The organism is Myxococcaceae bacterium JPH2, assembly GCA_016458225.1.
Taxonomy (GTDB): Bacteria; Myxococcota; Myxococcia; order Myxococcales; family Myxococcaceae; genus Citreicoccus.
The window spans coordinates 56,274-111,562 of the sequence record JAEMGR010000034.1 but is presented as its reverse complement, the minus strand read 5'-3'; the positions used below and the strand labels follow the sequence as shown (position 1 = coordinate 111,562).

Below are 55,289 nucleotides of genomic sequence, written 5' to 3'. Positions count from 1 at the left end.
TCGCAGGCGCAGCGGCTGCGTTTCCCGGCTCACCGCGACCAGGAGGTCACGGTGATGATGCCGTTCTCCTGGCGGGTGACGCAGTAGGCGCCCGCTCTCGGTCGAGAGCGGGCACGTGCCTCAGAGGTCGCGTCTGGCGGAGAGCGCCTTGGCCAGGGTGGCCTGGTCCGCGAACTCCAGGTCGCCGCCCATGGGCAGGCCCTGGGCGATGCGGGTGAGGCGCAGACCCATCGGCTTGAGCAAGCGCGTCAGGTAGAGCGCGGTGGCTTCACCTTCCACGTCCGGATTGGTGGCGAGGATGATCTCCTCCACCCGGCTGTCGTTGAGGCGCTCGAGCAGTTCCTTGATGCGAAGCTGCTCGGGGCCCACGCCTTCCAGTGGGGACAGCACGCCGTGCAGGACGTGGTAGCGCCCCTTGAACTCACGGGTGCGCTCCAGCGCCATCAAGTCGGCGAAGGTCTCCACCACGCACAGCGAGCGCTCCTCGCGGCGCGAGTCACGGCAGAAGCCGCACAGCTCCGAGTCGGTGAGGGAGAAGCAGCGCGTGCACAGGTGCACCTTCTCCTTCACCTCGCGGATGGCCTGCGACAGGTCGACGGCGTACTCGCCGGGCGCGCGCAGGATGTGGAACGCGAGGCGCTGGGCCGTCTTCTCGCCGATGCCCGGGAGCTTCGCGAGCTGCGCGACGAGTCGATTGAGCGGATCGGGCGTCATCCGGCCTTAGTTAATGCCGGGGATCTTGACGCCGCCGGAGATTTTGGCCAGCTCGCTCTGCATGTGCTGGCGGCTGCTTGCCAGGGCGGCGTTCACGGCGGCGGTGATGAGGTCCTCGAGCATCGACGGGTCGTTCGGGTCGATGGCGGACTTGTCGATCTTGATGCTGCGGATCTCCTGCACGCAGTTGGCGACCACCGTGACGCGGCCCTCGCCGGCCTTGGCCTCGACGGTCTCGTCCGCCAGCTGCTTCTTCCGCTCTTCGATCTTCTCCGTCAGCTTGTTCGCCTGCCGGATGAAGTAGTTCAAATCGATGCCAGGCATGTGCTTCCTCGGTCCGCGGACGTGGGAGCGGGCGCCGGCATGGCCCCGCTCGGACATGGGACTGTGACGCGCACCCTACCGTTGCGCGCGGGGGTTGTCAGGGGCTCTCCTCCGGAGTGTCGCTCAACGGGGTGGCTGCAGGGCGCGCGGCTTCCAGGACCTGGATGTGTTCGATTTCGCCCCCCAGCAGCCGGAGCACGGCGCGCACCGAGGGGTGATTCCGCACCTTGCCCTCCGTGCTCTTCTCATGGGCCGCTCGGCTCTGGGCATCCTGCTCGGCGATGCTCAGCGAGCCCCCGTTCGGCTCGGCGGCGATGTCCTGGATGGTGAGCTTGACCGGCCGGCCGAAGTGGTCGGCCAGGGCCGCGTCGACGGTGCTCTTTCCCGAGGGAGACGTGACGGCGTTCTTGTGGAACCCGGCCTGAGGCGCGAAGCCCAGGATGATCTCCCCGGCGCGCATGGACTGCATGCGGCCGTTGGCGAGCGCCGCGCCGTGGCGAGGCGACGCGGATTTCACGCTCTCCACCGCGGCGCGCCACCGCTCGGGCAGCGAGAGGTTGGGGTTGTCGCGCCCGTTCCCGACGCGAGGCGCAGGGGCAACGGGGTCGGGTTCCGGCTCGGGGGCTTCCGGCTCGGGAGCGGGGAGGCACTCACCCGAGGCACACCCCTCGGCCGAGCCTTCCTCCGCGAACAGTCGGGCGTCGTCTTCCGTGGGGAACGGAGGCTCGGGAGGCCCCGAGGGCTCCGGACGCCGCACGTTGGTCACGCGCACGGTGGGCGCGGACTCTGCCGGACGCGTGAGCGGAGTGTTGCCTGCGGTCGGGCTTGTGACGGGCCCAGGAGCGCGAGCGAGCGGCGAAGCCCCCACGGGAGCGGTGGGGGAGGGGCGAGTGTCCGCGCCAGGAGCGGTGGGCGGAGTGCCCGCAGCGCCATTGCGCAGGAAGGAGAGCGGACGCGAGCCCGGAGGAGGAGGGTCCGCCATCTCCGGTGCCGAAGCTGGAGGGCGAGGCTCGGGTGCGCCAGGAGCGGTGGGCGGAGTGCCCGCAGCGCCATTGCGCAGGAAGGAGAGCGGACGCGAGCCCGGAGGAGGAGGGTCCGCCATCTCCGGTGCCGAAGCTGGAGGGCGAGGCTCGGGTGCGCCAGGAGCGGTGGGCGGAGTGCCCGCAGCGCCATTGCGCAGGAAGGAGAGCGGGCGCGAGCCGGGATGAGGGTCCGCCATCTCCGGTGGCGACGCTGGAGGCCGGCTCTCGGGTGCGCCAGGCGTGGCTGCACCGTTGCCGAGGAAGGGCAGCGGGCGCGCGGCCGACGCAGGCAGATCGTCCATCGCGGGGCCGGGTGGGCGCGGCTGTGGAACTCCTGCGGGGATGTTCGACGTCGCCGAGGGCGGGGTGCCCGCCCCGCCATTCTTCAGGAATGACAGAGGACGCGCGGCCGACGGCGGCAAGTCCTCCATGACCGAGTCTGGGCGCGGCGCGCTACGCGGATCCGCGAACGAGGGCGCGTGGGGCTCGGTGCTGCTCGGCGAGGACTGAGGGGCGGGGGGGGCTCTTTCGGCCGACGGCGCGGAGGCGTGCCGAGCTTCGCTCTGGCCCGAAGGCGGCGGTGTTGCCGCTCGCAAGTCACCGCCCGCGAACGAAGGCGCAGGTTGGCCGGAATGCTGAGCGGTGTGCGCGTCACCGCTTGCGAACGAAGGCGCGGGGGGACGTGCGTCGCCGTCTCCCGAAGGTCGCGGGCCACGCGGAGCATCTCCCGTGTCGGAAACGCCAAGGGGCTGTGCCGTGCCGCTGCTCGTCGGCGATGGCATGGCCGCGGGCTCGCGCGCACTCCCCGCGCTGTGCGACGGGGATGCGGGCGCAATTCCGCTACGGGCCTGTGGCCCAGGCGGCGTGCTGCTCTCGTGATGGGGCGGAGCGGAGCGGGATTCCGAGGGGCGCTCAGGCGCGAAAGTTCGCGGGGCCGGAGCGACCTCCGGACGCTCCGGAATCGGCCTTGGCGGCGAGTCGGTCCACGCGGGCGAGCAGCTCCGGGATGGAGCCGGCCGGCGACAGCTGGATGGCCTTGAGCAGCGCCATCTCCAGCGCGAGCCTCGGCTGGGCCGCGCGAGACACGTCCCAGATGCAGCCGTGCACCACATCGAACAACCGCGACAGCTGCGCGGTGTCCGCTTCCTTGGCGAGCGCCAGCAGGGACTTCTGCTCGGACTCGGACAACTCCGCGGGGGCTTCGCCCAGGGCCTTGGTGACGAAGAGGTGGCGCAGCTGAAGCGCCAACTCCTCCGCGAGCCGCTTGAGGTCGAGCCCGCGATTGAAGACCTCCTCCACGCGCTCCAGCACGCGCTTGGCGTCCTTGCGGACCATCGCCTCGGCGAAGTCCTGCACCACCGTGCGGTCGATGGCGCCCATGGCCTCGGCCACGGCCTCGTCGGTCGGGTTGGGGCCGCACGAGGCGAGGATCTGATCCAACAAGCTGAGGGCGTCACGCATGCCGCCCTCGGACTGGCGCACCACCATGGACAGCGACGCATCCGAGATGCCCGCGCCCTCGGCCTGGCAGATCTCCTTGAGTCGCTGGAGCATCCGCGCCGCCGAGATGCGGCGGAAGTTGTGGCGCTGGCAGCGCGAGAGGATGGTGTCCGGGAGCTTGTGCGCCTCGGTGGTGGCGAAGATGAACTTCACGTGCCCGGGCGGCTCCTCCAGCGTCTTCAGGAGCGCGTTGAACGCCGCCCCGGAGAGCATGTGGACCTCGTCGATGATGTAGATCTTGTGGCGGTCTCGCTGCGGCAGGTACTTGGCGTTCTCGCGAATCTCACGGACGTTCTCGACGCCGTTGTTCGAGGCCCCGTCGATCTCCGCCACATCCACGCTGGTGCCCGCGGCGATCTCCGTGCACGCGCGGCAGGTGCCACACGGCGTGGCCGTGGGCCCCTGCTCGCAGTTGAGCGCCTTGGCGAGCAGCCGGGCCGCCGTCGTCTTCCCCACGCCGCGAGGTCCGCAGAACAGGTACGCGTGCGCGACCCGGTCCATCTTGATGGCGTTCCCGATGGTCCGGACCACGTGCTCCTGGCCGGTCATGTCATCGAACTTCTGCGGGCGCCATTTGCGCGCGAGGACGAGGTAGCTCATGGGGGCGGGCATCTAAACATGCTGGCGGAAATGATCCATGTGCATGCCGGGCCCGCCCCGTTCACTCACCGTCCGAGCGCCTGCAGGACGACGTTGGCGGCGTTGTGGCCCGCGGCGCCGATGACGCTTCCGGCCGGATGGCAGCCCGCGCTGCAGAAGTACAGGCCCTGCACCGGCGTCTCGTAGGGCAGGCGGTCGTTGAAGCCCCGCTTGTTGTCCACATGGTGGATGTGGCCGTGGGTGATGCCGAAGTGCTGCTCAATCTTCGGCGGCGTGAGCGCGAAGTACTCCTGCACGAGGTCGCTCGTCCCCGGGGCGAACTGGTCGCAGATGGACAACAGGTGCTGGACGTAGCGCGCCTCCTCCTTCTCCCACGTGGTGCCCGCGAGCGTGTGCGGCACCCACTCCACAAACAGCGCGGAGTTGTGGTGCCCCTCCTCGTCGCGCAGGGACGGGTCCACCGTGGTGTGCACATACCACTCGATGGAGGGGAACTCGGAGAGCCGGCCCGCCTTCGTCTCGGCGTAGCCTCGCGCCAGGGCGCCCAGCACGTCGTCCTCCTGCGGGAGCAGGTGGATGGTGGGACCGAACTGGCCCCGGTCCTCGGGCAGGCAGGTGAAGCGCGGCAGGCCCTTGAGGCACAGGTTCACCTTGAACGTGGTGCCGGGCGCGGCCATCGCTTCCACCTGGGCGCGGTAGTCGGAAGGCACCGCGGTGGAGGAGAGCAGTCGCAGGGTGCGGAACGGGTCGCCGTTGGACACGACGACCTTCGCGGACAGCTCCTCGCCGTTCTCCAGCACCACGCCCTTGGCCACGCCGTTGTCCACGCGCACCGAGGCCACCTTCGCGCCCGTGCGCAGCTCGGCGCCGTACTTGCGCGCCACCCGAGCGATCTGCTGGGTGACGGTGCCCATGCCGCCGCCGACAATCATCCACGTGCCACCGCTGCCCGGCAGCCGGCACATGTTGTGGACCAGCAGGTTCATGCCCGTGCCCGGCGTGTCGTAGCCGCCGTCCAGGCCGGAGAACGCGTCGGTCACCGCGTACATCGCCTTGACGAAGTCCGACTTGAAGCCGAAGCGGTCCAGGTACTCGCGCGCCGAGCCCCGACACAGCCGCACGAACGCGTGCCGCAGGGCAGGGCGGATGTACCGCTCGGCCGTCTCCTCGATGGAGAGCGGCGGAAGGAGCCACGCCGGGGCCACATCCTCGCGCAGGGCCGCCAGCTCCGCGTTCATCGCCTGGTTGGCGAGCCAGTCCGCCTCGGAGAAGAACTCACGGAACTGCCGCTCCAGCTCCCGCTCGTCCGAGCCGAAGAGCAGATAGCGCCGGTCCATGGTGGGCAGGAAGTAGTGCGGGTCGCGGCGCTTGAGCGGCAGGTCCAGCTCCAACTCGCTCAGCAGCTCCGGTGGCATCAGCCCGAGCAGATAGGCCCCGGTGGACACCCCCAGCTTGGGCGCGCTGCGGAACGGGTACTCCGTCTTGCACGCGCCACCCACGGTGTCCTTCTCCTCCAGGACCGTGACGGACAGGCCCCGTTTCGCCAGCATCGCCGCGGTGACAAGTCCGTTGTGTCCTGCGCCCACCACGATGACGTCTGGCATATGCTTTCTCCGGGTTTTCCTCCTGTTCCTACATGACTGGAGGGCGGACGGACAAACACGGTGCGGCTTGCACCCGGACGGAGGGGCGGAGAGAGTCACCGCCGCCCGTGAACGCCACCGCACCCGAGTCCGTCTCCGCCGAGCCGCGCGCCCTGCCTCCTGCTGCCTCGGAGGTGCGTGAGGCGCCATCGGCGCTGTCCGAGCTTCAGGGGTGGCTGCTCGCCGCGGTGGCCTTGGTCCCCGCGCTGCTGGCGGTGGCCCAGTTGGGGCGCATCCATCCGGACGAGGTGTACCAGGTGCTCGAGCCGGGCTGGTGGCGCGTGCACGGGTACGGCGTCATGGCGTGGGAGTGGCAACAGGGCTTGCGCAACTGGGCCGCGCCCCTCGTGGTGGCCGGCTGCCTGCGCCTCGCGGACTTGCTGGGGCTCACGCACCCGGTGGCATATCGCGCGCTGGTGGCGGTGCCTCAGTGGGCGCTTCATGCCTGGAGCTTGTCGGCCGTGTACCGCTTCGCGGAGAGTCGCGCGGGAGCGACGGGGGGCTGGCTCGCGACCCTGATGCTCGGCCTCTATGGCCCGGTGCTCGTCTTCGCGGGTCGCACCATGGCCGAGTCGCTGTCGGCGTCCTTCCTGCTCGTGGCCATGGAGGCGCTCGACCGCCGAGACTCGCGGCCTGCCCGCGCAGGACTCGTGGGGGGACTGGCGCTGGGGTTGGCGGTGGTGGCGCGCTACCCCTCGGGCGTCTTCGTGGTGGCGGCGCTGCTGTGGCTGGTGGTGGCGCGGCGTTGGCGGGTGCTTGCCTTTGCCTGCCTGGGCGGCGCGGGTGTCGCCGTCGCACTGGGAGCGCTCGACGCGGCCACGTGGGGCTCGCCCTTCCACTCGTTCTTGGCGTACGCGCGCTTCAACGTCCTGTCAGACGGAGCTGCGGCGAACTTCGGGGCGGCCCCGCCCGACTACTATTTGAAGCCCATCCTCAACTCCGTGCCGGTGTGGGGCTGGGCCGCGGTGCCGCTGGGGTTGCTCGCGTTGCGTCGCTCGCGAGCCGTCTCGCTCCCCCTGGCTTGCGCGCTCGCCTATGTCGCCATCCTGCTGTCCACGCCGCACAAGGAGGTGCGCTTCCTCTATCCCGCGCTGGTGCTGGTGTTGCTGGCCGCCGCCCCGCGAGTGGCGGACTTCATCGTCACGCGTCAGCGACAGTCCCTGCGGTGGGGACTCGGCGTGCTGGCCGTCGTCTTGGGCATGGCCAACGCGGAGGGCTTTCCTCCGGATGACCTGCGCGCGGACCAGTTCCGGGCCATCGTCGCGGCGACGCGAGACGGCGCTCGGGGGCTGCTCATCGTCAATGAGGGCCTGTGGGGCGCGGGCGGGTTCTTCTACATCGGGAAGAACATCCCCTGGCGCACGTGCGACTGGCCTCAGGACGCGGCCTTCCAGGCCTCCATCCGCGACCCCGCCTTCAACCGCGCCGTGACGTTCGAGAAGCGTGCGCTGCCGGAGCTCCAGGCCGCGGGCTTCCATGTGGTTCGAGAGGTGGGGCGGGAGACGGTGCTGGCGCGCGATTGAGCGCTGCGCGGCACCGCGCTGCCGTAGCCCGCAAAAGCAGAAGGGCCGATTCCCGAGGTGGGAATCGGCCCTTCCAGACAAGAACGGCCGGGACACACGCGAAGGTACGCTACCGTTGCTTCCTTCCGGACCTGGCGGGGTTCGCGCCCCCACGTTGTCCCGACCACAAAGCTTTCATTCGACAACAACAGAAACGGAGAGGGTGGGATTCGAACCCACGATACCCTTTCAGATATACACGCGTTCCAGGCGTGCGCCTTCAACCGCTCGGCCACCTCTCCAACACAGCTGCAGCGGAGAGCGTAGGATTCGAACCTACGGTACCGTTGCCGGTACGCCTGATTTCGAGTCAGGTGCCTTCGACCACTCGGCCAGCTCTCCAGTATTCAGTTGTCACGTCGCTTCGCGCGCAAGCGCTCGAAGAACGTCTTGAGAAGCAGGCGGCTCTCGTCCGCCAGGATCCCGCTTGTCACGAGGAGCCGGTGATTGTGTCGGGGCTCCTCGGCCAGATTGTACAGCGAACCTACGGCACCGGCCTTGGGGTCCTGCGTTCCAAAAACAAGCCGGGTGACTCGGGATTGAACCAACGCGCCGGCGCACATGGCACACGGCTCCAGAGTCACATACAACGTAATGCCCGTCAGCCGCCAGGCATTCACAGCCTTGGCGGCAGCCTCGAGAGCCAACATTTCCGCGTGTGCAAAAGGATTGCGGTCCATCTCGCGGCGGTTGAAGCCAGTGCCTACGACGTTTCCATCGAGCACTGCGACTGCGCCGACTGGGACCTCTCCGAGTGACGAGGCTTCTTGCGCGAGCAAAAGAGCCTGCTGCATGAACTTCACATCGTCACTCATGAGACACGCGCCGAGGAAAACAGCGCTCCCTGGAGGATTCGAACCTCCGGCCTTCGGATTCGTAGTCCGACGCTCTATCCAGCTGAGCTAAGGGAGCAATCTTTCTGGCGCTTCAACGACAAGTGGCGGAGAGAGAGGGATTCGAACCCTCGATACCCTTTCGAGTATGCAGGTTTAGCAAACCTGTGCCTTCAGCCTCTCGGCCATCTCTCCATCTTTCTCTGTCAAAGAACCACCAAACTCAAGAACAAAATCTCGGAGGCGGTAGGATTCGAACCTACGGAGAGCTTGCACCCTCTGCGGTTTTCAAGACCGCTGCCTTCAGCCGCTCGGCCACGCCTCCACACCAACTGCGCCGGCGGTGCCCCGCGAACCGACGGCGTTCGTGGGGCCGCCCTTCTACCTCATTTCTTGCCCGTTGCAAGCAAGATGGATGATCGGACTTTCGTTAGTGGGGACGCAGCTCCGTGAGCCCACCCATGTACGGCACCAGGACCTCCGGGATGGCGACGGTGCCGTCTTCCCGCTGGTAGTTCTCCAGGATGGCGATGCTGGTGCGGCCCACGGCGAGTCCGCTGCCGTTGAGGGTGTGGACCAGCTGCGGCTTGTCGCCCTTCTGGGCGCGGAAGCGGATTTTCGCGCGGCGCGCCTGGAAGTCGCCGCAGTCCGAGCAGGAGGAGATCTCTCGGTAGGCGCCCTGTCCGGGCAGCCAGACCTCGATGTCGTAGGTCTTCCGCGCGGAGAAGCCCATGTCTCCGGTGCACAGGAGCATGACGCGGTGATGGAGGCCCAGGCGACGGAGGATGTCGCAGGCGTCGTCCGTCATGGCGTCCAGCTCGTCCAGGCTCTTCTCTGGCGGGGAGAACTTCACGAGCTCCACCTTGTGGAACTGGTGCTGGCGGATGAGGCCGCGCGTGTCCCTGCCCGCCGCGCCCGCCTCCGCGCGGAAGCAGGGGCTGAAGGCGCAGTAGCGCAAGGGCAGGTGCTCGCCGTCGAGGATCTCGTCGGCGTGGTAGTTGGTGACGGGCACCTCGGCGGTGGGGATGAGGAAGCGCTCCGGCTCGCCCACCGTCTTGAACGCGTCGTCCTCGAACTTGGGCAGCTGGCCGGTGCCCATCATCGTCTCGCGCAGCACCAGATAGGGCGGCAGCAGCTCCGTGTAGCCCTTCTGCGTGTGCACATCGATCATGAAGGTCACGAGCGCGCGCTCGAGCCGGGCCAGCGCGCCCTTGTAGAAGGTGAACCGGCTGCCGGACACCTTCGCGGCGCGCTCGAAGTCGAGCATGCCGAGCTTCTCGCCCAGCTCGAAGTGCTGGCGGGGCGTGAACAGGAGGTTGGGCTTCTCGCCCCAGGCGCGCACCTGGACGTTGTCCTCGGCACCGGCGCCCACGGGGACCGTCTCATGGGGCACGTTGGGGATGAGGAGCAGGATGCGGTGCAGCTCCTCCTCCACCTCCTTGAGGCGCGCCTCCTTCTCCTTGATCTCCTGCGACACGGCCCGCAGGTCGCCGCGCAGCGCGTCCAGCGCGCCGGGGTCTTCCTTGGCCTTGCGCTTCATCTCTTCGTTGGCCGTGTTGCGGCGCGCCGACAACGTCTCCATGGAGACGTAGAGGTCGCGCCGCTCGGTGAAGAGGCGCTGGAAGGGGCCGAGGTCCAGGTTGCCGCTCCGCGTCTTCAGCCGGGCGACGACCGCATCGAAGTTCTGCGCAACGTACCGAAGGTCCAGCATAGGGGGTCGCCTTGTAGTCACCCCGGGTGGGGGCCGGCAAGGCTCCCCATGTCCGGGCTGCTCAAGGCCGGACTCCCCGGGGGCGAGATTTCCGACGCCGTCCGTGCGCCAGGCGACGGACGGCGGCTCCCCGAGCGTCAGTGCTCGAGGTCGTAGATTTCGTCCTCGATGTCCTTGCGGTCCGTCGCGTCCGGCTTGCGCGACAGGTACTCCTTGAAGGCCCCGATGGCGTCCCGGCGCTTGTTCTTCTCCTTATAGGCGAAGCCCAAGTAGTAGTACGGCATTGGGTTCTGGGGCTCGGCGGCGGTGGCCTTGCGGTACCAGTCGATGGCCTTGGCGTGCTGGGCCTGCTCGGTGAAGGCGCGGGCAATCTTGTAATAGACGTACGTGAGCTGCGGGTCCGCCTTGAGCGCGGCCTGGTAGCGCTTGATGGCGTCGTCCCAGCGCGCGGCGCTGAAGAGGGCGTCGCCGATGGCGCCCATCACGCGGGTGCGCTGCGCGTCTGCCTTCAGACTCGACTCGAACGACTCGATGGCCGAGTCGAACTCGCCGCGCTCCAGGTAGGCGTGGCCGAGCGCCTCGTGGGCGTCCGCGTTGTGGGCGTCCAGGTCCACGGCGATCTTCCACTGCTCGATGGCGTCCGGCAGGTTCTTCGCGTCGCGCAGGATGACGCCGTAGGCGTAGCGGTAGTCCGGGCGCTTGGGCGCGCGCTCCACGGCGCTCTTCATGTTGTCGAGCGCCTGGGTGAACTCGCTGCGCTTGGCCTTCACGAGGCCCTGGTAATAGAGCGCCTCGTGGTTGGAGGGCTCGTTGCGCAGGGCGAGGCCCAAGTTGCTCTCCGCGCTGGCCAGGTCGCCCTTCTCCAAGAGCACCGCGCCCAGGGTGATGGGGATGTTGGTGGAGCGCGGGTCCTCGGCCTTGGCCTTCTCCAACTCGGCGATGGCCTCGTCCAGCTTGTGCAGCCGCCAGAGGACCAGGCCGCGCTGCAGCCGGCCGTCCTTGAGCAGGTGCGGATCCAGCTCCAAGGCGCGGTTGGCCTCGGACTCGGCGCGGGGCAGGTCACCGTTCAGCATGGCCACGCGCGACAGGCCCAGGTGGGCATCCGCGAGGTTGGGGTCGAGCTGGACGGCCCGGTCGAACTCCTGCCGGGCCAGCAGCGCGTTGTTCTCCGCGAGGGCCAGCTCGCCGAGGCCCGCGTGCACGCCCGCGTGGTCCGCGGCCTGCGCGGCGGCGGCCTCCAGCAGGGTGCGCGCGTCCGCGTTGCGGTGCTGCCGCAGGTAGAGGCGGCCCAGGTAGAGGCTCGCGTCCACCAGCTTCGCGTCCGCGGCGGTGGCGCGCTTGAAGTGGCCCTCCGCCTCTGCGGGCTTGTCGAGCGCGTCCTCGATGCGGCCGTAGAGGTACGCGATGCGCGCCTCGTTGGGGAAGTTCTTGCTGGCCGCCTCCACCGCCGTGAGCGCGTCCTGCATCTTTCCGGTCATCACGAGCGAGGTGATGTGGCCGTCCACGTACTCCAGGCTGCCAGACTCGTCGCCGGCGAGGTCCTGGTACAGCGGGAGCGCGCTGTCGTAGTCGCGCTGGGCGCGCAGCACTCGCGCGAGCTGCGCCTTGATGAAGTCCGACGTCGGGTTCTCCTGGAGGGCGGCCTTCAGCTCGGTCTCGGCCTCCTTGGGCTTGAACTGCTGGAAGAGGGCCACTCCCTTGAGGCCACGGGCCCGCGCGCGCTCGGCCGGACCCAGCTCGGCCTGGAGCGCCAGCGCGCTGTCCACGGCCTTGGCGCCCTTCTCCACGTCCGTCTTGCGCACCATCAGCTCCACCGCCGCCAGCTCCACGGCGGAGGCGGCGTGCTTGGTGTCCGCCGCGAGCGCCGCGTCGTAGGCCTTGGCCGCCTCGTCCGCGTCACCCGAGGCCTGGTACAGGTTGCCGAGGGCGTGCAGGGCCTTGGCGGACTTCGGATCCTTCTCCAGCACCTTCTTCAGCGTCTCGATGGCGCTCTTGGCGTCCTTCTTCGTGGCGTGGGCTTCGGCCAGCAGGAAGGACAACTCCAGGTCCGCTTGGTTGCCTTCACGGCTGTAGGCGTCCCGAAGGCGCGGCAGCACGGCGTCCGCTTGGCGTGCGGTGAGCGCCATGCCCGCCGTCATCTTGATGAACTCGAGGTTCTTCTCCCCGAGCAGCTCGACGTGCTCCACCGCCTGCTGGCAGCGCTGCAACTCGGCGGGGTCTCCGGCGGCGTAGCGGCGCTGCAGGTAGTTGACGGCCTGGCACCACAAGGCCCGGACCTCCGGGTACTCCTTCGAGGCCAGCACCTTGGCGCTCTGGTCGTGCGCGAGCTTGTAGCTGGCGAAGGTGTCCTGGAGCAGGGCGGCGTGGGACTCGTCGACGAGCTTCGCCTCGGCCGAGCCCTTCGAGACGCGCGTGGGCAGCAGCTTGTTGCGGCCGAAGGCGCCGTAGCGGGTGAACTCGAAGCCGAGGCCCGTGCCGAGGACGAGCACGGCCACGCCAGCGCCCACCATCAAGGGGATGCGCTTCTTCCACTGCTCCGTGGATGCGCTGCGGTCCACCACGGACACGGCAGCCATGCGGCCCTCATAGAGCTGCCGCAGTCGATCCATGCTGGCCTGCGAGCTCGAGGTCTCGCCCTGTGGCGCGTCCACGGTCGTCGAGGCCGGCCCCACCGAGGGCACCGCGGCCTTGGACGGGCCCGACATCAGCCGCTCGATGGCGCCACCAAAGGTCGGGTTGGTGCCAATGGCGGACCAGGTCTCGGAGTCGAGCGAGACGTCCTCGTTGCCCAGGAGCTGCCCGTCCTCGAGCATCTTGACGATGACGCCCTCGTCGAAGGGGCCGAACACCTTACCCGAGCGGCGGCGGACGTGGAAGCGCGTCACCTTGGCGGCCGAGGCGCCCGCGTTCCGGGGGGCCGCGTCGTCGATGAAGCTGAGCATCTCCAGGCCGTCCGTGGGGCCCGCGGCGGGCGGCGGCGGCAGGGGCGCGGAGAGGTCCGCTTCGAGATCATCCAGCGGCGCCGCGGCGGTGGGATCGAACTCCAGCGAGTCCGACGCGCCCGCGGCCGGGGGCGGCTCGCCGAAGTCCACGTCGCCAAAGTCCGTGGCCGGGTTGACCGACGCGGGCGGCGGCGCCGAGAAGTCCATCGCGAAGGGATCCGCGGCGGGCGCGGGCGCGGCGGCGGGAGGCTCGGAGAAGTCGAGCTGGAAGTCCGGCGACGGAGCGCTGGAGGGGGGCTCGGCGAAGTCGAAGGAGACGGATGGGGGCGCCTCGACGGGCGACGGCAGGTCCGAGAAGTCCAGCGTGGACACGCTCGGAGCGGGCGCGACCGGCGACGGGAGATCGGAGAAGTCCAGGCCCTGCGCGGGCGGGGCATACCCACCGGGCTCCACGGGGGCCGGGAGGTCCGCGAAGTCGAAATCAGGGGACGCGGCCGGAGGTGGGGGGAGGGCGAACGGATCCTCCTCCATGGCCTGCGGGGCATAACCCTGCGGGGGCGGCGGAAGGGCGAACGGATCCTCCCCCATGGCCGGAGTGGCGTAGTCCTGGGGCGGCGGGGGGAGGGCGAACGGATCCTCCTCGGCACCCGCCGGCGCGGCATGGTCCTGCGGCGGCGGAGGGAGCGCGAAGGGATCATCCATGGACAAGGCCTCGGCGCTGGCGTCCGGGGCGCTCTCCAGGTCCAGGGCGAAGGGATCAGGCCGGTCCGGCTCGGGAGGCGGGGGAAGCTGGGCGTCGGAGAAGTCGAACTCCTGCGGGGCTTCGGGCTCGGCGACGGCCACGTCGGACATGGCGCTGTCGGAGAAGTCGAAGTCGCGCGCCGTTTCCTGCGAACCGGCCACGCCATAGGCGGCCGCGGGGTCGCGGTAGGCGTCCGTGGGCACCGGGATGGCTACGACGCGGGTGGAGTCCCGGTCCTGGTACCCGTCCAACGGGCCATCGTCGTAGGCGGCGTAGGGGTCCGCCGGGGCGGCGCTGCCAGGAAGCGGGATGGCGTCCGCGCTCCCCGTCGAGGGGTCGAACGCGAAGGGATCGTCCTGGGGCGGCGCGGCGGGCAGCGGGATCGCGGCCCGAGGCGCGGCGGTCCCCGGGAGCGGAATGGCCGAAGCGGCGGCGCCGGGCAGCGGGATGGCGGCGCCCGGGCCCGCGCCGAGCGAGATGGCCTGCGGAGCGGCGGCGCCAGGAAGAGGAATGGCCGCGCTGGCCTGGGGGGCCGCGCCAGGGAGCGGGATGGCGGCGCCCGGGCCCGCGCCGAGCGAGATGGCGGGGCTGGCCTGCGGAGCGGCGGCGCCAGGAAGAGGAATGGCCGCGCTGGCCTGGGGGGCCGCGCCAGGGAGCGGGATGGCGGCGCCCGGGCCCGCGCCGAGCGAGATGGCGGGGCTGGCCTGCGGAGCGGCGGCGCCAGGAAGAGGAATGGCCGCGCTGGCCTGGGGGGCCGCGCCAGGGAGCGGGATGGCGGCGCCCGGGCCCGCGCCGAGCGAGATGGCGGGGCTGGCCTGCGGAGCGGCGGCGCCAGGAAGAGGAATGGCCGCGCTGGCCTGGGGGGCCGCGCCAGGGAGCGGGATGGCGGCGCCCGGGCCCGCGCCGAGCGAGATGGCGGGGCTGGCCTGCGGAGCGGCGGCGCCAGGAAGAGGAATGGCCGCGCTGGCCTGGGGGGCCGCGCCAGGGAGCGGGATGGCGGCGCCCGGGCCCGCGCCGAGCGAGATGGCGGGGCTGGCCTGCGGAGCGGCGGCGCCAGGAAGAGGAATGGCCGCGCTGGCCTGGGGGGCCGCGCCAGGGAGCGGGATGGCGGCGCCCGGGCCCGCGCCGAGCGAGATGGCGGGGCTGGCCTGCGGAGCGGCGGCGCCAGGAAGAGGAATGGCCGCGCTGGCCTGGGGGGCCGCGCCGGGGCGCGGGATGGCGGCGCCCGGGCCCGCGCCGAGCGAGATGGCGGGGCTGGCCTGCGGAGCGGCGGCGCCAGGAAGAGGCCTGGCCGCGCTGGCCTGGGGGGCCGCGCCGGGGCGCGGGATGGCGGCGCCCGGGCCCGCGCCGAGCGAGATGGCCTGCGGAGCGGCGGCGCCCGGAAGCGGAATGGCGGCGCCGAGGGAGATGGCGGGGCTGGCCGGCTGCGGAGCGGCGGCGCCCGGGAGCGGAATGGCGGGCTCGTGGGAAGGGGCTTGCGGCATCGACTCCGCCGCGCTCACCGCCTCGAGCTTGATGGGAAACGTGGTCTGGCACCGAGCGCATTTGAGCTTCGCGCCACCCGGCGGGATCCGCCTGTCATCGATGTTGTAGTTCGTCTGGCACGACGGGCAGGAGACTTTCATGGGGTTCCTTCGACGGGACCGGCTGGCGCGCGCACGTGGGGCGGGCTCGGTACGTTCCCGCGGGGCGGTGCGCAGGCTACCAGAGGCGTTTCGAGCCCGGAAAGAACGCGCTCGGTCCCGATTCGAGCCCCCCGAGCGGCCAGGGGAGCGGGTTCACCCGCAGTCAGCCGTCGCGCGTTCGTCTCCCCCGCGAGAGGGGGGAGGTGGTAGACCCGCCCGAGCATGGACCCCATCGTCATCCTCGGCGCGGGCCTGGCGGGCCTGTCCACCGCCCACTTCCTTCAGCGCCCATGGCGCCTCATCGAGCGGTCCGACCGCGTGGGTGGCCTCATCAAGACCGAGGTCATCGATGGGTGTTACTTCGACCCCACCGGCCACTGGCTCCACCTGCGCGACCCCGAGGTGCAGGAGCTGGTGAACACGCTGTGGCTGCCCGGCGAGCTGGTCCGCATCCAGCGCAAGGCGGCCGTGTTCTCGCGCGGCGTCTTCACGCGCTTCCCCTACCAGGTGAATACGCACGGCCTCCCAGCTGAAGTCGTCGCCGAGAACCTCGTGGGCTACGTGGAGGCCATCTACGGCGAGAAGGGCCGTGAGCTGCGCGAGCGGGATCCGCGCAACTTCGAGGAGTTCATCCTCCGCTACATGGGCGAGGGCTTCGCCCGGAACTTCATGGTTCCGTACAACCAGAAGCTCTGGACCGTGCACCCGCGCGAGCTGTCCGCCGCGTGGGTGGGCCGCTTCGTCCCCAGGCCCACGCTCAAGGAGGTCGTGGACGGGGCGCTCGGCAGCGGCAGCGATGCGCTCGGCTACAACGCGTCGTTCCTGTATCCGCGCGAGGGCGGCATCGAGAGCCTGGCCCGCGCGATGCTCCGCCACCTGAAGGGCGGCGAGCTGAGTGTCCACACCGAGCCGGTCTCCATCGATTGGAAGGCGAAGACGGTGGCGCTGTCGGACGGGCGCTCGCTGGGCTACGCGAGCCTGGTGTCCTCCATCTCGCTGCCCGGGTTGGTGCAACTGCTGGCGAAGGGCGGCTCCGGAGTGCCGGAGTCAGTGCAGGCCGCGGCGAAGCAGCTGCGCGCCACCACCGTGACCTACGTCTGCGTCGCCGCGCGCGGGGCCAACCGGCAGCCGTGGCATTGGATCTACCTGCCCGAGTCGGAGTTCCACAGCTACCGCATCGGCTCGCCCTCCGCCGTGTTCGCGCCGCTGGCGCCGCCGGACACCGCGACGTTCTCCGTCGAGTACAGCCACCACGGGAGCCTGTCGCTGGCGGACGCCGAGGCGAAGGCGGTGGAGGACCTGCTGCGCTCGCAGATGATCCACTCCGCGGACGACATCCTGTTCGCCCGCGCGCGTGAGATTCCCAACGCCTACGTGCTCTACGACGACGCGTATGGCCCGGCGAAGAGTGAGGTGGTTCGCTTCCTCGACCAGGCGGGCATCCACACGGCGGGCCGCTACGGGCAGTGGGAGTATTCGTCCATGGAGGACGCCATCCTGGCCGGGCGCGCTGTCGCTCGGACGCTGAACCGCTGACGCCGGCGAACGCTCCTGGCGCGAGTCCTGTCGACGGGTGTCGCGGGCCGTGCTAGGTCCCGCCCCTTTCCGCCCGCCCCTGACACATGGCCCCGTACCTTTCCGTCGTCATCCCGGTCTACAACGAAGAGTCCATCATCACCCAGGCGGCGGAAGAGCTGCGCCAGGGCCTGGATGCGCGCGGGCTCGACTACGAAATCATCTTCGCGGAGAACGGCTCGCGCGACGCGACGCCGGCCATCCTCGAGGAGCTGTGCGCGAAGAACCCGCGGATGCGGTGGTTCCACTCGGAGCGGCCCAACTATGGCGTCGCGCTGAAGGCGGGCATCCTGCTGGCCCGTGGCACCTACGTCGTCTGCGATGAGATCGACCTGTGCGACCTCTCGTTCTACGACTCGGCGCTGCCTCGCCTGGAGCGCGGTGAGGCGGACATGGTGGTGGGCTCGAAGGCGGCCAAGGGCGCCAGCGACCAGCGGCCCCTCATCCGTCGCGCGGCCACGCGGGTGCACAACAAGCTCTTGAAGGTGACGCTGGGCTTCCAGGGCACGGACACGCACGGCCTCAAGGCGTTTCGTCGCGAGGCGCTGCTGCCCGTCATCCAGAAGTGCGTCGTGGACATGGACGTTTTCGCCAGCGAGTTCGTCGTCCGCGCCTGGCGAGAGGGCCTGAACGTGGTGGAGATCCCCATCCAGCTCCACGAGAAGCGCCAGCCCTCCATCCACCTGTTCCGGCGCGTGCCCAACGTGCTCAAGAACGTGGGCAAGCTGGTCTACGTCATCCGCATCCGCGGGACCTGAGCGAGGGGCGGCGCATGGCGGAACGGCTGGCGTCCATCTCCGTCGACCTGGACTCGCTGCCGCACTACTGCCGCATCCATGGGTTGCCGGAGTCCCTGCTGGATGCGCGCGCCCGCTCGTTGGTGCACGCGGTGGCGGTGCCGCGCTTCCGCGAGCTGCTGGCCACGGTGGGCGCTCCCGGGACGTTCTTCGTCATCGGCGAGGACCTGGAGACGGACCTCGCCGCCGCCGAGGGCATGCGCCAAAGCCACGCGGGCGGCATCGAGGTGGCCAGCCACAGTTACTCGCATGACTATGCGCTGAGCCGTCGGGGCGCGGAGGCCATCCAGGCGGACCTTGCCCGAGCGGACGCGCTCATCACCCGCGCCACGGGTGAGCGCCCGTCGGGGTTTCGCGCGCCGGGGTACACGCTCAGCCCGGACCTGTACGCGGCCACCGTCGCGCAGGGGTACCGGTATGGCTCGTCGGCCTTTCCGGCCGCGCCGTACTACGCGGCCAAGGCGGCGGTGATGGGGGCGCTGGCCGTGCTGGGGCGTCCGTCCCGGTCCGTGCTGGACACGCCTCGGGTGCTCTTGGCGCCGCGCGTGCCGTACCGTCCGGACCCGGCGCGGCCCTACCAGCGAGGCTCGGGCGCGGTGCTGGAGCTGCCCATGGCGGTGACGCCGGGCGTTCGCTTTCCGTTCATCGGCACGTTCGCCGCCACGCTCCCGCGCCCCGTCCTGCGCTCGACCTACCGCGCCCTCCAGCGCGAGGCGTTCTTCAACTTCGAGCTGCACGGCGTGGACGTGCTGTCCGCGGCGGACGGCATCCCGCCCGAGCTGACCCGGCAGCAGAGGGACTTGCGCGTACCCGCGGCCCCGAAGCAGGAGCGGCTGCTCGAGGTGTTCCGCTGGCTCAAGGCGGACTTCGACGTCGTCACCTTGAAGGTCGTGGCGGAGCGGCTCGCGCCCACGCTCTAGAGCCCCAGGAAACGTGGCGTGCCCGACAGGGCCTCTCCCGGTGCGCGGGCGGGTGGTGTTAAACAGCCGCCATGCTGGAGCGCTTCAGCGACAAGGTGAAGAAGGGTCTGCGCGGCTGGACCGAGCGCATGGCCGGGACCGAGCAGCAGCAGCAGCTCCAGGCCCTGGCTCGCACGGAGAACGAGTACGGCGTGGACCCGTTCGGGTTCAACCTGGACTACAGCCTGGCCGCCATCGCTCCGTTCCTGTGGCTGTACCGCCACTACTTCCGCGTGGAGGCCTACGGGGCCGACCGGATTCCCAGCGGGCGCGTGCTACTCGTGTCCAACCACTCGGGGCAGTTGCCGATGGACGGCGCGATGATTGGCATCTCGCTCATGGTGGAGGCCCAGCCGCCCCGCGCCATCCGCAGCATGGTGGAGAAGTGGGTGCCGTCGCTCCCGTACGTCTCCACCTTCATGGCCCGCGTGGGCCAGATTGTCGGGACGCCGGAGAACTGCCGGCGGCTGTTGGAGGCCGGCGAGGCCATCCTCGTCTTCCCCGAGGGCGCGCGCGGCATCAACAAGCTGTGGCCCCAGCGCTACCAGCTCCAGGAGTTCGGTCTGGGGTTCATGCGGCTGGCGCTGGAGACGGACACGCCCATCGTCCCCATCGCCGTCGTCGGCGCCGAGGAGCAGGCCCCCGCGCTGATGGACCTCAAGCCCCTGGCCAAGCTCCTGGGGTTCCCCTCGTTCCCCATCACCCCGACGGGGCTGCCCATCCCGCTGCCCACCAAGTACCGCATCTACTTCGGGGACCCGCTGCGCTTCACCGGCCGGGCGGATGACGAGGACAGCGAGCTGGACAAGAAGGTCCGCACCGTGAAGGCCGCCATCCAGGCCATGCTCCACCAGGGCCTCAAGGAGCGCCGAGGCGTCTTCTGGTGAGCGCCCGGACCGGCGGTGATGTTAAGACGGCGGGCACATGAGACCCGCCGTCGTCGTCACGGGCATCAGCGGAAACCTCGGCCGCACCCTCGCGAAGCTCCTCCACAAGCAGGAGCGCATCATCGGCATCGACCGGCGTCCCTTCCTGGGGCGGCCGAAGGACGTCGAGATGTACCAGCTCGACCTTCGCAAGAAGAAGGCCGAGGACGTCTTTCGCAAGAACGACGTCCGCGCCGTCATCCACATGGGCATCATGCATGACCCCCGGATGAGCGAGGAGGAGCACCACTCGTTCAACGTGGTGGGCACCACGCGGCTGCTCGAGTACTGCGCCAAGTACGGGGTGAAGAAGGTCGTGGTGCTGTCCTCGGCCAACGTCTACGGCCCCAGTCCGGACAACTCCAACTTCCTCACCGAGGACGCGCCGCTGATGGCGGCCAGCCGGTTCTCCGGCGTGCGCGACCTCATCGAAGTGGACATGCTCGCGCATGGCTTCTTCTGGAAGCACCCGGACATCGAGACGGTGATTCTCAGGCCCGTCCACATCGTCGGGCCCACCATCAAGAACGCGCCGTCCAACTACCTGCGGCTGCGCCACCCGTGGACGCTCGCGGGCTTCGACCCCATGGTGCAGCTCATCCATGTGGAGGACGTGGCGCGCGCCATGGTCGCCGCCCTCCAGCCCGAGCTGCGCGGCGTCTACAACGTCGTGGGGCCGGGCGAGGTGCCCCTGTCCTCGGTGATGCGCGAGCTGGGCAATACCCCGCTGCCCGTGCCGCATCCCGTGGCGCGCCCGCTGCTGGGCCTGCTGTTCCGCTACCGGCTGGCCAGCTTCCCGCCGCCGGAGCTGGACCACATCCAGTTCCTGTGCGCCGTGGATGGCTCCCGGTGGGTGAAGGACATCCACTGGAAGCCGCGCCACTCGATGCGGGACACCATCCGCTCCGTCCTGGGCGAGTGACCCTGGGGCTTGAGAAGTCCGAGGGGGCCCTGACAGCCCTGTCAGTCCCGAGGGGATGACAGCGTTGGCGGGCTCTGACAGGCATGTCACGCGGGGCAGGGGGATGTCGGGGGGCTGACAGGCGCAAGTGCCCGATTTCCGGAAGCAGGCCCGAGGACGCGGACGCGCGCGGGCAGTTGGCACCTGCATTGCTCTAGGAGCCAGGCAAGAAGGCACGACGACGCGGGCTGGCAGCACAGCGTCGACGGGCCACCCTGGTAGAGGGTTCCATGGGGGAACCCTCGACGCCCACCGCCTCGGCCGGCCCCGAGACGGTGGGCGGTTTCTTTTCTAGGGGAGCTCGCCCTCGAACGGGCCGGACTCCTGTCGCTCCAGCAGCCACGCACCGTCGCGGAAGATGAACTCCGAGGTGACGGTGTCCGTGTGCGCGGAGGCCGAGGGCAGGCGCATCCACTGGATGGTGCTGCGCACGGTGGCGCGCTGGCCGTCCTCGGAGAGCTTCACGTCCTCGATTTCGTAGTCGGTGATGGTGAGGTCCCGGTCGTCCTGGTGTTCGCGGCGGGCGCGCTCGAAGGCGTCGCGGCGCTCGGGGACGAGGATTCGGGAGACGTTGCGGAAGTTCCTCCAGCGGATGTTCTCGTGGAAGGCCTCCACGGTGGGCTTGAGGGTCTCCGGGTTGGCCTTCTTGGAAGTGTGGGCACAGGCCCCACCGAGGAGGAGCGCGAGGACGAGGACGGGCAGGCGATTCACGGGCCGAGGCTACACCTGGCCCTCGCACCGGACGAGGGGCTCGGTGCTATGGTCCTGCTCCCCCGCACGAGCACCGGAGTCGCGACCGAACATGGCCAAGTCGATGGTGGAGCGTTACGAGCAGCTCCTCCGGCAGGATCCGACCTCTTCCGTCTTCGTCGAGCTCGCCAAGCTCCTGCTGGAAAAAGGGGAAGCCGCGCGTGCCATCGAGGTCTGCGCGCAAGGCGTCTCGCACCACGCGGGTTCCACGGTGGGCCGGGTGCTGTGGGGCAAGGCGCTCATCCAACTGGGGCGGCCCGCCGAGGCGATGGAGCAGTTCGATCAGGCCATCGCCATTGAGAAGGACAACCCCTACGCGTACAACCTCATTGGCGAGGTGTTGTTGCAGCGCGGGCTGTATCGCTCGGCGCTGCCGATTCTGCGCAAGGCGGTGACGCTCCAGCCGAATGACGGTCGCGTGAAGCTGTGGCTGGAGCAGGCCCAGCAGGCCGTGTCCGGAGGGCCCGCGCCCATCTTCGCGGACCTCATGGGGCTGGAGAAGCCCGCCGAGCCACCGCCCGACGCTGTGCCATCCGAGACTGGTCCGCAGGCTCGGCCGGAAGCCGCGCATCCCTCTGCGTTCGAGGCGCGCTCCGCTGCGGCTGCGGGACGGGTTGGCGCGGAGGCGCGGGCGCGAGCCGCGCGACCGGCGGCAGACGGTGGTGGGGCCGGCACTGCCTCCGACGCGCAGGTTCGCCCGGCCGGTGCCGCGGATGCAGCCCGTTCCTCCGATGCGCAGGTTCGCGGAACTGGAATCGGTGATGGGGCGTCGCGGGCTGCTCCTTCACGGGTTCGCGGAACGGGCGGCTCCGACGCGGCTCCTGCATCCGATGCGCGAGGGCCCACTGCGGACGCAGGTGGCGATGGCGCTCAGGGCGCGACGGGCGCTGATGCGCCGCAGGGGCGTGATGCACGGCCAGCGGGCCACGCGACTTCCGACGCCTCTGGGGGGCTGAGTCCCGAGCGCGACTCGGCTTCCGGATCCAAGCAGGGAGCCGACGCGCACGGTGGCGCTTCATTCGGCTCCGAGGCGGCTGCGCCCAGTGGCTCCAGCGCGGGCGACTCCCTCTCGGATTTCGGAGGCGCTTCGGCGGATGGTTCGCGAGACGCTTCCGCGTCGAACTCGGGCGACGACAGCTCCGAGTCCGTGGACCTGGGCGGCCTGGATGACGCCTCTGGGCCTGAGGCGCGCGAGGCCTCTGCGAATGCACAGGGAGGACTCATTCCAGAGCTGGGGAATGAGGAGGCCCCTGGTGGCTCGGAGTCGCTCGCGTCGGCGGGGGAGACCTCTCCCGCGCGTGAGGCCTCGGGCGACAGTGACGGTCTGCTGGCGGACCTCCCGGATGCATCGGGTGCGGATTCTGCGGAGTCTTCAGCTCGGGGTGGCGGACTGCTCGGAGAGCTGCCGCCTCCCGAGGAGACGGGCGCGCGACGGACGGTGGCGGCTCGGGCTCCGGAGCCTGTTCGTGCGTCGGGGGGCAAGCGCTCGTTGCTCGATGACATCCCCGACGCGGCGGAGGTCCATGCTCCCTCTGGTGCCACGAAGGTCGCGGCCAGCGCGCAGGACACCGAGAAGCTCGCCGCGAAGTACGAGCAGGAGCTGCGCGAGAAGCTGGCGAAGGAGTCGGCCAAGCGGTCGTTCCTGGCTCGCAACGGCGTGAAGCTCGCGTCGGCCATCGTCGCGACGGTGTTCGTGGTCGTCAGCGTGGGTGCCTTCGTCGCCTACCGCGCTCGGCAAGGGGGGCAGACCCTCAAGGAGACGCTGGACCGGACCAGTCGCCTGGTGGCGCAGGACACGCGCGCGTCGCTGGATGAGGCCCTCAAGCAGCTCGACCGGGCCCACGAGATGGACGATGGCAGCAGTCAGGCCTGGGCGCTGACGGCCTACGTCCACGCGATCCTCTTCGCGGACCACGGGATGGCTCCGGATGAGCGCCAGAAGGCGCTGGAGGCCCTGGAGAAGACGGGCGTCAAGGAGGGCTTCCCCGGCCTGATGCTGGCCACCAACGTGCTCGTGGCGGATGACCGCGGCCGTGAGCCTGCCCGGCGCGCACTGCTCGCCTCGACGGACGAGTCCACGGAGCTGCATGCCCTCGCGGGTTCGCTGCTCCTGGCGGCGAAGGACGAGAAGAAGGCCCTGGAGCGTTTCGACCGGGCGCTGAAGGCGTCTCCCACCAACGTGCGCGCGCTCGTGTCGCTGGGGGGCTACTACCTCGCGTCGGAGGACCATCCGCAGGCGCTCGAGATGTTCCGCCGCGCCCGCGAGGTGTCCCCCGAGCATCCCGCCGCGCGCATCGGCATGGCGGAGAGCCGGCTCGCGCTGGAGCAGGAGCTGGACGAGGCGCTGGCCGACGTCGCGCCCCTGGCGACCGATACGCGGCTTCCCGCTGCCCTCCAGGCGCGTCAGCAACTGGTGCAGGGACAGCTCCTGTCGGCGCTCGGGCGGTATGACGAGGCGCGCACGCTGCTGTCTCGCGGCGCGCAGGGGCCCAAGGCGTTCGACTTCCAGCAGGCGCTGGGCGCGGCGAGCCGTGCGGCGGGGAAGCTGGACATCGCACAGCAGGCGTATGAGGCCGCGCTCAAGCTCCAGCCCAAGAGCGAGGATGCTCGCGAGGGGCTCGGGCGCACGCTGCTGGACCGCGACCGTGAGCGCGAGGCCCTTCAGCGCCTGGAGCCCGACGGTGGGCGCAAGGTGTCGCTGGTCCGAGGCGCCGCCTATGCCCGCCTGGGCGATTGGAAGCACGCCCGCGCGGAGCTGGCTCGGACGCGTGTCAATGACCGCTACTCGCCCGAGGCCATCGCGTGGCTGGCCCTGGCCGACGCCGCCGATGGCAACGGCGCGCAGGCCCGCGAGGTCCTGGAGAAGGCCCTGGCCGCGCTCAAGCGCCCGCGCAACGACATGCGCGTCGCCTTGGGACAGGTGTACTGGCGCGAGCGCGCGCTGGACAAGGCACAGACCCAGTTCGAAGAGGCCATGAAGAACCCGCGGGAGTACGAGGCTGCGTGCTCCTTGGGGCGGCTGCTGCTGTCGCGCGGGTTGCCGGACATGGCGCTGGCGCCGCTGACGAAGGCCGTCGAGCGCAACGGCGCACACGGTGAGGCCCGCGACGCGCTGGGCCGCACGCTCCTGGCCCTGGGCCGCGCGCCCGAGGCGCTCAAGCAGTTCGAGACCTGGCAGCTCGACAACCCGGGCAACGCCGCGGCCCACAAGGGCTTCGCGCTCGCGCTGTACCAGCTGGGGCGGCGCAAGGACGCGGACGGAGCGGTGGGGCGCGCGGTCAAGCTGGCGCCCGATGACGCCGAGGGGCAGCGGATCCGCGCCGCCATCCTCTTCGCCGCAGGGGACGGGGCAGGGGGCTTCGCCGCGCTGGAGCGCTCCAACAAGCTGGACCCGAAGGATCCGGAGACGTTCTGCGAGATTGCCCAGGCCTTCCTGCGCCAGGGCAACGTGGACAACGCGGAGGCGGCCTTCGCGGCGGCGCGTCGCGAGGGGCCGGATGTCGCGTGCGGTCGCGTGGGCGAACTCTACGCGCAGGTGCCCGCCGGAGGACGCGCGGCGGCTCGGACGCTGCAGGACCTGGCGGACAAGGCGCCCTCGGTGGCGGACAAGGCCTTCGCGCAGACCACCATCGCGCGCGTGCAGCTCGGGGCCGGGGCGGTGAAGGAGGCGCGCGCCGCGGCGGACGAGGCCGTGAAGCTGGCGCCGTTCACGGGCCGTGGCTACCTGGCCCTCGGACTGGTGGCCCTGAAGCAGCGGCAGGAGGCTCCGGCGAAGGAGGCCCTGCTCAAGGCCGTGGAGCTGGAGCCGACGGACGGGCTGGCGCACCTGGCGCTGGCGGACCTGCTGGTCCATGAGCCAAGCGAGCTGGCCCGGGCCGTGGACGCGTATGAGGCCTTCCTCCGGCTGGCCGGCGGGTCGTCCGAGGCCTCGCGCGTGAAGAAGGCACTTCCGATCCTCAAGCGTAAGGCCGCGAAGTAGGGTGAGCCCCGTGCACTCCCGCCGGCCAACGGACTCGCCCCTCTTGCGCATCATGTGGGGCAACGCGTTTCTGCTCTCCGTCCTCTACCTGTTGACGGGGATTGGCGTGGAGGTGGCGCGGCGGCTGTACCCGTCGCGCCTCCTGCAGCGCCTGTCGCTGTCGCTGGACTCGCTGCCCGCGCGCGCGCTGGAGCTGGTGGGGGCCATGGAGCCCCTGCGCACGGCGTACTTCACCGGGCGACTCACCGAGGCGCAGGTGCGCATCCTCTTCGGCATCACCACGGTGGGCGTCATCTTCATGCTGGCCCTCGTGGTGGGCAGCGTGATGGGCGGCCTGCGCTACCTGCTCCAGCGGCGCGCCGCGAAGCACTGAGCGCGGGACGCTCAGCGGAAGCACTGCGCGCTACTCGGGGCCGGCCGCGCGCCGCGCCCGAGGCTTTCTCACCTTGGGCGGTGTGAAGGGCACGGCCTGGGGCTCGTGTCCCGCCGCCCGGGCCATCAGGCAGATTTCCACCACCTTCGGGCCAAAGCGCTCCCAGCGGCTCTCGCCCGTGCCCTTCACCGCGAGGAAGGCCTCACGGTCCACGGGCAGGGCGGAGGACAGCCCGAGCAGCGTCGCGTCGTTGAAGATGATGAACGGCGCGATGCCCAGGTCCCTCGCCAGGTCCTTGCGCCAGCGCCGCAGCTCCGTGGAGGCCAGCTCGCTGTACTCCATCACGGGCGTACCCGCCGTCGAGGGCGCCGCGCGTGAGGAGGACGTGCGAGACAGCCGAGGCATCATGGTGCCCGCGCAGCGGTCGCACTTGCCGCAGACGGTGTCGGCGTCCAGCTCGCCGAAGTAGCGCAGGATGAAGGCCCGCCGACAGCGCTGCGTATAGGCGTAGTCCGTCATCCGCTTGAGGCTCAGCAGGCTGCGGCGCTCCTGCTCGCGCACGCGACTCAGGTCCAGCTCCAGGTCGCGGAAGGCGCCCTGCTTGAGGGCGCGAAGGGTGCGGCCCACGAAGGGCTTTCGCACCATCACCGCGCCGGACTTCTCCAGGAGCCCCAGCGCGTGGCGGACCTCTTCCGACGACAGGCCGGTGCGCCGCGCGAGGATGGGCAGCTCCGTGGTGGACTGACGCCCCAGCGGAAACGTTTCCAGCAAGGACTTCAAGAGCCGACGGGCATCGTCCGCGTGCGGATGGGTGCCCGAGGCCTTCTCGGTCAGCGTCAGGTTGTACTCGCCCTCGCCTCGGCCGCCGCGCTCCAGCAGGCCCTCGCGCTCAAAGACCTTCAGCGCCGCGGAGACCTCGAACTCGCTCGAACCCACCCGCGCCGCGAGCGCGTGAACGCCGCGCTCGAAGTCACCCTCGGCCTGGAGCACGTTCCACACGTCCGCCATCACCGCCTCGGAAGGATGGCTGCCTTCGATGAGGCGCTCCTGCGTGTACACGTCCGCGTGGTTGAACAGCAGCACCGCGGAGGCGGGTCCGCCGTCTCGGCCCGCGCGGCCAATCTCCTGGTAGTACGCCTCCACCGCCTTGGGGATGTTGGCGTGCGCGACGAAGCGGATGTCCGGCTTGTCGATGCCCATGCCGAAGGCATTCGTCGCGACGGCCACCGCCTCCTTGGCGGACATGAAGTCGTCCTGCGCCCGCTTGCGCGCCTCCACATCCATGCCCGCGTGGTACAGCACCGCGCGCACCTTCCGCGTCAGCAGCGCCGCATGCACGCTCTCGGCGGCCTTGCGCGTGGAGCAGTAGACGATGCCGCTGCCCCCTCGCGCGGCGAGCTGGGCGCAGGCCTCGCGCCGCTCCTCGTCACCGCCGACGTTCATCACCTCCAGGAAGAGGTTGGGGCGATCGAACCCTTGCGTGAACACGCGCGGGTCCTTCATCAGGAGCACCCGGACGATGTCCTCGCGGACTTCTGGCGTCGCCGTGGCGGTGAGCGCCACCGTGCGCGGGGGCCGCAGCTTCTTGCGCACCTGTCCCAGCAGGGCGTAGTCCGGCCGGAAGTCGTGGCCCCACTGGGAGATGCAGTGCGCCTCGTCCACCGCGAACAGGTCCACGCCCAGCTCCGTCACCGCCTCCAGGAAGCGCGCGCTGCGGAAGCGCTCCGGCGCCACGTAGAGCAGCTTGTATTCGCGCATGCGGACCCGGCGCATGCGCTCGGCCCGCTCCAGGTCTGACAGCGACGAGTTGATGTACGTGGCGGGGATGCCGCGCGCCGTGAGCTGCTCGACCTGGTCCTTCATCAGCGCGATGAGCGGAGACACCACCAGCGTCAGCCCCGGCAACAGCGTGGCTGGCAGCTGGTAGCACAGGCTCTTGCCCGCACCCGTGGGCATCACCACCACGGTGTTGTTCCCGCCGAGCACCGAGTTGATGACGGGGGCCTGACCGGGGCGGAACTCCGCGAGGCCGAAATGCCGCACCAGCCCCCGCTGGGCTTCTTCGAGAAAGGGCAGGGACTCCGGCATCGCGCGCATGTTCACCATCCTGGGTCGGCCGTCAACGCCAATCCCCCGCCTGTTGCTTCCTCGGCCTCACAGCTCCAGCCCCGGTGGGACGGGAATCGCCCGACGCGCTGTCGCTACCTCCTGGCGCAGTCGCTCCGTTCGCTCCAGGTCCACCACGCCGTCCACCACCACGTCTCCCTCCCTCGCCTTGGGGGGCACGCGCCACCGCTCGACCGTGCACGCCCGCCCCTGGGCGGTGTCCACCACCAGCGCTCGGTCGTCCTCCAGCAGCTCCACCCGCACGGCCCCGCTCCCCAGCCCCAGTACTCCGCACACCATCACGAGCCCCTCCCAGCTACGCCCCATGCGCGTCTCCCGTCTTCGTCACCGGGCAAGAGCCGCCGTTCCATCAGCGACACGTAGCCCGTGTCCCCCACCACCAGGTGGTCCAAGAGCTTGATGCCCAGCAGGCCCGCCGCCGCGGCGAGCTGGCGGGTGAGCGCGATGTCTTGCGCGCTGGGCTCCGGATCTCCGGACGGGTGATTGTGCGCGAGCACGATGGCCGTGGCCCGCGAGGCCAGCGCCGCGCTGAAGACCTCGCGCGGATCCACCGGGCACATGTTCATGGTGCCCTCCGCCACCCGCGCGTCATGCACGAGCACGTTGCGCGCGTTGAAGCACAGCACGTGGAACACCTCGCGGCGCAGCGCACCCAGCGTAGGCTCCAGGTAGGCGTGAATCTGCCGGGCATTGCAGAGCCGCGGGCGAGGTTCCTCGCTGCGCCTCGCGCGGCGGGCCAGCTCCAGCGCCACGACCAATTGGATGGCCCGTGAGGGGCCGAGTCCGGGTCGCACGCTCAGCGCCACCGCATCCTCTCTCGCCAACGACTTGAGGCCGCCGCTGTCCAGAACCTGGGCCGCGCCTTCTTGCCGTCCTCCGTCGCGTGGCCCCGGCTCCCACAAGAGCCCCAGCAGCTCCACGTCCGTGAGGGCCGCGACGCCCAGCCGGAAGAGGCGTTCTCGCGCCGCCTCCGCGTCCGTCTCCCGTGCCCTCTCCGTGACTTCGCTCACGGAGGCCCGTTGTCCCTCCGCCCTCGTTCCGCCTCTGGCCATCCCGCCTCCCGACACGCCGGGGCGTTGGCTGAGCAACCCGCATGCCTGTCCCCGCCGCTGGGGCGAGGCGAGCGTCCTCCGTCTCACATCGTGGGCAGAGGCTCACCGCGAGGACGGGCGCGCATGCGCCAGCCTGTCTCTCGCCGTTCAAGACGCCAGACCGCCGAGCAAGCGGCCCGGCGCGCGCTAGAAGCGCGAGATGGCGAAGAAGCCTTTGATCTTCTCGTTCGTCTCGCGAAGTCGCTCGCTCAGCGTGCGGACGAACGTCCACAACAGGACGTAGGCGAGGTCCTTGTCGGTGAACATGAGCTGGTCCAACCGCGACCGCTCGATGACCCAGACCGTGCAGGCGACATGGGCGATGGCGTCCGCCGAGCGGGCCGAGTCCTCGATTACCGCCATCTCGCCGAAATACTGCCCAGCTTCCAGGATGGCGAGCGCCTCCTCGCCGATGCCGGGCACCGACTTGGAGATGCGGACCTTGCCCTCGGCGATGACGAACATGTCCTGGCCTGCTTCGCCTTCGCGAAACAGGAAGGCGCCTGTCGGGTAGCTCCGAGGCTGAGCAATCTGGGCCACCTTGGCGAGCTGGCCCTGGGTCAATCCCTCGAAGAGCGCAACCTTCTTGAGGACCGCAGCATCCATAGGGCCCAGCTTCGTATCACGTGCCCGAGGGCCTCTGGTACCTTCGCGGCCTCGCATCGAATAGGAGGAGCCGTGTCGCAGGAGAAGATCAACAAGGTGACCATCATCGGGTCGGGCCCGGCGGGCTACACCGCCGCCATCTACGCCGCTCGCGCCAACCTCGAGCCCGTGGTGTTCGCCGGCGGTCCCACCCTGGACCACCCGCAACGGGTTCCCGGTGGCCAGCTCATGGTCACGACGGACGTGGAGAACTACCCCGGCTTCCCCGACGCCATCACCGGCCCGGAGTTGATGGAGCGGTTCCAGAAGCAGGCCGAGCGCTTCGGCACCACGATTCACATGGAGAACGTCACGAAGATCGACTTCTCCTCGCGCCCCTTCTTCATCCAGGGCGAGAGCGGCATCAGCTACCGCTCGGAGAGCGTCATCATCGCCACGGGCGCCACCGCGAAGTGGCTGGGCGTCAAGGGCGAGGACACCTACAAGAACCGCGGCGTGTCCGCGTGCGCCACCTGCGACGGTGCCTTCTTCAAGAAGCAGGACGTGCTGGTGGTGGGCGGCGGCGACACGGCCATGGAGGAGGCCACGTACCTGGCGAAGATCGTCCAGCACGTCACCCTCATCCACCGCCGTGACTCGCTGCGCGCGTCCAAGGTGATGCAGGAGCGCGTCCTCAACAACCCGAAGATCTCCATCCTGTGGAACTCGGCGGTCGAGGAAGTCGTGGGCGACGCCAAGGGCATGAACGGCGCGGTGGTGCGCAACCTCAAGAGCGGGGACAGCCAGCTGCTCAAGGCCACGGGCCTGTTCGTGGCCATTGGCCACACGCCGAACACGGAGCTGTTCCAGGGCATCCTGGAGACGCACCAGGGCGGCTACCTGAAGACGCACCCCGGCTCCACGCGCACCAACATCGAGGGCGTGTTCGCCTGCGGCGACGTGCAGGACAGCTACTACCGGCAGGCCATCACCGCGGCCGGCACGGGCTGCATGGCCGCCATCGACACCGAGCGCTGGCTCATCGAGCAGGGCGAGTAATCGCCCGCGCCCACCGCCGCCGGCACGAGGAACGACACGCGCATGAGCAAGAAGCAGAAGACGCTGGCGGTGCACGCGGGCTCGCGGCTCACGGGCAGCAAGGCCGTGCCCGTGGCGCCGCCCGTCTTCCCGGCGGCGGTGAACTGGTTCGACAGCAGTGAGGACCTGTCGGACGCGTTGGATGGCAAGGACTTCGCCTACGCGCGGATCAGCGCCCCCAACGCTTCGTTGTTGGAGGAAGCGGTGGCCGCGCTGGAGGGCGCCGAGGCGTGCGTGGCCTACGCGAGCGGGATGGCCGCGCTGCGCTCCGTCTTCGACGCCCAGGCGTGGCGACCCGGAGACCGGTTGGTGATGCCGGCGGATGGCTACGGCGTCACGCGGCTGCTCTACAAGAACCTCTGCGCCCGCCTGGGCGTGGAGCTGCACGCGCTCCTGCTGACGGATGCGCAAGCTCCGGCGCGCATCCGCGAGCTGCGTCCGCGCATGGTGCTCGCCGAGAGCATCACCAACCCGCTCTTGCGCGTGCCGGACCTGCGCGCGTTGTCCCACGCATGCGTGGACGTGGACGCGGCGTTCGTCGTGGACGCCACGTTCCCCTCGCCGCATGGGCAGCGCGCGCTGTCGCTCGGCGCGGACTACGCCGTGCAGTCCACCAGCAAGTGGCTCAACGGGCACAGCGATGCGTTGGGCGGCACGGTCAGTGGCTCCCTGTCACGCATGGCGCCGCTGCGCGCCGCGCGCATCCTCGCGGGCGACGTGCTCGGACCTTTCGAGGCGTGGCTCACGCTGCGCGGCCTGCGCACGCTTCCGGTGCGCATGAAGGCCCATGCCGAGCATGCGGCGCACGTTGCCCGAAGGCTGGAGGGCTCGGCGCTGTTGGAGCGCGTCATCTACCCCGGGCTGACGTCACACCCGGACCACGCCGTGGCGCGCGAGCTGTTGGACGGCGGCTTCGGTCCGATGGTCGCGTTTGAAATCAAGGGCGCGGGACGCCCCGAGGGTGACCGGTTCCTGGAGGCGCTGCGCATCTGCAAGCCAGGCCCTTCGCTGGGAGACGTGGGCACGCTCGTGATGCACGCGGCCAGCGCCAGCGCGCGCCGCATGACGCCCGAGGAGCGCGAGGCGGCCGGCATTCGCGAGAGCCTCATCCGCGTGTCCGTGGGGCTGGAGGATCCGGACGACGTGGCGGATGACCTGCTCCAAGCGGTGGCGAAGGTGGCGCGCCCATGAAGATGATCGACGTGGGCGACAAGGAGAAGACGGAGCGCGTGGCGGTGGCCACCGCGCTGCTGCGGATGCTCCCTGCCACGCGCGAGCGCATCCTGGCCGGCAAGGTGGAGAAGGGCGACGTGCTCGCGGCGGCGCGGCTCGCGGGCATCATGGCGGCCAAGCGCACGCCGGACTTCGTGCCGCTGTGCCACCCCATCGCGTTGGCGGGGGTGGAGGTGGTGCTGACTCCCGTGGACGCGGGCCTGTCCGTCCAGGTGCGGGTGAAGACCGTGGACCGCACGGGCGTGGAGATGGAGGCGCTCACCGCGGCCTGCGCGGCGGCGCTCACCGTCTACGACATGTGCAAGAGCGTGGACCGGGGCATGGTCATCGAGTCCGTCCAACTCGAGCACAAGTCGGGCGGGCGCTCGGGGACGTGGGAGCGGGCCGAGCCCACGCCACCGCCTCGTGCTCGAAAGAAGACAGCGCGTCGGGCCTGACATCCTCGGCCGGGACGTGGGCTCGAAGGCGCTCGCGCCGTTGAGGGCCGGACACTCGAAGGCCCGGAGTCCCGGGCGAGGTTCACTCCCTCACGAGGCGGTCGTGTGCCTCATGACGATGCCGCCGGGTCATCAGTGCCGGGGACTCCCGCCGCGCGGCCCACCCCGTCAGATTGGGCGCGTCGATATCCCGGGGCCCGTGACGCCACGACGTCCGAGCCAGGAGGTGGCGGGGTGCTGCGGAGCATGTCGTTCGCGCTGGCGTCGCTCACGGCCGCCCTGGTGCTGGGCAGCGTGGCTTGCGGCGAGACGGACTCCGCCGAGGCCACCGCGGAGGGCGCGCGCAAGCGGTGCGCGGACCGGACTCCAGAGCTGCGCTACGTGTCGCGGGCGCAGCAGGACTGCCACGACCTCTACTTCGTCTGTCGCCCAGGAGAGACGGCCTTCCTGACCGCCTGCGGCTGTGGCTGCGCGCTGCCCGCGTTGTGAGCTGACAGGGGGCCAACGGTGAGCTAACGCGCGCCGCGCAGCTGCTCCAGGAAGAAGGCCACCACCACGAGCGAGTGGGTGATGTGCCCTTCGAGGATGAGCCGAGGCACGTCCGCGCGCGGGTGCAGCTCCACGAGGATGTCCTCTCCCTCGTCCTGCTTGCCCGCGTGGACCTTCACGCAGTCCAGCGCGAGGAAGCTGAAGCACCGATTGGGCTGGAGCGCGGGGTTGGGGTGCACCGAGCCCAAGGCCACCCAGCGGCCCGCGACATGGCCCGTCTCCTCTTCCAGCTCGCGCGCCGCGGCGGCTTCGGGCGTCTCGCCTGGGTCGATGACGCCGCCGGGAATCTCCAGCGTCGCCGTCTCCGTGCCGAACCGGTATTGCCGCACGAGCACCAGCTCGTCCCCGGGCGTCACCGCGATGACGTTGACCCAGTCCGCGCAGCCGATGCGCACGCGCGGGTGCTCTCGCGACGTGCGCGGATCCGCGACCACGTCCTGGCGCACCTGGACGACGCGGAAGTCATGCTCCGGCCCCTTGCGCAGTCGCGGCCAGGGCTTCACCGTCCGAGACACGGCGGACTCCTTCTGAGTGGCTGTGGGTCAGTTCAGCAGGGCGGCGCGCTCGCGCAGCTCCCGCGCGGTGAGTTCCAGCCGCTCGCGGTCTGGCGCGTCTGGCGACAGCTCCAGGCAGCGCTCCACGTCCTTGAGCGCCGCGCGGTAGGCACCCAGGCTGGCCAGGAGCGCCGCGCGCGTGCGCAGCTCGCCCGGATGATCCGGCGCGAGCAGCAAGAGCAGATCCACCACCGCCAGACTGCGCTCACAGTCCTCGCGCCCCAGATAGACGCGGCGCAGGTTGGACAGCATGCGGTACGCGATGAGTTCCACGGGCGCGGGCGACAGCATGGCCCGGTCGAACTTGAGCTGCGGCGCCACGCGCTTGAGCAGCTCCTCGCAGCCGTGCTCGGTGAGGATGTCGCCCTCGTGGAACGGATCCATCACCAGCTTGTGGTCGCCCGCGTCGCACGCGACCAGGAAGTGGCCAGGAAATGGCACGCCGTAGAGCGAGATGCCCGCGCGCCGCGCGACCTCCAGATAGAGCACCGAGAGCGTGATGGGCAGCCCCACCTTCCGCTCCAGCACGCGGTCGAGGAAGCTGTTCTCCGGCGAGTGGTAGTCCTGCGCGTTACCGCGGAACCCCTCGATGTCCGCCAGCACATGGCGCAGCGCACGCAACGGGGCGAGCGCCTCGCCGCGCTCCATGAGCCGTTCGGCCTCCACTTGTACCCGGCACGCCAGCGCGTCCAGTGTGTGCAGGCACGCGGGCGCGTCCAGGTCCGAGCGGTCGAGGGTAGCGATGGCCAGCGCCGCCAGGTCCAGGCGAGGCGGATCCGCGGCCAACGCAGACACCAACCGCTCCCGGGCGAGCGGCGGCCCGAATCCAATGGGGATGCTCACAGGGGGAACCAGTAACGCACGGGCGCTCCAACGGCAAAGGCAGGCGGCCGAGCGTCAGCTCGCCGGAGGCCTCAGGGGCAGGCGCCCCTTGATTTCGGCCCGCAGGGCCACATGGGCGGAAATGAGCCCGGCCAGGATTCCATCCTCGAACTCGAACGTCGGATGTTCCTTGAGTTCTGGGAAGTCGTGAGGGTTGCGCAGCTCCTCGGGCGTCATGTTCGGCACCGCCTCCCGGGCCAGGCGAAGCACCTTCGCCTGCTGCTGGGAAATCATCCGCTCGTAGAGCTGGGCTCCCAGCTCGAGCATTTCGTGGGCTGTCTCTTCCGTCATGGTGCGTGTTTCTACTCCTGGGCGACTGCGCCTGGGCGATTACTCCTGGGCGATGTCCCACTTCAGCCGGCGATACGAATAACGGAATGCCTCGGCGTTTGCCGCGACTGCGTCGCCCGAGCCCTCTCGCCCGTCCAGGAACGCCACGAAGTCGAGCTGTTGCCCGGGCTGGCCAAACTCCCGGTCAAAGACGCGCACGATTTCATTGGCCGGCAAGGTGCGCCGACCGGCCACGTCCACCAGCGGAATCACCAGGCCCTTCATGTCCTGGGCGGGGGCATACGACTTCCACACCAGCTCGGTGCACACCAGCGTCTGGTCCGAGAAGAAGTCGAAGTTGAAGTCATACGGGCGCCCCTGGAAGGTGAAGGCCCGGAGGATGGCCTGGGCCTTCTCGCGCTGGGTCAGGCGCGGACGCATGACGCCCAGATAGTCCACGTGCAGCCCGTGCTCGGGGCCGGTGAAGGACACGCCCTCGCTGATGGACTCGATGATGCGGAGGGCGTCACCGTGCGCGTCGTGGCCCGAGTACTCGGCCCACTTGGCGGGGAAGGCGTGCGCCAGGTGCTCGGTGAACGTGCCACTGCCTCCGGGCAGCGTGGCCACCCAGGCGCGGACCTCTGGATCCGCGTCGAACGCGGCGGCGAGCTGCGCGGGCGTGCCGACATACAGCTCCGCGTGAGGCCAGAAGCCCGGCAGCCCGATGTTGGAGAGAAACCAGTTCTGACGCGCGAGGACGATGTCGCCCGGCTCCATGCGCGCGAGCACGGCGTCGACCTGCGCGCGGGTGATGAGGGGCTTGCCCAAACGGCGCACGCGGGTGTCGCCCATCCACTCGGCCACCGCCTTCTGCACGGGGAAGATGGCGCGCAGCGTGGAGTCCTGCGTCACGCCCGCCGCGGCTTGGACGAAGAGGGGCGCGCCTCGCTTGACGAGCTTGCCGCGCGCCACGCGGCTGTTCTCCTTCATCTCCTGGAAGAGCCACGTCACGCGGGGCTGGCCCATCGCGCCCGAGTCCGCGAACACCGGGCGCAGCTGCTCCTTGTAGCCATCGCCGGTGAAGAGCTGCGTGGCGGTGCCCACGTGGACCACCTTCTCGCGGAAGCGGGCGAAGGTGCGCGCGGGAAGGCCGTACTCGGGTGAGGGCTCGTCGAGGAGCACTTCCAACTGCGGCCGTCCACCCGCGAGGTCCACGAAGGTGAGCCCGCGGGCCAGCTCCGTGGTGAGCGCGCCGTGCGTGAGCAGGAAGCCCCAGCCGTGCTTGATGGGCTGGGTGGGCGCGGGCGCCTTGAGGAACTCCCAGTAGCGCTGGCGGATGACCTCCACCGAGACGAAGTAGTCGAAGAACGCGGCCCACGTGCTGACCAGGCGCTGCTTCTGGTCCGGCGTGTACGGCACCGCGCGCGCCTGCGCGTAGAGGGCGCGGGCGCTGGCCATGTCCTCCTCCAGGCGCCGCATTCCCTGGGCATGCCGCTGGAGCGCCTCCAGGTCTCGCTGGGCCTGGGCCACGAACGCCGCGTCGTCGAGCGCGTACACGTCAGAGGCCGGGGCCGGGTCGGCGGCAGGCGCGGGGGCGGGCTCGGCGAGCGCGAGCCAGGCGAGCAGCAGGACAGGGGAGGCAGGCACCGACGCGACTCCAGGGAGCGGGGGTGGGGTGTCACTCTATCCCGCCGGGCGCAGGGCGGTTGGCCCCCCGGCCGGGGACCGGAGGGGTCTGGGGGGCCCCGGTGGTCCCGGGCGGAGATTGGCCCCACGTTGTGAGGGCAGGACGCAGGGCTCGGGCGACGTGGCCCGGGCGGAAAGGTGGACGCACGATGGCATTCGGACAGGCGGAGGACCCAGGGCTCTCCATCTCGGCGCAGCTCGACGCGGTGGAGTACCCGGCGCAGCGCGAGGAGATGGTCCAGGCGGCCGAGGACAACGGCGCACCCGTGGACATCATCAACGTCCTCAAGTCGCTGCCGCGCGAGGAGTACGCGTCGCGCGAGGATGCCATGCGAGACCTGGCCGAGGCCGCGCGGCGCTTCGCCAGCGGAGGCCTGCGCGATGACGACGGCGTGAATCGTGACCGGCGCAACATCGGGCGAGACGCGGTGGAGCACGCGCCCGAGGGCCACACGCGCCACCCCTGAGGCGTGTCGCCCGGCGCACCCCGGCGGCATGAAGACGCTCGCGGGCGCTGGCGCTTTCTGCCAGCGTCCCGGGCCGCATGCGTTCCCTCCTCCTGGTGTCGTGCTGTGCGCTGCTGTCCCTGTCGCTGGGGTGCCACTCGCGGCCCCGGCTGGTGCCCGTGTCGAGTCCGCCGCCTCCGCTGCGCCTGGACTTCCGGCCCCCGGTCGACCGCGTCCTCACCGAACTGCTGCAGACCTCGCGGACGGTGGAGCGTGGCGGCGCCCGCACGCGCGACGACGCGGAGCTGACCACGCAGTCGCGCTTCACGCCGTCCGAGGGAGGCTGGCTGCTGACGCAGACCGTTCAGCACGCGCGGCGGGTGCACGACGGGCAGGAGGTGACCTCGGCGGTGGACGAGCTGCTGACGCGCTTCTCCCTCCAGCAGCGGCTGTCCGCGGATGGCTCCTTCATCCGGCTGGAGGGCGCGGACGCGGCACGTCAGGCGGTGCGGCAGGCGCTTCCCGCGGGCCCGGAGATGGCCCTCCTGGAGCGCTTCTTCGCGCCCGAGGCCCTGGAGGCCCGCGCGCGGCGCGAGTGGGAGGTGAAGTACGGCGGCCTCCTGCAGCGCAACCTCGTGGAGGGGCAGCGCACGTGGGCGGTGGATGCCTTCACGACCGGGGACTCCGAGGGCCACTTCCTGCTGGAGCGCACGGTGCAGGGCTCGCGGGCCACCGAGTATGGCGACGCGGTGGTGTTCTCGCTGCGCTGCTTGGACAAGGTGCCCAAGGACGCCTCCCGCGAGCTGCTGGAGGCCTGGTCCGAGGCGGGCTCGCCAGCGCTCACGTCGGGCGTGTCGTGCCAGGGTGAGCAGGTGGTGGCCCGCAGTCGCTTCGTGCCGGTGCATCGACGGTTGACGGTGAGCACGACGGTGCGCGGAGAGACGTGGACATGGACCACCGAGACGCACGCGCAGCAGCTTCAGGAGGAAGCGCAATGAGTGAGCAGGACAACCTGGTGACGAGCGAAGCCGGCGTGGAGAAGGTGGTGAGGGGCGCGCGTCGCGTGGCGGTACTGGGCATCAAGACCGAGCAGCACGCGGACCAGCCCGCCTTCTACGTGCCTCGCTACCTGGCGGAAGCGGGCGTGGAGGTGGTGCCGGTGCCGGTCTACTACCCGGACGTGACGCACATCCTCGGCAAGCCGGTGTATCGGCGGCTGGTGGACATCCCGGGCGACATCGACGTGGTGGACGTGTTCCGGCGCCCGCAGGACATCGACGGGCACCTGGACGACCTCATCGCGAAGAAGCCGAAGGCGGTGTGGTTCCAGTCCGGCATCCGCAACGACGCCGCGGCGGCGCGGCTGGCGAAGGCCGGCATCCAGGTGGTGCAGGACCGCTGCCTGATGGTGGACCACCGTCGCTACGGCGCGCGGTGAACGCCGCGGGACCTAGCGGGCCTGCTCGAAGGGCACGGGCGGGCGCGCCAGGGCGCGCTCGGCGGACAGGCGCGCCTGGTCCAGCGCGTCGAAGCCGCGCTCCATGGTGGTGGGCGTGACGGGCGGCAGGTTGGAGACGACGACGTAGACGGGCACCTGCCGCTGGCCCAGCACGGTGAGCTGGAGGCGGAAGTGGTCGCGCCGCAGCGCCGCCGAGCCCGCCGCGATGCCCTGCGCGTAGGCCATGGGGCCGCCCACCACCTTGCGCGTGTGGCTGGGCAGGAAGTGCACCAGGATGGCATCCAGCTCCGAGCCGATGGCGCTCTCATGCAGCGCCAGCGCCGGAGCCTTCTCCACCAGCCCGCCGTCCCAGTAGAGGTTGCCGTCCAGCGGCACCGCGCGGAACAGGCCTGGGTACGCGCACGTGGCGTGGACGCGCGGCGCCAGCTCGCCGGTGGTGAAGACGTCGTGCGTGCCGTGGGTGAGGTTGGCGGCCACCAGCAGCAGCGGGTGCGGCAGCTCCTCGAAGGTGCGCGCGGGGAGGGTGGACTCCAGCAGGCGGCGGAAGCGCTCGCCCTTGAGCAACCCCGTCAAGCCATGGCCCGCGGTCACCCCGTTCATCACCGCGCCCAACAAGTCCGGATCCCAGAAGTTCGCGCGCGTCTGGCTCAGCACCAGCTCCTCGATGCCCTGCACCGACGCGCCCGCCGCCGCGTAGGCCGCCACCATGCCTCCGGCGGACGTGCCCGCGTACGCGTGCGGCTTCAGCCCCGCCCCCGCCAGCCCCTTGAGGAAGCCCGCGTGCCCGTAAAAGCCGAAATATCCGGCGGATAGCACGAGCCCGAAGCGCTTACCTTCGAGGAGGGAATGCAGGGTGGGAGGCGGCATGAGCGGATTTTTACGGAACTGTTGCCCTTCTGGCAACGCGTCGCGTTGAGGTACGGCTGGCGCGCGGTGGTGATATCGACATATGTTGATGCGGCGATATGGACGAGCTTTCCCAATCCTTCCGCGTACTGGGTGACTCGACGCGGCTGCGAATCCTGCGGCTGGTGGCCGAGGCGCCGTTGAACGTGACGGAGCTGGTGTCGCTGGTGGGCGTGGCGCAGTCGTCGGTGTCGCATCACCTGGGCAAGCTGCGCGGGCTGGGGCTCATCCGCGAGGAGCGGCAGGCGGGGTTCAGCTACTACTCGCTGGCCCTGGAGTCCGCGGACTCGCGCTGGCCGCTCATCCGCCTGGCGCGTGAAGCGGAGGATGCGGCCGGGGACTCGGCGCGGCTGAAGGACCTCTTGCGCGCGCGGGAGGACCGCCAGGCGCTCAACGAGCGGCTCTTGGAGCCGGGCCAGTCGTGGTTCCTGTGGGCGGGCGCGCTCGCGTCGCTGCTGCCGCCGCTGGACGTGGCGGACTTCGGCTGTGGCTCGGGGCCGCTGAGCGTGGCGACGGCGCGATGGGCGCGGCACGTGTGGGCCATCGACCAGAACGCCGACGCGCTCACCCAGGCGCGCGAGCGGGCCCAGCGCGAGGGGCGCGCCAACATCACCTTCCTGCGCGAGGACCTGCATCGCCTGTCGCTGTCGGACGGGAGCATGGACCTGGTGGTGATTTCGCAGAGCCTGCACCACGTGGAGTCGCCGGCCTCGGTGCTGTCGGAGGCGGCGCGCATCCTGAAGCCCGGGGGCCGGGTGGTGGTGCTGGAGCTGATGCCGCACGACGAGCGCTGGGTGCTCGAGCGGCTCGGCCACCGGCACCTGGGGTTCGCGCCCGAGTTCCTCGAGTCCGCGCTGTCCGAGGCGGGCTTCACATCGTTTTCCCGCGAGACGCACGCCCGAGATGGGGCGAGTCCGTTTCGCGTCTTCTTGCTGACCGGAGTCAAGCCATGACGAGCCCGCATGCCACCCCCCTGCCGCCTCCGCCGGGAGAGAACGGTCGACGCGTGGAAGCCCTGCGCGCGGCCATGCGCGAGCGCATCCTCGTGCTCGACGGCGCGATGGGGACGCTGCTCCAGGGACACAACCTGAAGGCCGCGGACTTCGGCGGGCCGGACTACGAGGGCTGCAACGAGAACCTCGTGCTCACGCGCCCGGACATCATCGAGTCCATCCACGCCGAGTACTTCGCCGCGGGCGCGGACGTGACGGAGACGGACAGCTTCGGCGGCACGCCGCTGGTGCTCGCCGAGTTCGGGCTCGGGGACAAGGCGCTCGACATCAACATCGCGTCCGCGAAGCTGGCGCGTCAGGCCGCCGCCGTCGCCGAGGCGAAGGACGGGCGCATGCGCTGGGTGGCGGGCTCCATCGGCCCCACCACCAAGGCCATCAGCGTCACCGGTGGCATCACCTTCGAGGAGCTGGTGGACAACTTCGCCGTGCAGGCGGAGGGACTGGCGCTGGGCGGCGCGGACTACCTGCTGGTGGAGACGGCGCAGGACACGCGCAACGTCAAGGCGGCGCTCCAGGGCATCGAGCGCGCGTTCCGGAAGCTGGGCTACGCGCTGCCGGTGGCGGTGTCGGGGACCATCGAGCCCATGGGCACCATGCTCGCGGGCCAGTCCGTGGAGAGCCTGGCCACGTCACTGGAGCACTCGGAGCTCTTGTACCTGGGGCTCAACTGCGCCACGGGTCCGGACTTCATGACGGACCACCTGCGCTCGCTGTCGGGCATGAGCGCGTTCCCCGTGTCGTGCGTGCCCAACGCGGGCCTGCCGGACGAGAATGGCCAGTACCTGGAGACGCCGGAGATGATCTCCCGCTCGCTCCGGCGCTTCTGTGAGCAGGGCTGGCTCAACGTGGTGGGCGGCTGTTGTGGCACCCACGCGGGCCACGTGCGCGCCTTGGCTGAAGCGGTGAAGGGCGTGAAGCCCCGGAACCAGACGCCGCCGCGCCGCTCCACGCTGTCCGGCGTGGACTACGTGGAAGTGGTGGACGAGCAGCGCCCGCTCATCGTGGGCGAGCGCACCAACGTCATCGGCAGCAAGAAGTTCAAGGAGCTCATCGTCGCGGGCGCACTGGACGACGCGTCGGAGATTGCTCGCGCGCAGGTGAAGCGGGGCGCGCAGGTCATCGACATCTGCCTGGCGAACCCGGACCGCGATGAGCTGGAGGACATGCGCCGCTTCCTGGAGGTGGTCGTCAAGAAGGTGCGCGTGCCCTTGATGATCGACTCGACGGACGAGCGCGTCATCGAGATGGCGCTCTCGTACAGCCAGGGCAAGGCCATCATCAACTCGGTCAACCTGGAGGACGGCGAGGAGCGCTTCGAGAAGGTGGTTCCGCTCGCGCGGCGCTTCGGCGCGGCGCTGGTGGTGGGCTGCATCGACGAGGTGGGCATGGCCGTCACGCGCGAGCGCAAGCTGGCGGTGGCCGAGCGGTCCATGGAGCTGCTGACGAAGAAGTACGGCATGCGCGAGGAAGACCTGTACTTCGATCCGCTCGTCTTCCCGTGCGCCTCGGGCGACGCGCAGTACACGGGCAGCGGCGTGGAGACCATCGAGGGCGTGCGCCTCATCAAACAGCGCTTCCCGCGCAGCCGCACCGTGCTGGGCATCAGCAACGTGTCCTTCGGCCTGCCCACCGCGGGCCGCGAGGTGCTCAACTCCGTGTTCCTGTACCACTGCGTGCAGGCGGGCCTGGACATGGCGCTCGTCAACTCGGAGAAGCTGGAGCGCTACGCGTCGCTGCCCGAGGAGGAGCGCCGGCTGGCCGAGGACCTCCTGTACAACCGGGGCACGGACCCCGTGACGCCCTTCGCGGCGCACTTCCGTGAGCGCAAGCCCGCGCGCGCGCAGGTCAGCAGCCTGCCGCTGGAAGAGCGGCTCCAGCGCTACATCATCGAGGGCACGCGCGACGGCCTCCTGGCGGACCTGGACCTGGCGATGCAGAAGTACGCGCCGCTGGAGATCATCAACGGCCCGCTGATGAAGGGCATGGATGAGGTGGGGCGCCTGTTCGCGGCCAACGAGCTCATCGTCGCGGAGGTGCTCCAGAGCGCCGAATCGATGAAGGCCGCGGTGAGCCACCTGGAGCCGCACATGAGCAAGGCTCAGGCGGCGCTGCGCGGGAAGATTGTCCTCGCCACGGTGAAGGGCGACGTGCACGACATCGGGAAGAACCTGGTGGAGATCATCCTCGCCAACAACGGCTTCCACGTGGTGAACCTGGGCATCAAGGTCCCGCCCGAGCAGCTCGTGCAGGCGGTGCGCGAGCATCGGCCGGACATCGTGGGCCTCTCGGGTTTGTTGGTGAAGAGCGCGCACCAGATGGTGTCCACGGCGGAGGACCTCAAGCGCGCGGGCGTGGAGGTGCCCATCCTGGTGGGCGGCGCGGCGCTGAGCCGCAACTTCGTGGATCGCAACATCGCTCCGGCCTATGGCGCCGGCACCGTGGCCTATGCGCAGGACGCGATGAACGGCCTGGAGCTGGCCAAGCAGATTGTCGACCCGGGCTCGCACGCGAAGCTGCGGGGGGAGCTGGCCGAGCGACGTGCGCGGCTCGCGCAGGAGGTGAAGGAGCGCCCGGCCCCCGCCGCCACCGCGCGCCGAGGCCGCAGCGCGGAAGTGCCCATCGTGGAGACCGTGCCGGCGCCACCGGACCATGAGCGGCACGTGCTGACGAACACGCCGTTGGATCACATCTGGAAGTTCATCAACCCCGTGATGCTGTACGGGCGCCACCTGGGCTTGCGCACGTCGTCTCGCGCGCTGGGCACGCCGCAGGAGGCGGAGCTGGCGAAGACGGAGGAGGGCCGCAAGGCGCTCGCGCTGAAGGAGGCGGTGGAGGAGCTGAAGGCGATGCTGCGCGGCGGTGTCATGCAGGCGCGTTCGGTGTTCCAGTTCTTCAAGGCGGGCAGCGAGGGAGACCGCGTGCACCTGTTCGACGGGCGCACCGGTGAGCCCGTGGTGTCCTTCGACTTCCCGCGCCAGGACAAGGAGAACGGCCTGTGTCTGGCGGACTACGTGAAGCCGCTGGAGCGCGGCGCGCCGGTGGACCACCTGGGCATGTTCGTCACCACGGCGGGCTCGGGCATCCGCGAGCTGTCCGAGGAGCTGAAGGCGAAGGGGGAGTTCCTCAAGATGCACGCGGTTCAGGCGCTCGCGCTGGAGACGGCCGAGGGCTACGCCGAGCTGCTGCACACGCAGCTGCGCAGCATGTGGGGCTTCCCGGACCGCGCGGACATGACGATGGTGGAGCGCTTCCGCGCGGAGTACACGGGCAAGCGCTACTCGTTCGGATACCCCGCGTGTCCTCGGCTGGAGGACCAGTCGAAGCTCTTCCAGGCGCTGCGGCCGGAGGAGATCGGCGTGCGCCTCACTGACGGCTGCATGATGGAGCCGGAGGCGTCGGTGTCCGCGCTCGTCTTCCACCATCCCCAGGCCTCGTACTTCTCCGTGGGCTAGAGTCCGGGCCATGAGCGCGCCGACCATCCGCCGTGCTGTCCAGTTGCTGCCCGCCTGCGCCACCACGGGCATCGGCAGCCTCCCGCATACCCAGGTGGAGCTGGGGCTCCAGGCCGCGTTGGCCTTGGACATCCCCTTCCTTCCGCAGCTTCCGGTGGGCCATCCCTCGGAGTTGATGATTCCCGCGGCCCTGGAGGGGTTGCCGGGCCTGCGCTTCGACGACGAGGGGCTGTGCACGGTGGACCTCCCCGCCTGGGAGGCCGGGCGCGAGGCGTTCGAGGCGCGGCTGGACGCGGCGCTCGCGGCGGGCGCGCTGGAGTCCTACGAGCCGTCCCCGGACGCGTGCCGAGCGTGGCGGCCCTTCCTGTGGGAGGTGGAGCACCGGAAGCTGGCCTTCGCGAAGGCGCAGCTCGCGGGCCCCTTCACGGTCCGCTCCGTGGCGCGCGCCAGCACGGGCACGCCCACCTTGGACGTTCCGGGGCTGGACGCCGCGATGTTCCGGCTGGTGATGGCGCGGGCGCTCGCGATGGTGAAGGCGCTCCGTCGCACCAACACCACGCCCTTGTTCTTCCTGGACGAGCCGGGTTTGTACGCCCTGGACCGCACCAACCCGAGGCACCTGCTGGCGCTTCAGGAGCTGAGGATCTTGGTGGTGGCGCTGCAGCGAGAGGGCGCGCTCGTGGGGCTGCACTGCTGCGGCAACACGGACTGGGCCGCGCTGCTGGATGTGCAGCCAGACCTCTTGTCGCTGGACGTGCGCCTGTCGTTGGACGCGATGGTGGAGGAGCAGGCCGCGCTGGAGCGCTTCCTCGCGGCGGGGGCCACGCTGAGCCTGGGCATCGTCCCCACGGACCTGGCGTCGTCGTATGCCGTGCCGGAGCTGGTGGACTCGGTGGAGGCGTCACTCAAGGCGGCGCTGCCTCGGGGGCACGCCTTCTCGCAGGTGCTCTCCACGGTGTTGCTGACGCCCGCGTGTGGCCTGGCCATGCGCTCGGTGGGCGATGCCGAGCGCATCCTCTCCGAGCTGCGGGACGCCCAGCGGCGACTCAAGGGGGCACTGGAGGCCGAGCGCCCCGTGCTCCGCGCCGTGCCGCATCCTCACTGAGTCACGCGGGTCAGTGCCGGCCGAGGCGCAGCTCGCGCTCGGCCTGGAACCAGTCCTGTTCCGGGCTACCGGGCGCGCTGCCGCGAGCGAGGAAGATTTCGTAGGCGCGGCGGGCGATGCGCTCGTGAGAGGGCTGCTCGCGCGAGCCCGTCGCCGTGTTCTCCTGGGGCCGCTCCTGTGGCGTCGGGGGCGGGGGGCTGGTCGGCTTCTGCGCGCTGTGGCGTGCCATGGTCGCTCTCCTGCGGTGAGGGCGCGGGGAGCTTTCGCCGAGTGCGTGCCCTGACAAAGCGCCCCCATGCCGCGGGGGTTGTCGGCGCGACACGAGCCGTCGTTTCGTGTCGAGCGGTGGACACCCGCGAGCAGGCGGACTCAGGTGCTCGCGCGCGTGCGGCGCTTCCGTGTCGGTGCGGGGGCAGTGGGCATGGCCACCGCGAGCACGTCTTGCGCAATCACCGACTCCAGGGCGCGCTGCATGGCGGTGCTCATGCCGAGCGCCTCTGAGTCCTGCGGCGTGCACCAACGCAGCTCCTGGAAGGACTTCGCCTGGCGTGGCAGCGCGGGGGCATCCACGCGCAACAGGCGCAGCGTGAGTGAGCGGTGGGTGAGCTGTCGTCGCACGTTCCCCAGTGCGCCCACGAGCTTCAGACCCTGCGTGCCCAGCGCGGCCGAGAGCTGCTCGACGGCCGCGGCGTCGGACGTGTCCTCTCCCACCTCGGCAGTGGGCAGCTCCCACAGTCCGCCGAAGAGCCCTTCCTCCGCGCGGCGAGCGAAGAGGAGCTTCCCCTCGTGCGGCCAGACCGCCAGCGCCAGCTCCAGCTTCTTGGGCGCGGCGCGCACCTTGGCGGGGGGCAGCTCGTCCACGCGGCCCTTGGCGTGCGCGAGGCACCCCGCGCGCACCGGGCACAGGAGGCACAGCGGAGACTCCGGGCGACACACCGTGGCCCCGTGCTCCATCAGCGCCTGATTGAAGTCCCCGGGCCGCTCGCCCTTCACCAGCGCTCCGGCCAAGGCCCAGAGCGTGGCCTCGCGCGCGCGGTCTCCGGGCAGTCCCTCCACCTCGAAGATGCGCGACAGCACGCGGGCCACGTTGCCATCCACCAGCGGAGCCTCTTCGCCGAAGGCAATGGAGGCCACCGCGCCGGCGGTGTAGCGCCCGAAGCCTGGCAGCGTGAGCAGCTCGGCGGCGGTGGCGGGGAGTCGCCCTTGGAAGCGCGACACGACCTCCTGCGCGGCGCGGTGCAGGTTTCGCGCGCGCGAGTAGTACCCGAGCCCCTTCCATCCCGAGAGCACGTCATCGAGCGGCGCCGAGGCCAGCGCGCCCACCGTGGGGAATCGCGCGAGGAAGCGCTCCCAGTAGGGAATCACCGTGGAGACCTGCGTCTGCTGGAGCATCACCTCGCTCAGCCAGATGGCGTACGGGTCTCGCGTGCGGCGCCAGGGCAGGTCTCGCTTGCCGTGGTCGTACCAGTTCAGGAGCGGGCCGCGCAGCGCGGCGTGTCGCTCGGGGCTGACGGTGGGGAGAACGGGAGCGATGCGCGGGCGCGGACTCATGACGACTTCTTCCGAGGGTTGGCGGTGCGGCGAGCGACGAGGTCGAACAATCCGGGCGCGAGGCGATTCGCGAGCACCATCGCGCGGCCGGGGAGGGTGAGCACCGTGTCGCGGCGTCCACGCCGCGCGGCGCGCAGCATGGCTTGGGCCACGGCCTCGGCGGACATGGCTCGAAGGGGAATGGCGTCCTGGGCCCAGCCCTCGGCGTTCCGTCGGTGCTCGCGGAACTCGCTCTCGGTGAGGCCGGGAGAGACGAGCAGCACACGGATTCCCTCGGAGGACAGCTCCGTGCGCAGGGACTCGGTCATGGCGTTCACCGCGGCCTTGGACGCGCAGTAGCCACCCAGCAGCGGCAAACCTCGATGTCCCAGCACCGAGCTGACGTTCATCACCTGCGCGCCCTTCCTCCGGCGCAGCAGCGGGAGCGCGGCGCGCGTCACTCGCCACAGGGCGAAGACGTTCACCTCGAACACCTCGCGGAGCTGCGCCTCGGAGATGTCCTCCAGCGGCCCATAGAGTCCGATGCCCGCGTTGTTGACGAGCAGATCCAACCCACCGAACGCCGCGTCCGTCTCGCGAAGCAGTCGCTCCACGTCCTCGCTTCTCGTGACGTCGCAGCGCACGGGCAGGGCGCGAACACCGAGCGCCTCCACTTCACGGGCCGCGTCGTGGAGCGCGGACTCTCGGCGCGCGGCGAGCACCACGTTCGCGCCGGCCGCCGCGAAGGCCAGCGCCGCCGCGCGCCCGATGCCGCTGGAGGCGCCCGTGACGAGGACGGTCCGCTCCCTGAAGGGTGGGATTTTCATCGGCGCGCACCATACCCGTGTGGTTCCCTACGCTCGGCGTCTTTCCTCGGGCTCCGAGGAGGCGGCATCCGCTCGTTCCGCTTCTGGTGGGGCGAGCGACCGCCTAGGATGCGCCGCTTCCATGCGGCGTCCCCCTCTCAGCAACGACTTCTCCTGGTCCAAGAGCCGCCACGAGAAGTTCTCCGAGTGCCTCCGGGCCTACTACCTCTACTACTACCGCTCCTGGGGTGGGTGGGAGGCGGACGCCGCGAAGGACGTGCGGGAGCTGTACGTCTTGAAGAAGCTGGCCAACCGCTACACGTGGGCGGGCAGCGTGGTGCACGAGACCCTCAAGGACGTGCTCTTGGACTGGCGGGCCGGGCGCGCGGTGGATCCGGCGGCGGTGGAGTCTCGGGCGCGCAAGCTGATGCAGGACGACTTCCGCCACTCGCGCGGCAAGGCGTACTGGACGCAGAAGTACCGCAAGCAGTTCACCGGCCTCGTGGAGCACGAGTACGCCGAGGCCGTGACGGACGAGACGTGGAAGCAGAACTTCGAGACGGTGCGCTCGGCGCTGTCCTGGTTCTTCACGTCGCGGTGGCCGCGCGTGTCGCAGGCACTCAAGCCCGCGCAGTGGCTGGAGGTGGACGCGGGCTATGACTTCGCGCACTTCTCGCTGGATGGCCTGAAGGTCTTCGCCATCCCGGACTTCGCCTACGTGGACGACGACGGCGCGCCCGTGGTGGTGGACTGGAAGACGGGCAAGTTTCGTGAGGGCTACGAGGAGCAGGTGCTGGGCTACGCGCTCTACGTGGCGCAGCGCTACCGCTTCCCCGTGGAGAAGGTGCGCGCGTCGCTCGTGTACTTGAACGAGGGCGTGGAGAAGGACGTGACGGTCGACCCGGCCGCGCTGGATTCCTTCCGCGAGCACTTCACCTCCAGCGTGGCGAGCATGCGCGCGCTGCTGAAGGACCCCGCGACGAACACCCCGAAGGAAGCGGAGGCGTTCACGCCCACCGACGACTTGAACGCCTGCGCTCGCTGCGTGTTCCGCCGCCCGTGTGGTCGCGAGGCGGCGGTGGCGCGCGCCCGGGCCGAGGTGGCCTGAGCGCGAGCGGCCTACCGCGCCGACGCCAGCCGGCGCACCACCACACCCGCGGCGTTCATGCCGAACGCGGACGTGACGAAGGCCACGCTGCCGTCAATCTGGGTGCGGTGGTCGCACGTGTGGAACTCGTTGTCCTGCGGGCACACGCACAGGAAGCCATCCGTGGCGTCGTCGTACTGGAGGGCCACGGGCTGGCGGCGCGCCTCGATGGAGTACACGGCGGTGATGCCGGTGTGTCGCTCCGTCTCTACGCCGTACTTGCGCTTGAGCAGCTTGCGGATGTCCTTGGCGAACGGATCCATGTGCGTCTCGGACAGGTCCTCCACGCGGATGGCCGTGGGGTCCAGGCGGCCCGCGGCGCCCATGGAGCTGACCACCGGGATGCCCAGCGTGACGCAGCGGTGCAGCAGGTGCAGCTTCGCCTTCACGTTGTCGATGGCGTCCACCACGAAGTCGTAGCGGCCGGGTGGCAGCAGCGTCTCGGCCAGCTCGTCGCGGTAGAACTCGCGCAGGGCCTCCACCTTCGCCTCGGGATTGATTTCGCGGCAGCGCTGCGCCATCAGCTCGGCCTTGGACTTGCCCACCGCCTTCACCGTCGCGTGGAGCTGGCGGTTGGTGTTGGTGACGCAGACGTCGTCGTGGTCCACGAGCGTCAGCCGGCCCACGCCGCTGCGCACCAGCCCTTCGGCGGTGAAGCTGCCCACGCCGCCCAATCCAAAGACGACCACGTGCGCGTTGGCCAGCCGCTCCATGGCGCCGTCACCGAGCAACCGCGCCGTGCGGTCGAAGCGGCGTGAGAGCTTGAAGGGCTTCGCCAGTGAAGGTTCCACCGAGGCCGGGGCTGGAGCAGAGGGGTGCGACGGGGCGTCGGACAGGGGGAGCGGAGCGGGCTGCGAATTCATGGCGGTCCTCTATAACGCGACCGCTCGCCTACCGCGAAGCCGGGGGGAAAGCTTCCCGGAACAGGCGGCGCGCGTTCTCGGTCGTTCGCTGGGCGAGCACGTCGGCGGGCACTCCCAGGGCCTGGGCCATGCCCTCGATGATGCGAGGCAGGTAGGCGGGCTCCGAGCGCTCACCCCGATGCGGCGTGGGCGCCTGGTCCGGCGCGTCCGTCTCCGCCATCAGTCGCTCAGGGGGGATGACGCGCAGGGCGTCCAGCGGCTTGCGCGCCTCGGCCCAGGTGACGGGGCCCGCGAAGGAGAAGTGACAGCCCTTCTGGATGTAGAAGCGCGCCAGCTCCGCGCCGCCGCTGTAGCTGTGCATCAGGATGCCTGCCTCGGGCAGCGGCTCGTTCTTGAAGAGGTCGATGAGCGCGGGGTGCAGTCGGTGGCAGTGCATCAGCACCGGCAGGTGGTGCTTTCGCGCCAGCGCGAGGTGGCCTCGGAGCACCGCCAACTGTCGCTCCAGCGGTGCGCCCGACAGCGAAGGCCCATCGAGCCCGCACTCGCCCACCGCCACCGCGCCCCCTTGTCCGAGCAGCGCGTCGAGCCGCTCCAGGTGCGCGCCGTCCTCCTCCGCGGGGAGGTCCGGGAGGAACTGGGGATGGATGCCCAGGCCCACCTGGATGCGCGCGTCGCGCCGGGGCAACTCGAGCAGCGGCTCCCACGTGCTCGGGCCCACCGCGGGGATGATGAGTCCCTGCAGCCCCGCGGCCCACGCCCGATGCACGACGTCGGCTCGGTCCAGGTCGAAGCGGGCGGCATCCAGGTGGCAGTGGGTGTCGATCATTGAGCACCGTTTCAGAGGGGCCCGTTCAATCAGGAACAGGTGGCGAAGGCGGGTCGTCCAAACCCGATACGTCGCATGGATGGAACGCTATACGCGCGCCCTTGGATTGCGGAGGGCCTTATGACCAGACGAGTCGTGGTCGGCGCGTTGTGCGGTGCGCTGTGGGTGGTGGCTGTGGGGTGTGACAGCAAGGAGTGTCGTGACGAGTTCGACTGTCGGGACAAGGGGGCCGCGCCCACGGGACAGACGTGGGCGTGCAACCTGGACAACCACAAGTGCGAACTGCGCAACCTCCCCGCACCTGCCCAGTATGACGCAGGTACGAACCCTGGCGATGCGGGAGAGACCGACGCGGGCGAGGACTCGGGGACTCCGGATGCGGGCGCCCCGGACTCGGGGACTCCGGATGCGGGGCCGGTTTCGGACGGCGGAATGACGGTGGGCAAGGGCGGCGCGTGTGGCGCATCCGATGACTGCAAGCCCGGGCTGCGCTGCGAAGGCACGCCCTCCACCTGTCAGGCGCTCTACCTGGCCGTCACGGTGTCGAGCGGTGGCGGTGGCCAGACGCACGCGGTCGCCGTGCGCAGCGATGACGCCCAGGCGACCGTGGTGGAGCTGAGCGAGTCCTCCTCCGAGCCCAGCCGCTACCCGCGCTGGAGCAAGAGCGGCGCGTCGGTCGCGTTCGCCCAGGGCAGCGAGGGCGTCAGTAGCGTGAAGCTCATGACGCGCACCGTGTCTCCCGCGCTCGGCGCCTCCAAGGAAGTGACGGATGGCACCACCGCGGGCACGTCGGACTTCGTCTACATGGAGTGGGAGCCGTCTCGGTACATCGGCTGGTCGCAGAAGTCGGGCAACACCATCTCGGGCATCAAGCTGCTGCCGCCGGATGGTGGCGCGCCCGTGAGCGCGAGCCCCAACGGCGTGTTGCTGAGCTGGGCGCCCAACGGCGTGGACTACGCGTACAGCACGGGCGCGGATGGGATTGTCGCGTCGTCCATCGGCGGCGCCGCGGCGCCCGTCAGCGGCGGCACCGGTGGCACCGAGCCGTACTACAACCGCACCAACACGGAGCTGCTCTTCCTCAAGGCGAAGGCGACCTCGCCGGCGCTCTTCAACGAGGAGCTGTACTCGCTGCCCGCCACCGGAGGCACCGCGACGCTCATCGCCGCCATGGGCAGTGACGCCGTCACGGGGGGCTCGGTGGATTCGTTCATCGCGTACCCCACGTGGTCGCCGGATGGCACCTGGGCCGCGTACGTGCGCGCCTACTTCGCCAACCCCACGGGTGGCTCGCCGCTCTTGTGCGGCAACGCGGGCGCCACGCTGTGCGGGACGCGCGAGGCCAACATCATCTTCGTGCGCCGCCTCGACGCATCGGGCGCGCCCGTGGGCGATGAGAAGGCCCTGGTTCCCGGCGGCACGCTGCCGGCGTTCTCACCGGATGGCCGGTTCCTCGCGTACGTCGCGGGCGGGAAGCTCTACGTCCAGCAGCTCAATCCCGCGGACGCCAGTCCCGTGGGCGCGGCTGTCGTCCACGCCCAGCCCACCGGAATCCAAACGGCCAAGGGCGACGACCACCGGCCGCGCTGGCAGCCCCGCTAGGTGGGGGCGCGGGGCTTCACGGGCCCCAGACATGGCGAAGCCCGCGCTCCCTTGGGGGAACGCGGGCTTTCGTCTCGCCGAGCGGACCGTGTGACACGGATGTCGGACGGCCTCAGCTCTCCAGCACGATGCGCCGGCCCAGGGCCCGCGTCATCTGCGGCGAGGTGACGAGTTCCAGCACCTCGCCGAGTTCACCCTCGGACGTTTCAAAGGCCGCCGCGATGACTTCTCCCAGCGTCAGCGGGCCTCGCTCCGTCTTCGCCCGGGCCCGGCGCGTGCCTCGCCGGAGCGCGGGCATCACCCGCCGCCCCTGCCTGCGCACCTTCCGGCCCTTGTCCGTCGCTTGCTTCGCCATGGTTCCTCCCACCACGCCGTGCCACGCGGGTGAGTACACCTGGGGTCTGACATATGCAGGCGAGGTGCCAGAAATGACGGTTCCGTGACTTCTGGAGAGCCGAGGGTTCCCGGCCGAGAGTGAGGGAATTGTCGAGCGCGGTCCGTGCCGGCTTCTCCGGAGCTGTCGTGGGCTTCCTCGTTCCGTGACGCTCTTTCGTTCATTGCGTGAACCCACTTCCACGCTTCGTTCAACTCGCGCGTCCAAGCCAGGGGCTTTGCTGACCCTGGGTGGGCGGGTCTTGTGTCACCTCGACTGCGGTCGCGCGGCCACGCTGCGGTATACGCGTGGGTGACATGGCCAAGACCCTCTGCCCCAACTGTGGTCACAGTCCCATCCCTCGTGGCGCCGAAGCGTGTCCGGAGTGTGGGGAGCCGTTCGGACACCTCGCTGCCTACAAGAAGGTGGGCCGCGCGCGGCTGGAGGACTTGAGGGCCGACGAGGATTCGGACCAGACGGTGTTCGGCGGGGACCTCGTGACGAGCGCGGTGTCCGCGCATCCGTGGCCCGCGGCGACGATGCTCGGCCTGCTGGCGTGTGCGTGGTTCCTGCGCGCGGGCGGGGTGCTGGGCGCGCTGGGCGACCCTGCGTGGACGTTCGGGCTCGTGGGTCTGGACGTGGTGCTGGCCGCGGTGCTGGTGGTGAACCGCGGGCCCGCGAGGCTGCTCACGCAGCTGGGGCTGACGGCGCAGCTCTTGGCCACGGCGTGGTTGGCGCGCGAGGAGCCGCTGGCGCACGTGCACATGGCCTACGTGCTCCTCGGGCTGGTGCCGCTGGGGATGATCGCCGGCGAGCCTGGGCCCATCCGTCGGCACATGGGGCTGGGCGTGGGCGGCGGACTCACGCTGGTGGCCATCGTGCTGCTGCGCGCACAGGGCGAGGCCGCGCTGCGACGCGAGGCTCCGCGCCGCATCGTGGGGACCGAGCTGGGCTATTCGCTGGAGCTGCCGCTCGGCTGGAACATGCTCGCGTGGGAGCGACTGGGCGGAGGACTGCAGATTCCCCAGGCCGCGCTCGACGCGGGCGGCGTGGCCTTTGGTGATCAGTCGATGAGCCGCTACGGCGTGCTGTGGGTGCAGCGCACGCCGGGCAACCCGCTGGCGCCCGCGTGCCAGGGCCTGCTCAAGGCGCTGGGCGGACAGGGTGAGCCGCGCGCCGCCTCCCGGAGTGCGCCGGGCGCGCTGGGCGGCAAGTCCGTGGTGTATGCGCTGCGGACGGCCTCCGGAGCGCGGGGCGCGCTGGGCTGCGGACTGTTGGCGGATGGACGGTTGGTGGGGCTCGCGGTGGTGGCGACGTCGGAGGAGGAAGGGAAGGGCGAGTCGGCCTTCGCGGTGGTGGGCGAGGGGCTCGCGTTGCAGTAAACGGCGCCCACGCTCATGAACGTCCAGGTCCTGTTCCACGACAACTGCTTCGACGGTGCCGCCAGCGCCGCGGTCTTCACCCGCTTCTACCGGGAGCGCGTCCGCGCGGACGCGTCCTTCACGTATCAGGGGCTGAACCACAAGCCGGGCGCCGAGGGCATCGACCCGGCCGTCTTCACCGGCGACGAGAACGCCATCGTCGACTTCCGCTACAGCCAGGACGCGCGGCTCACGTGGTGGTTCGATCACCACGCCTCCGCCTTCCAGCAGCCGGGAGACGAGGCGCACTTCCGCGCGGATGCGAGCGGCCACAAGTTCCACGACGCGCACCGCAAGAGCTGCACGAAGTACCTGGCGGACGTGGCGCGCGAGCGCTTCGGCTGGGACGCCTCTGCGCTGTCGGACCTCATCCACTGGGCGGAGCTCATCGACGGCGCGCAGTTCCCCTCGCCGCGCATGGCGGTGGCGCTGGAGGAGCCCGCGCTGCGCATCATGACGGTGCTCGAGTCCAACAAGGACCCGGCCCTCATCCCCGAGGTCATCCGCCGCATGCAGTCCGAGTCGCTCGCGGAGCTGGCCGCCGCGCCGCTCATCGCCGCGCCGCTCGCGCCGCTGCTGGAGCGCCACCGCAAGCAGATGGAGCTGGTGCGCGCGAAGGCCCGCTACGAGCGCGGCGTCGTCTTCTTCGACCTGGTGGACGAGGGCGTGGACAGCCTCAACAAGTTCATCGCGTACGACCTCTTCCCAGACGCGCGCTACACGCTGTGGGTGGGGCGGGGCGCGTCACGGGCCAAGGTGTCGCTGGGCTCGAACCCGTGGAAGCCCGAGCTGCGTCAGCACGACCTCTCGGCCATCGCGGGGCGCTACGGCGGTGGAGGCCACCCGGTCGTGTCCGCGGTCAGCTTCAAGGCGGACCAGCAGGACAAGGCCCGGGCGGCCTACCAGGAGATCCTCGCCGAGCTGTCGTCGGTGGGCTGAGCCGTCAGCGGCGCTCGAAGAAGGTGAAGCCCACCTGCCGCAGCAGCCGCACCACGGACATCATGGGCAGGCCCTGCACGTTGGTGCGGTCACCTTCCAGGCTCGCGAGCAGCGCCTGCCCCGCGCCCTCGACCCGGTAGCTGCCGGCGCAGCCCTCCCACTCGCCGGTGTCGAGGTAGCGCTCCAGCTCCTCGGGCGCCACGGCGAAGAACGTGAGGCGGGCCACCTCCACCGCCTCGGTGTGGTGGCCACCTGGGCCCACCAGACACACGCCGGTGTAGAGCGCGTGCGTGCGGCCATTGAGCGCGAGCAACTGTCGGCGCGCTGCCTCGCGATTCTCGGGCTTGGACAGCACCTGTCCGTCCACGACGACGAATTGATCCGAACCGAGCACCCAGGCGCTCGGGTGCCGGGCTTGCACCGCGCGGGCCTTGCGAGCAGCGAGCTGGCGCACGGCTTCCTCGGGGGACCAGTGGGCGGCGACCACCTCGTCCACGCCGGGAGGCTCGGCGCGGTAGGGCACGCCCAGGCCGTCCAGGAGGGCCTTTCGAGAGGGGGACGTCGATGCCAGGAGAAGCTCACGCATAGCGGCCCCAGGGTAGACCACCCGGGGCGGTCGAGGGGCACGGTGTGCAGGCGGCCATGGATGTCCGTGCTTCCGGCGGGCAGGGGGATTGCCGTACCCTGCCGGCCCATGTCGCGGCGCGGGCTGCTCGCCCTCTTCCTTCTCTTCGCCTCCTGCAAGCGCACCGAGCCGGCCGTCACCGCCGCGCCCGACGCCGGCACGGGTGAGGTGCGGCCCATCGCGAAGGGGGTGCGAGACGCGGGCAGCGCGGCGCAGGCGGTGGTCTCCGCGCCGGACGCGTCGGTGGCGGAGGTGCATCCGCTGGCCGTCTGCGATGCGCGCGGTGGCTCGCCCTTGAACGCGGCGCGGAACTACTACGACGGGGGCCAGTACGAGGAGGCCCTGTCCTGCGCGGCGCAGGCCGCCGCGTTGGATCCGGACCTCGCCGCGGCCCACGCCGAGCGCGGCGTCGCGCTGGCAGCCCTGGGACGCGAGTCCGAGGCCCAGCTCGCCTTCGCCCGCGCCCTGGCCATCGACCCAGGAGACGCGGAAGGGCTGCTGGGGGCCGCGCGCCTGTACGCGGTGCAACTGGAGTCCACCCGCGAGCGAGACGAGCTGGGCGTCCTCTACGCGGAGCGGGGCCTGTCGCAGCCCTCCACGCCGCCGGAGTTGATCCCCGAGCTGGCGCTGGTGGCCGCCATGGCCTTCAACGACCTGGGGCAGGCGGACGAAGCGCTCGCGCGCGCGGCCATCGTGCTGGCCCGCGAGCCGGGGAACCATGAAGCG

General features: G+C 70.4%; 50 protein-coding genes, 5 tRNA genes and 1 other RNA gene (2 of these 56 cut by a window edge). 25 read left to right on the top strand and 31 right to left on the bottom strand.

The genetic code is table 11. The features are described 5' to 3' along the window. Nucleotides 1-87 carry the 3' end of a protein kinase gene (locus JGU66_31910; GenBank protein MBJ6765383.1) on the top strand. The gene continues 1,848 nt to the left of window position 1, outside the view, so the window shows 87 of its 1,935 coding nt (coding positions 1,849-1,935); the start codon falls outside the window, past its left edge; its stop codon occupies nucleotides 85-87. Nucleotides 88-120: 33 nt separating this feature from the next. Here JGU66_31910 and recR read toward each other — a convergent pair whose 3' ends face one another. The 3 genes from recR to JGU66_31895 form a co-directional block, all read right to left on the bottom strand. Further along, a complete protein-coding gene (recR, locus tag JGU66_31905; GenBank protein ID MBJ6765382.1) occupies nucleotides 121-714 on the bottom strand; it encodes a recombination protein RecR in 594 nt (197 codons plus the stop codon). A gap of 6 nt (nucleotides 715-720) precedes the next feature. Further along, nucleotides 721-1,038, bottom strand: a complete 318-nt coding sequence (locus JGU66_31900) for a YbaB/EbfC family nucleoid-associated protein (protein ID MBJ6765381.1) — start codon at nucleotides 1,036-1,038, stop codon at nucleotides 721-723. A gap of 97 nt (nucleotides 1,039-1,135) precedes the next feature. Further along, complete coding sequence (locus JGU66_31895; protein MBJ6765380.1) at nucleotides 1,136-1,795, bottom strand: DNA polymerase III subunit gamma/tau; 660 nt, start codon at nucleotides 1,793-1,795, stop codon at nucleotides 1,136-1,138. A gap of 607 nt (nucleotides 1,796-2,402) precedes the next feature. Between JGU66_31895 and JGU66_31890 the strand changes: the two genes are divergently transcribed. Then, nucleotides 2,403-2,570: a hypothetical protein gene (locus tag JGU66_31890; protein ID MBJ6765379.1), complete on the top strand. Its 168-nt coding sequence runs from the start codon at nucleotides 2,403-2,405 to the stop codon at nucleotides 2,568-2,570. Between the two features lie 402 nt (nucleotides 2,571-2,972). Here the strand turns inward: JGU66_31890 and dnaX are convergent, their stop codons facing one another. Both dnaX and JGU66_31880 read right to left on the bottom strand, forming a co-directional pair. Further along, nucleotides 2,973-4,160, bottom strand: coding sequence for a DNA polymerase III subunit gamma/tau (gene dnaX, locus JGU66_31885; GenBank protein ID MBJ6765378.1), 1,188 nt, complete (start codon nucleotides 4,158-4,160; stop codon nucleotides 2,973-2,975). Between the two features lie 65 nt (nucleotides 4,161-4,225). After that, entirely contained in the window at nucleotides 4,226-5,764 is a 1,539-nt protein-coding gene (locus JGU66_31880) for an NAD(P)/FAD-dependent oxidoreductase (protein ID MBJ6765377.1), read from the bottom strand. Nucleotides 5,765-5,796: 32 nt separating this feature from the next. On the opposite strand from JGU66_31880, the gene JGU66_31875 reads away from it, so the two are divergent. Beyond that, a complete protein-coding gene (locus JGU66_31875; GenBank protein MBJ6765376.1) occupies nucleotides 5,797-7,326 on the top strand; it encodes a mannosyltransferase in 1,530 nt (509 codons plus the stop codon). A 77-nt stretch (nucleotides 7,327-7,403) separates the two neighbouring features. Here the strand turns inward: JGU66_31875 and ffs are convergent. The 9 genes from ffs to JGU66_31830 all read right to left on the bottom strand — a co-directional run bounded on the left by ffs (nucleotide 7,404) and on the right by JGU66_31830 (nucleotide 15,218). Beyond that, nucleotides 7,404-7,496, bottom strand: an RNA gene (gene ffs, locus JGU66_31870) — signal recognition particle sRNA small type. Nucleotides 7,497-7,520: 24 nt separating this feature from the next. After that, nucleotides 7,521-7,607, bottom strand: a tRNA-Ser gene (locus JGU66_31865). A gap of 13 nt (nucleotides 7,608-7,620) precedes the next feature. Further along, a tRNA-Ser gene (locus JGU66_31860) sits at nucleotides 7,621-7,707 on the bottom strand. Nucleotides 7,708-7,712: 5 nt separating this feature from the next. Next, nucleotides 7,713-8,180 carry a nucleoside deaminase gene (locus JGU66_31855; GenBank protein ID MBJ6765375.1) on the bottom strand — a complete coding sequence of 156 codons (468 nt, stop codon included), beginning with the start codon at nucleotides 8,178-8,180 and terminating at the stop codon, nucleotides 7,713-7,715. 23 nt (nucleotides 8,181-8,203) lie between these two features. Further along, nucleotides 8,204-8,277: transfer RNA gene (locus JGU66_31850), tRNA-Arg, on the bottom strand. 26 nt (nucleotides 8,278-8,303) lie between these two features. After that, nucleotides 8,304-8,393: transfer RNA gene (locus JGU66_31845), tRNA-Ser, on the bottom strand. 43 nt (nucleotides 8,394-8,436) lie between these two features. Beyond that, a tRNA-Ser gene (locus JGU66_31840) sits at nucleotides 8,437-8,523 on the bottom strand. Between the two features lie 105 nt (nucleotides 8,524-8,628). Then, on the bottom strand, nucleotides 8,629-9,909 hold the full coding sequence (gene serS / locus JGU66_31835) for a serine--tRNA ligase (protein ID MBJ6765374.1): 1,281 nt from the start codon (nucleotides 9,907-9,909) through the stop codon (nucleotides 8,629-8,631). Nucleotides 9,910-10,046: 137 nt separating this feature from the next. Then, nucleotides 10,047-15,218: a zinc-ribbon domain-containing protein gene (locus JGU66_31830; protein ID MBJ6765373.1), complete on the bottom strand. Its 5,172-nt coding sequence runs from the start codon at nucleotides 15,216-15,218 to the stop codon at nucleotides 10,047-10,049. Between the two features lie 222 nt (nucleotides 15,219-15,440). Between JGU66_31830 and JGU66_31825 the strand changes: the two genes are divergently transcribed. The 5 genes from JGU66_31825 (at nucleotide 15,441) to JGU66_31805 (ending at nucleotide 20,397) form a co-directional block, all read left to right on the top strand. Next, nucleotides 15,441-16,754 (top strand): FAD-dependent oxidoreductase, encoded by a 1,314-nt coding sequence (locus JGU66_31825; GenBank protein ID MBJ6765372.1) that lies wholly within the window; start codon nucleotides 15,441-15,443, stop codon nucleotides 16,752-16,754. Nucleotides 16,755-16,840: 86 nt separating this feature from the next. Then, on the top strand, nucleotides 16,841-17,551 hold the full coding sequence (locus JGU66_31820; GenBank protein MBJ6765371.1) for a glycosyltransferase family 2 protein: 711 nt from the start codon (nucleotides 16,841-16,843) through the stop codon (nucleotides 17,549-17,551). 14 nt (nucleotides 17,552-17,565) lie between these two features. After that, entirely contained in the window at nucleotides 17,566-18,510 is a 945-nt protein-coding gene (locus JGU66_31815) for a polysaccharide deacetylase family protein (GenBank protein MBJ6765370.1), read from the top strand. 71 nt (nucleotides 18,511-18,581) lie between these two features. Next, entirely contained in the window at nucleotides 18,582-19,436 is an 855-nt protein-coding gene (locus tag JGU66_31810) for an acyltransferase family protein (protein MBJ6765369.1), read from the top strand. A gap of 37 nt (nucleotides 19,437-19,473) precedes the next feature. After that, a complete protein-coding gene (locus tag JGU66_31805; protein MBJ6765368.1) occupies nucleotides 19,474-20,397 on the top strand; it encodes an SDR family oxidoreductase in 924 nt (307 codons plus the stop codon). Nucleotides 20,398-20,727: 330 nt separating this feature from the next. Here JGU66_31805 and JGU66_31800 read toward each other — a convergent pair whose 3' ends face one another. After that, complete coding sequence (locus JGU66_31800) at nucleotides 20,728-21,147, bottom strand: hypothetical protein (GenBank protein ID MBJ6765367.1); 420 nt, start codon at nucleotides 21,145-21,147, stop codon at nucleotides 20,728-20,730. 91 nt (nucleotides 21,148-21,238) lie between these two features. On the opposite strand from JGU66_31800, the gene JGU66_31795 reads away from it, so the two are divergent. Further along, nucleotides 21,239-25,165, top strand: a complete 3,927-nt coding sequence (locus JGU66_31795) for a tetratricopeptide repeat protein (protein MBJ6765366.1) — start codon at nucleotides 21,239-21,241, stop codon at nucleotides 25,163-25,165. 52 nt (nucleotides 25,166-25,217) lie between these two features. After that, nucleotides 25,218-25,538 carry a hypothetical protein gene (locus JGU66_31790; protein ID MBJ6765365.1) on the top strand — a complete coding sequence of 107 codons (321 nt, stop codon included), beginning with the start codon at nucleotides 25,218-25,220 and terminating at the stop codon, nucleotides 25,536-25,538. 30 nt (nucleotides 25,539-25,568) lie between these two features. On the opposite strand, the gene JGU66_31785 is transcribed toward JGU66_31790, so the two are convergent. The 4 genes from JGU66_31785 to JGU66_31770 form a co-directional block, all read right to left on the bottom strand. Continuing rightward, complete coding sequence (locus tag JGU66_31785) at nucleotides 25,569-27,644, bottom strand: ATP-dependent DNA helicase RecQ (GenBank protein ID MBJ6765364.1); 2,076 nt, start codon at nucleotides 27,642-27,644, stop codon at nucleotides 25,569-25,571. A 48-nt stretch (nucleotides 27,645-27,692) separates the two neighbouring features. After that, the gene (locus tag JGU66_31780; GenBank protein MBJ6765363.1) at nucleotides 27,693-27,944 is read right to left on the bottom strand and encodes a DUF3006 domain-containing protein; all 252 of its coding nucleotides are present in this window, start codon (nucleotides 27,942-27,944) and stop codon (nucleotides 27,693-27,695) included. Further along, entirely contained in the window at nucleotides 27,944-28,717 is a 774-nt protein-coding gene (gene radC / locus JGU66_31775; protein ID MBJ6765362.1) for a DNA repair protein RadC, read from the bottom strand. The genes JGU66_31780 and radC overlap by 1 nt, the downstream gene beginning before the upstream one ends. A 186-nt stretch (nucleotides 28,718-28,903) precedes the next feature. Then, a complete protein-coding gene (locus JGU66_31770) occupies nucleotides 28,904-29,362 on the bottom strand; it encodes a cyclic nucleotide-binding domain-containing protein (GenBank protein MBJ6765361.1) in 459 nt (152 codons plus the stop codon). Between the two features lie 72 nt (nucleotides 29,363-29,434). On the opposite strand from JGU66_31770, the gene trxB reads away from it, so the two are divergent. From trxB to JGU66_31750, 4 genes are all read left to right on the top strand, one after another. Continuing rightward, entirely contained in the window at nucleotides 29,435-30,400 is a 966-nt protein-coding gene (trxB, locus tag JGU66_31765; GenBank protein MBJ6765360.1) for a thioredoxin-disulfide reductase, read from the top strand. Nucleotides 30,401-30,442: 42 nt separating this feature from the next. Beyond that, nucleotides 30,443-31,630 (top strand): PLP-dependent transferase, encoded by a 1,188-nt coding sequence (locus tag JGU66_31760; protein ID MBJ6765359.1) that lies wholly within the window; start codon nucleotides 30,443-30,445, stop codon nucleotides 31,628-31,630. Beyond that, on the top strand, nucleotides 31,627-32,109 hold the full coding sequence (moaC, locus tag JGU66_31755; protein ID MBJ6765358.1) for a cyclic pyranopterin monophosphate synthase MoaC: 483 nt from the start codon (nucleotides 31,627-31,629) through the stop codon (nucleotides 32,107-32,109). The genes JGU66_31760 and moaC overlap by 4 nt, the downstream gene beginning before the upstream one ends. A gap of 234 nt (nucleotides 32,110-32,343) precedes the next feature. Beyond that, nucleotides 32,344-32,598: a hypothetical protein gene (locus tag JGU66_31750; GenBank protein MBJ6765357.1), complete on the top strand. Its 255-nt coding sequence runs from the start codon at nucleotides 32,344-32,346 to the stop codon at nucleotides 32,596-32,598. Between the two features lie 23 nt (nucleotides 32,599-32,621). Here JGU66_31750 and JGU66_31745 read toward each other — a convergent pair whose 3' ends face one another. The 4 genes from JGU66_31745 to JGU66_31730 are packed head-to-tail and all read right to left on the bottom strand — an operon-like array spanning nucleotide 32,622 to nucleotide 36,011. Then, nucleotides 32,622-33,173, bottom strand: coding sequence for an NUDIX hydrolase (locus tag JGU66_31745; GenBank protein MBJ6765356.1), 552 nt, complete (start codon nucleotides 33,171-33,173; stop codon nucleotides 32,622-32,624). Nucleotides 33,174-33,200: 27 nt separating this feature from the next. Beyond that, nucleotides 33,201-34,055 (bottom strand): transglutaminase family protein, encoded by an 855-nt coding sequence (locus tag JGU66_31740; protein ID MBJ6765355.1) that lies wholly within the window; start codon nucleotides 34,053-34,055, stop codon nucleotides 33,201-33,203. 54 nt (nucleotides 34,056-34,109) lie between these two features. Next, a complete protein-coding gene (locus tag JGU66_31735) occupies nucleotides 34,110-34,385 on the bottom strand; it encodes a hypothetical protein (GenBank protein ID MBJ6765354.1) in 276 nt (91 codons plus the stop codon). 39 nt (nucleotides 34,386-34,424) lie between these two features. Next, a complete protein-coding gene (locus JGU66_31730) occupies nucleotides 34,425-36,011 on the bottom strand; it encodes a protein tyrosine phosphatase (GenBank protein ID MBJ6765353.1) in 1,587 nt (528 codons plus the stop codon). A gap of 188 nt (nucleotides 36,012-36,199) precedes the next feature. On the opposite strand from JGU66_31730, the gene JGU66_31725 reads away from it, so the two are divergent. The 3 genes from JGU66_31725 to JGU66_31715 all read left to right on the top strand — a co-directional run bounded on the left by JGU66_31725 (nucleotide 36,200) and on the right by JGU66_31715 (nucleotide 37,934). Continuing rightward, nucleotides 36,200-36,517, top strand: coding sequence for a DUF2795 domain-containing protein (locus tag JGU66_31725; protein MBJ6765352.1), 318 nt, complete (start codon nucleotides 36,200-36,202; stop codon nucleotides 36,515-36,517). 77 nt (nucleotides 36,518-36,594) lie between these two features. Beyond that, nucleotides 36,595-37,494 carry a hypothetical protein gene (locus JGU66_31720; protein ID MBJ6765351.1) on the top strand — a complete coding sequence of 300 codons (900 nt, stop codon included), beginning with the start codon at nucleotides 36,595-36,597 and terminating at the stop codon, nucleotides 37,492-37,494. Next, nucleotides 37,491-37,934: a CoA-binding protein gene (locus tag JGU66_31715; GenBank protein MBJ6765350.1), complete on the top strand. Its 444-nt coding sequence runs from the start codon at nucleotides 37,491-37,493 to the stop codon at nucleotides 37,932-37,934. Before JGU66_31720 ends, JGU66_31715 begins: the two co-directional genes overlap by 4 nt. A 12-nt stretch (nucleotides 37,935-37,946) precedes the next feature. Here JGU66_31715 and JGU66_31710 read toward each other — a convergent pair whose 3' ends face one another. After that, nucleotides 37,947-38,822 (bottom strand): patatin-like phospholipase family protein, encoded by an 876-nt coding sequence (locus tag JGU66_31710; GenBank protein MBJ6765349.1) that lies wholly within the window; start codon nucleotides 38,820-38,822, stop codon nucleotides 37,947-37,949. A 98-nt stretch (nucleotides 38,823-38,920) separates the two neighbouring features. On the opposite strand from JGU66_31710, the gene JGU66_31705 reads away from it, so the two are divergent. The 3 genes from JGU66_31705 to JGU66_31695 are packed head-to-tail and all read left to right on the top strand — an operon-like array spanning nucleotide 38,921 to nucleotide 44,431. Beyond that, complete coding sequence (locus JGU66_31705; protein ID MBJ6765348.1) at nucleotides 38,921-39,814, top strand: ArsR family transcriptional regulator; 894 nt, start codon at nucleotides 38,921-38,923, stop codon at nucleotides 39,812-39,814. Further along, entirely contained in the window at nucleotides 39,811-43,326 is a 3,516-nt protein-coding gene (gene metH / locus JGU66_31700) for a methionine synthase (protein MBJ6765347.1), read from the top strand. The genes JGU66_31705 and metH overlap by 4 nt, the downstream gene beginning before the upstream one ends. Nucleotides 43,327-43,336: 10 nt before the next feature. Then, nucleotides 43,337-44,431 (top strand): hypothetical protein, encoded by a 1,095-nt coding sequence (locus JGU66_31695; protein MBJ6765346.1) that lies wholly within the window; start codon nucleotides 43,337-43,339, stop codon nucleotides 44,429-44,431. A 10-nt stretch (nucleotides 44,432-44,441) separates the two neighbouring features. On the opposite strand, the gene JGU66_31690 is transcribed toward JGU66_31695, so the two are convergent. From JGU66_31690 to JGU66_31680, 3 genes are all read right to left on the bottom strand, one after another. After that, on the bottom strand, nucleotides 44,442-44,660 hold the full coding sequence (locus tag JGU66_31690; protein ID MBJ6765345.1) for a DUF2934 domain-containing protein: 219 nt from the start codon (nucleotides 44,658-44,660) through the stop codon (nucleotides 44,442-44,444). A gap of 140 nt (nucleotides 44,661-44,800) precedes the next feature. Continuing rightward, nucleotides 44,801-45,982: an A/G-specific adenine glycosylase gene (mutY, locus tag JGU66_31685; GenBank protein MBJ6765344.1), complete on the bottom strand. Its 1,182-nt coding sequence runs from the start codon at nucleotides 45,980-45,982 to the stop codon at nucleotides 44,801-44,803. Further along, nucleotides 45,979-46,788, bottom strand: coding sequence for an SDR family oxidoreductase (locus tag JGU66_31680; GenBank protein ID MBJ6765343.1), 810 nt, complete (start codon nucleotides 46,786-46,788; stop codon nucleotides 45,979-45,981). Before JGU66_31680 ends, mutY begins: the two co-directional genes overlap by 4 nt. A 121-nt stretch (nucleotides 46,789-46,909) precedes the next feature. On the opposite strand from JGU66_31680, the gene JGU66_31675 reads away from it, so the two are divergent. After that, the gene (locus JGU66_31675; GenBank protein MBJ6765342.1) at nucleotides 46,910-47,875 is read left to right on the top strand and encodes a PD-(D/E)XK nuclease family protein; all 966 of its coding nucleotides are present in this window, start codon (nucleotides 46,910-46,912) and stop codon (nucleotides 47,873-47,875) included. 11 nt (nucleotides 47,876-47,886) lie between these two features. Here the strand turns inward: JGU66_31675 and JGU66_31670 are convergent, their stop codons facing one another. Together JGU66_31670 and JGU66_31665 are read right to left on the bottom strand one after the other, a co-directional pair. Beyond that, the gene (locus tag JGU66_31670; protein ID MBJ6765341.1) at nucleotides 47,887-48,777 is read right to left on the bottom strand and encodes a tRNA threonylcarbamoyladenosine dehydratase; all 891 of its coding nucleotides are present in this window, start codon (nucleotides 48,775-48,777) and stop codon (nucleotides 47,887-47,889) included. Between the two features lie 28 nt (nucleotides 48,778-48,805). Beyond that, nucleotides 48,806-49,603: a TatD family hydrolase gene (locus JGU66_31665; protein MBJ6765340.1), complete on the bottom strand. Its 798-nt coding sequence runs from the start codon at nucleotides 49,601-49,603 to the stop codon at nucleotides 48,806-48,808. A gap of 120 nt (nucleotides 49,604-49,723) precedes the next feature. Here JGU66_31665 and JGU66_31660 point away from each other — a divergent pair, with 120 nt between their 5' ends. Further along, nucleotides 49,724-51,205, top strand: coding sequence for a PD40 domain-containing protein (locus tag JGU66_31660; GenBank protein ID MBJ6765339.1), 1,482 nt, complete (start codon nucleotides 49,724-49,726; stop codon nucleotides 51,203-51,205). Between the two features lie 112 nt (nucleotides 51,206-51,317). Here JGU66_31660 and JGU66_31655 read toward each other — a convergent pair whose 3' ends face one another. After that, complete coding sequence (locus JGU66_31655; protein MBJ6765338.1) at nucleotides 51,318-51,560, bottom strand: hypothetical protein; 243 nt, start codon at nucleotides 51,558-51,560, stop codon at nucleotides 51,318-51,320. Between the two features lie 335 nt (nucleotides 51,561-51,895). On the opposite strand from JGU66_31655, the gene JGU66_31650 reads away from it, so the two are divergent. Then, entirely contained in the window at nucleotides 51,896-52,960 is a 1,065-nt protein-coding gene (locus JGU66_31650) for a zinc ribbon domain-containing protein (protein ID MBJ6765337.1), read from the top strand. Between the two features lie 15 nt (nucleotides 52,961-52,975). Further along, a complete protein-coding gene (locus JGU66_31645) occupies nucleotides 52,976-53,938 on the top strand; it encodes a hypothetical protein (GenBank protein MBJ6765336.1) in 963 nt (320 codons plus the stop codon). A 4-nt stretch (nucleotides 53,939-53,942) separates the two neighbouring features. Here the strand turns inward: JGU66_31645 and maf are convergent, their stop codons facing one another. Continuing rightward, complete coding sequence (maf, locus tag JGU66_31640) at nucleotides 53,943-54,524, bottom strand: septum formation protein Maf (protein MBJ6765335.1); 582 nt, start codon at nucleotides 54,522-54,524, stop codon at nucleotides 53,943-53,945. 108 nt (nucleotides 54,525-54,632) lie between these two features. Between maf and JGU66_31635 the strand changes: the two genes are divergently transcribed. After that, nucleotides 54,633-55,289, top strand: the 5' portion of a protein-coding gene (locus tag JGU66_31635; GenBank protein ID MBJ6765334.1) for a metallopeptidase family protein. The gene runs 579 nt beyond the window's last position; only the first 657 of its 1,236 coding nucleotides appear in the window; it begins with the start codon at nucleotides 54,633-54,635; its stop codon lies beyond the right edge, outside the window.

Excerpts from the sequence above, each read along its gene's own strand:
- recR (MBJ6765382.1), bottom strand. The coding sequence starts at position 714 with ATGACGCCCGATCCGCTCAATCGACTCGTCGCGCAGCTCGCGAAGCTC.
- JGU66_31900 (MBJ6765381.1), bottom strand. The coding sequence starts at position 1,038 with ATGCCTGGCATCGATTTGAACTACTTCATCCGGCAGGCGAACAAGCTG.
- JGU66_31890 (MBJ6765379.1), top strand. The coding sequence starts at position 2,403 with ATGTTCGACGTCGCCGAGGGCGGGGTGCCCGCCCCGCCATTCTTCAGG.
- dnaX (MBJ6765378.1), bottom strand. The coding sequence starts at position 4,160 with ATGAGCTACCTCGTCCTCGCGCGCAAATGGCGCCCGCAGAAGTTCGAT.
- JGU66_31880 (MBJ6765377.1), bottom strand. The coding sequence starts at position 5,764 with ATGCCAGACGTCATCGTGGTGGGCGCAGGACACAACGGACTTGTCACC.
- JGU66_31875 (MBJ6765376.1), top strand. The coding sequence starts at position 5,797 with ATGACTGGAGGGCGGACGGACAAACACGGTGCGGCTTGCACCCGGACG.
- JGU66_31855 (MBJ6765375.1), bottom strand. The coding sequence starts at position 8,180 with ATGAGTGACGATGTGAAGTTCATGCAGCAGGCTCTTTTGCTCGCGCAA.
- serS (MBJ6765374.1), bottom strand. The coding sequence starts at position 9,909 with ATGCTGGACCTTCGGTACGTTGCGCAGAACTTCGATGCGGTCGTCGCC.
- JGU66_31830 (MBJ6765373.1), bottom strand. The coding sequence starts at position 15,218 with ATGAAAGTCTCCTGCCCGTCGTGCCAGACGAACTACAACATCGATGAC.
- JGU66_31825 (MBJ6765372.1), top strand. The coding sequence starts at position 15,441 with ATGGACCCCATCGTCATCCTCGGCGCGGGCCTGGCGGGCCTGTCCACC.
- JGU66_31820 (MBJ6765371.1), top strand. The coding sequence starts at position 16,841 with ATGGCCCCGTACCTTTCCGTCGTCATCCCGGTCTACAACGAAGAGTCC.
- JGU66_31815 (MBJ6765370.1), top strand. The coding sequence starts at position 17,566 with ATGGCGGAACGGCTGGCGTCCATCTCCGTCGACCTGGACTCGCTGCCG.
- JGU66_31810 (MBJ6765369.1), top strand. The coding sequence starts at position 18,582 with ATGCTGGAGCGCTTCAGCGACAAGGTGAAGAAGGGTCTGCGCGGCTGG.
- JGU66_31805 (MBJ6765368.1), top strand. The coding sequence starts at position 19,474 with ATGAGACCCGCCGTCGTCGTCACGGGCATCAGCGGAAACCTCGGCCGC.
- JGU66_31795 (MBJ6765366.1), top strand. The coding sequence starts at position 21,239 with ATGGCCAAGTCGATGGTGGAGCGTTACGAGCAGCTCCTCCGGCAGGAT.
- JGU66_31790 (MBJ6765365.1), top strand. The coding sequence starts at position 25,218 with ATGTGGGGCAACGCGTTTCTGCTCTCCGTCCTCTACCTGTTGACGGGG.
- JGU66_31785 (MBJ6765364.1), bottom strand. The coding sequence starts at position 27,644 with ATGGTGAACATGCGCGCGATGCCGGAGTCCCTGCCCTTTCTCGAAGAA.
- JGU66_31780 (MBJ6765363.1), bottom strand. The coding sequence starts at position 27,944 with ATGGTGTGCGGAGTACTGGGGCTGGGGAGCGGGGCCGTGCGGGTGGAG.
- radC (MBJ6765362.1), bottom strand. The coding sequence starts at position 28,717 with ATGGCCAGAGGCGGAACGAGGGCGGAGGGACAACGGGCCTCCGTGAGC.
- JGU66_31770 (MBJ6765361.1), bottom strand. The coding sequence starts at position 29,362 with ATGGATGCTGCGGTCCTCAAGAAGGTTGCGCTCTTCGAGGGATTGACC.
- JGU66_31760 (MBJ6765359.1), top strand. The coding sequence starts at position 30,443 with ATGAGCAAGAAGCAGAAGACGCTGGCGGTGCACGCGGGCTCGCGGCTC.
- moaC (MBJ6765358.1), top strand. The coding sequence starts at position 31,627 with ATGAAGATGATCGACGTGGGCGACAAGGAGAAGACGGAGCGCGTGGCG.
- JGU66_31735 (MBJ6765354.1), bottom strand. The coding sequence starts at position 34,385 with ATGACGGAAGAGACAGCCCACGAAATGCTCGAGCTGGGAGCCCAGCTC.
- JGU66_31725 (MBJ6765352.1), top strand. The coding sequence starts at position 36,200 with ATGGCATTCGGACAGGCGGAGGACCCAGGGCTCTCCATCTCGGCGCAG.
- JGU66_31720 (MBJ6765351.1), top strand. The coding sequence starts at position 36,595 with ATGCGTTCCCTCCTCCTGGTGTCGTGCTGTGCGCTGCTGTCCCTGTCG.
- JGU66_31715 (MBJ6765350.1), top strand. The coding sequence starts at position 37,491 with ATGAGTGAGCAGGACAACCTGGTGACGAGCGAAGCCGGCGTGGAGAAG.
- JGU66_31710 (MBJ6765349.1), bottom strand. The coding sequence starts at position 38,822 with ATGCCGCCTCCCACCCTGCATTCCCTCCTCGAAGGTAAGCGCTTCGGG.
- JGU66_31705 (MBJ6765348.1), top strand. The coding sequence starts at position 38,921 with ATGGACGAGCTTTCCCAATCCTTCCGCGTACTGGGTGACTCGACGCGG.
- metH (MBJ6765347.1), top strand. The coding sequence starts at position 39,811 with ATGACGAGCCCGCATGCCACCCCCCTGCCGCCTCCGCCGGGAGAGAAC.
- JGU66_31695 (MBJ6765346.1), top strand. The coding sequence starts at position 43,337 with ATGAGCGCGCCGACCATCCGCCGTGCTGTCCAGTTGCTGCCCGCCTGC.
- JGU66_31690 (MBJ6765345.1), bottom strand. The coding sequence starts at position 44,660 with ATGGCACGCCACAGCGCGCAGAAGCCGACCAGCCCCCCGCCCCCGACG.
- mutY (MBJ6765344.1), bottom strand. The coding sequence starts at position 45,982 with ATGAGTCCGCGCCCGCGCATCGCTCCCGTTCTCCCCACCGTCAGCCCC.
- JGU66_31680 (MBJ6765343.1), bottom strand. The coding sequence starts at position 46,788 with ATGAAAATCCCACCCTTCAGGGAGCGGACCGTCCTCGTCACGGGCGCC.
- JGU66_31675 (MBJ6765342.1), top strand. The coding sequence starts at position 46,910 with ATGCGGCGTCCCCCTCTCAGCAACGACTTCTCCTGGTCCAAGAGCCGC.
- JGU66_31670 (MBJ6765341.1), bottom strand. The coding sequence starts at position 48,777 with ATGAATTCGCAGCCCGCTCCGCTCCCCCTGTCCGACGCCCCGTCGCAC.
- JGU66_31665 (MBJ6765340.1), bottom strand. The coding sequence starts at position 49,603 with ATGATCGACACCCACTGCCACCTGGATGCCGCCCGCTTCGACCTGGAC.
- JGU66_31660 (MBJ6765339.1), top strand. The coding sequence starts at position 49,724 with ATGACCAGACGAGTCGTGGTCGGCGCGTTGTGCGGTGCGCTGTGGGTG.
- JGU66_31655 (MBJ6765338.1), bottom strand. The coding sequence starts at position 51,560 with ATGGCGAAGCAAGCGACGGACAAGGGCCGGAAGGTGCGCAGGCAGGGG.
- JGU66_31650 (MBJ6765337.1), top strand. The coding sequence starts at position 51,896 with ATGGCCAAGACCCTCTGCCCCAACTGTGGTCACAGTCCCATCCCTCGT.
- JGU66_31645 (MBJ6765336.1), top strand. The coding sequence starts at position 52,976 with ATGAACGTCCAGGTCCTGTTCCACGACAACTGCTTCGACGGTGCCGCC.
- maf (MBJ6765335.1), bottom strand. The coding sequence starts at position 54,524 with ATGCGTGAGCTTCTCCTGGCATCGACGTCCCCCTCTCGAAAGGCCCTC.